The following is a 57,671-nucleotide window of genomic DNA, read 5'->3' as shown; positions in this document are numbered from 1 at the left end:
GCGGTCCACGATGATGTTGATGCACCGCTTGCACCGGGTACCGAAATCAGGATGGGGTTTGCGGGCAAAGGGCCGGTACTTCTGCCTGACTAGATGCCGAATTTACTGATCATCACTCACCCCGAGGTCGTTATTGATCCGGATACCCCCATTACGGAATGGGGTCTGAGCACGACAGGTCGCCGGCGCGCCGCATCCTTTGCCGCCAGTGAAGTTATGGCCAATGTCAGCCATATCTGGGCCAGCAGCGAACGAAAGGCTCGTGACACTGGTGAGATTCTGGCCGCGCCCTTGGGGTTGCCTCTAAATATCCACCCGGAACTTGGCGAGAATGATCGGAGTACCACTGGTTTCCTTCCACGGGAAAAGTTCGAGGCGGCCGCGGACGCATTCTTTGCCCAGCCGGATATTAGCTTTCGCGGTTGGGAAACTGCGGCCGACGCGCAGAGGCGCATTCACCGGGCAGTCTTGGAAATCACTCGTGCCCATGGCACCGGAGACCTCGCCATCGTTACACATGGTGCGGTCGGGACATTGTTGTGGTGTGAGCTTTCCGGGATTCCGATTGACCGCCAGTACGATCAACCGTCACAAGGCCATTATTGGCAGACAAGTCTGACAACTTTGCAACCTAATTCCACTTGGTTGCCAATGGCCTAGACGTTAAGCCCCCCAAGCGTTCTCTGCGATTTCCAACAAACTTTCAAATACATCTGGTGTACCGACGATCACGCGCCCACCGTCGCGGATCATCGCGTCGGCGTCTTGATCTTCGACAACACCGCCCGCTTCTGCAACCAACAATTGCCCAGCCAGACAATCCCAGGCGTTCATGTGTTCTTCCACATAACCCAGAAGTCGCCCGGCTGCGACATAGGCCAATGACAATGCACCGCTGGCGTTTCTGTGAAACATGGAACCGCGCTCGATCAGTTCTGCAACCACCGGCACGACGTGGCGAGTTTCGATCCGGTTCGAATACCCCACAGAAACCGTCCCATCCCGAAGAGCAACCCCAGAGGCCACGTGTATCGGTGAACCGTTCAGTGTCGCGCCCTCTCCGCGTGTTGCCACAAAGGTTTCATCCATACTCGGATCCCGGATCACACCCACCGCAGTGTGCCCTTCGGTGACACCGGCCAGAACAATCGTCCATACGGGTATGCCATTGACGAAATTCGTAGTTCCATCAATTGGATCAATCACCCAGTCAAAACCGCTCTTGCCTGTGGCAGCGCCGTGTTCTTCGCCAAATATCCCATCCTGCGGCCAAGCATCCATGATCTTTTGACGAATGAAGGCTTCGACGTTTTTGTCCGCGTCGCTCACCCAGTCCTGAGCACCTTTTTGATCGATAACCAGATTACTCCTGTCCAAGAAGTATTTCTCGGCTATCACCCCAGCTTCTTCACAGACCGCGATGGCAAAATCTCTGCGTTCCGAAAGACGATTCATGGCCTGTCCTTTTGTGTTTGTGTATCTAAGGCCAACATTGCGGTCCAAGCGGAAGGCTTGCAATGACTGAGTTGCAGCACCGTTCAATTCAATTCATGCCGCCTCGAGGTTGCCGAGCAAAATGGACGTCATATCGGCGGTTATCACCCCGTCTATGGCTACAACATCCATTCCAGTCTGATAATCAACGTTGCTTTTTGTAACTCCCGACAAATCCGCATCTGAATCCAAGAAGACCCATTGAGGTTCATGCGCAGTGGTTTTCCCAACAGCCACCTGCAAAATCGCCAGTGCATCCAGGGCATTGATGGTTCCATCTTGATTGATATCCGCTGCGATTAGGTTTTCCGCATCGGCGGGCCCCCATGTCGGATCGAGGCCAACCGAAATGCGCAACACTTGTAAAGCGTCCATTGCGTCGATCTCTTTGCTTGCCGTCGAATAGTGCTTGATGATGTCCAGTCTTCCGGGGAACGTGCCATCCGGAAGGTCCAAGTCAAATTGTCCCTGATCGTCAGCCGTGACAGATACCGTGCCACCGCCGATCGGAGTGAATCTAATCTCCGCATCCGACAATCCGGGATTTACAGATCGGCTGTCCACTGTGATTGGCCCAAGCACGCCATCCGAACTGTCCGGCTTCAAACCGCCGAAATCACCGAATTCAACCGGAATGTGATCGGGGCCTTCAAACCCGGCCCCGAAAATATCGGTACTGGTCAGCGTTCCGCCCGAAGCGGACTGAACCTGCACCACCTCGCCCCGATACTCTATCCGCGCCCCTTGGGTGGTGCTGGTGAATGTCAGTTGCTGAGGGGACCGCAACAGCAGGTAGTCGAACATGTCCAGACGGTCCACACCCGGTTGAAAATCCGTGATCGTGGTCAGACCGCTGCCCGACTGCATCACGAAAATGTCGGCCCCTGCCCCACCTGACATGGTCGTAGCACCTGTTCCTGCTATCAGTATGTCATCGCCATCGCCACCCATCAGGGTGGTATCCAGAATACTGCCACTCAGCATGTCGTCAAAGGCCGTCCCCGATACTGTTCCAAACCCTTTGTTCACGACCCCAAGATCATCGACAGGAACCGAAATGACAGTGACTCCAGCGTCTTGTTGCGACGTAACCAGAATCTGCAACTCATTGCCGACGTGAGCAAGGCTCAGCGATTCGACATTCTGCAATCCACTACTCAAAGTGTCGGCGAAACTGTCCAGATAGACCAACTGGCCTTCCGGTGTCAGCGTGAACAATGTAAGCCCATCGTCGCCGCCACCCGCCACGACGAATACGCGCCCGTTGATGTCCACGACTTCAAGGTCCTGCACGGATTCAAAGCGGGTCGTGTGCGAATCCAGAATATGGTCTGTGGCGCTCAGGCTGCCGTCAGCTTTCAATTGAAGCACACTGAGCGAGTCGCTGCCTGCGCCCGCCACGATCACCCAGGGCTTGCCGTAGGCATCGATCGTTTCGACGGCTGTCGGAGTCGAGATTCCAAGGGTTCCCATGGCTGAACTGTTGTCAATCTCGGTCAACTGACCGGAAATGCTGTCGATCCGATAAGTTGAGACTGTATTGCTGGCCGCATCACTTGAGATCAGGAAATGGTCTGTTCCTGCGCGCAGCGTCTGCATCGCGTCTCCAGAGCCAGCAACAAGACCAGCAAGGCTCAGCGTTCCATCTGGATTAACAAGATATGTCCCGATTTGACCCGTTTCTTCATGAGCCATTGCCAGAACATCCATGGGTCCGATCGACACTTGAACAATCGCCGAGATATCTCCTCCTCCTGCCAGAGATCCGGTTTCCGTAAGGCTGTCCAGGGTGCCATCCACGTTCAGGTCATATCCGACCAACCCGACCGCCATATTCACATCCAGTACAAGTTGTTCGGATCCCGCCAGCGTTATCGGTGTGCCACTGCGACCAACGTGAAACGTGATTGTGCCGCTGTAATATTCCGTGTCGACCAGTTGCGGTAACGCGCCCTCGACCAGCCTCCAGACCGCGACGCCGCCACCCGGTCCGGTGACGGTATAAAGATACGTGGTTCCGTTAAACGTTTTTAAAGCCGTATCGCCGATACCTGAATCGAGCGCCGCGCTCCCCGTTGCCACCACACCTTCGAATTGAAGCATCACAGCCACACCTCCATCGCCACCCCTGGCCTTGACCAAAAGATGACCTGATGCACGGACCGAAACAAAAGCGGAATTGTGGTGAAAACGAGAAGTTCGGTTTCAGATTAACTCAATTTTTCACTTTCGATCGCAACAGTAACCAGTGGGAAAGACAGATGAGCCAGCCGTTATCAGCGCGATCTGTCTTCCATTTCGGTGATCGCGGAAACCACATGTGAGGGTAAGATGACCAAAGCACCAGAGTTCAACAACCGTCCGGCGGCTGAACCTTCGGAAACGGACCGCAAGCAACACATTCGCCAGTGGATCGATGGAAAACTTGGCCGCTGGGCAGGGCGCGGCGCGGCCGGCGGGTTGATTTCAACTTTGATGGCCTTGCCCGCGTTATCACAAGCCACAATCGAAGAACTGTATGCTTTCCAGTTCGCGGAAACCATTCCAGGCGTTCGCTCGGTCAAGTTGATGAAGAATGGCGATGTTCTTCTAAAAATGGCCGATGGCCGGACAATGATCGTGGCAGCTGAAAACGTCCAGATCCTGGACAGCGGTGCCATCATGATCGCTGAGAACGCGGTTCAGGAGATTGCCCAGTTCAGCGCCGTGGAAGCAGGTGTTTCCGCGGGTGCGTCCGCAGGCGGCATCAGTGGTGCCGGCGCGGCGTTGGGCGGATTGGGCCTGGCAGGGGCGGCTGCGGCCGCAGGAGGTGGCGGCGGTGGCGGTGAAGACAGCCCCGTCGTATCCGAACCCACCCCGACTTACACAAGCCTCAACCTCGCCGAGCTGCAATCCACAGCACTGAACAACGTCAGCACCAACGCCATCGCTCCCGAAGGGACTGCGACCATCGAAGTCACAATAGGGTCACTGGTGAAAACCGTGACACCCAACCCCGATGGCAGCTGGAGCATCTCTCTGACAGCAGCCGAAGCCAGCGGGCTTCCACAGGGTGTGTCGACGGTGACCATCAGGAACCTGGATGGGTCGGGGGCCGAGCTGTCGACACAATCCGTTCAGTTTGACATCGATACGGTCCCGCCAAGCCTGTCGATCACCGGGTTTTCTGACGGGCCGGTACTCAACCTGACAGAGCAGGCCACCGATCTGACGGTCACCGGTGTAACTGATACTGAAGACGGGCAAATCGTAACGGTTTCACTGAACGGGCAAAGCTATTCCGGTACGGTTTCCGGAGGACAGTGGAGCGTAACCGTCCCGGCGGCTGACCTTAGCGCCTTGCCTGACGGCGCAATCGTAAATGTCACCGCAGACGTGACTGACGCGGCTGGAAACCCGGCCGCACAGGCCAGCGGAAGCTTTGATACGGATTTCACCGCGCCAAGTGTTTCTCTGGATCCTGTTGCGGGTGGATCAATTGACCTGATTGATGTGGCTGGTGACTTAACCTTAACGGGTTCCACCACGGCCGAGGACGGGCAAACCATCATCGTCACGTTCGACGGGCAGGTGTACACCGGCACTGCGACAGGCGGAAACTGGACTGTCACGATCCCCAATTCTGACCTCAGCGGTCTGTCCACCGGAACACCTGCTGCAATTGTTGTGGCGGTCGAGGATATCGCAGGCAACCCGGCCGTGCCGATTCTTGTTACTGTACCAGTAGACCTGACCGGCCCCTCAATTTCGATATCTCCGCTTTCCGTCGGCGCAGTTCTCAACGCCGCTGAAGCTGCGGCAAGCTTGGCTATAAGCGGGACAACCGCCAATGTCGAAGATGGCCAGCAAGTCACCATCACACTGGATGGTCAAACATATACCTCGACAGTGACGGGCGGAACATGGACTGTAACTGTCCCAGCCGGTGATCTGGCATCTTTGGCCGACGGAGGCAGCTTTCAGATCACCGCAGATGTCAGCGACGCAAACGGGCTGACAGCCCCTCAGGCTGATGTGACACTTTCGAAAGATGTCACAGGACCGACCCTCAGCATCGACACGTTCTCGACCGGCGCATTCATGAATGCTGCCGAACAAGCGGTGGACCTGACAATATCGGGCGCAACGTCGGCCGAAGATGGCCAAGTTGTGACCGTCACTTTGAGCGGTCAAATTTACACTGCTACAGCCACCGGAGGGTCTTGGAGCACAGTTGTCCCCGCTGCCGACCTTGCGGCCCTCTCTGATGCTGCCACCGTGGCGGTAACGGCGGATGTCTCCGACGCCGCAGGAAATCCGGCGTCACAGGCCAGCAACAGTTTCACGACCGATTTCACACCCCCTACCCTGGGAATAACCAGTATTTCTGACGGCACTGTCATGAACGCTGCTGAGCAAGGTACCGACCTGATTGTCTCGGGAACCTCTGACGCTCAGGATGGAACGGTCATTACTGTGGAGATCGCGCGCGCAGACGGAACTGTAGATGTAAGCGGTACAGCAACGGTAACCGGTGGTGTCTGGACCTACACCGCAACAGTTGCCGAACTTTCAGGCCTCCAGGACGCAAGTACCTATAATGTCACGGCTTCTGTTTCAGACACTGCTGGGAATGGCAACCAAATCTCGACGAGTTTCACAACCGATTTTACAGCGCCAGCAATCACGATCGACAGTTTGCCGGTTGGCTCCGTATTGGATGTAATGGAACAAGCTACAGACCTGACAATTTCAGGCACGACGACCTCGGAAGATGGTCAAATAGTCTCTGTCACGTTTGGCGGGCAAACCTATACAGGTGTTGCATCGGGTGGAACCTGGGCGATAACTGTGCCAGCCAGCGACCTGGGTGCGCTTTCCGATGGAACAAACTACACCATCACCGCAACAGTTGACGATATCGCTGGCAACAGCGCAGTAGCGGCAAGCAGTTCGGTAACAACGGACTTTCGGCCAGTTCTGATGCTGGACGATGTCGGCGTGAACAACGCAGTGGCCCTTGCTGATGCCAAGGCGTCAGGCATTACTGTCAGCGGTTCCTCTGCCGGGCTTTCAAACGGCCAGATTGTAGATGTTTTGCTGAACGGCAGTTCCGTCGGCAGCGCGACAGTAACCGCGGACGGATCCTGGACACTGGCTGTTGCGTCGTCAGATTTCGCCGCCATAGAAGCTGGGGATGCCCTGAATATATCAGCCCAGGCAACCGTTGCAGGGGGACCAGATCCCTTACCTGTATCGGATCAGGCGGTTGCTCATGAGCCAGCTGCCTACGTGCTCTCAGAGGTCGGGCGCAGTGGATCAACCGTTACATTTGCCATTTATGCAGATGCTAATCGTGACGTCTCTGGTGGCTTGGCTTTTACAGCGGAGCTTGAGTTTGACTCATCTGTCGCCACTTTCGACATCGGATCAGACACGGAACACAGCGCGTTTGATTTGTTCCTGGCAAACCCAGGCACAGGTGACATCATCAACTTCGCTGGGGCGGCGACTGTTTTTTCCGATTTGTCTCAGCCTCTTGTCACCTTCACGATGACAGTACAGGACGCTGCTCAACCCATTGAGTTAACGATCAAAACACCTGAAGGTGGCCCTGTTGCAGTTCAGTTTGGCACCAATGGCAATGACATCCTCACCGCGGCAAACACGGATACAATCATTCGTGGCGGTGGTGGCGATGACAGCATTGACATCACCGAAGCCGGGCGGGACGTCGTTGTCTTTGAAACCGACCCGAACAACAATGGCGTAGACAGCATAACCGGTTTCACAATTGGGCCCGCAGCAGATGTAACCGACGCTCTGATGTTCAGCGGACTGAATGTCGCTACGCTCCGAGGTGATGGCACGGGTTTTGAGCTTCTTACTGTCGGTGACACATTAGGCACAGACACTGGATTTGTAGGCCTCGATACCGTTCTTGCAGACCTCAATGCCGTTACACTCGAAACGGCTGTAGAGAGCCTTGCCGGAGCAATTGCAGGTGACGCGCTCTATGTGATGGCAACGGACGGAACGGACAGTGTCCTGATCAAAGTTGATTTCGTGACACCTGGCGATGCCAACGTCGAGACCCTCGCCACTTTCCATGGCCTCGCCGATCTCAGCGGCTTGACAGCCGACAACATCATACACACCGACCCAACCGGTGCGACGGCCTGAGCCAGCTCAGGAACAAATTGGCGTTCATCAGAAACACGAGGCAGTTATGGCACAGAATGGCTTAACCCCGGTCACACGAGTACGACATGGTCATCGGTTCTGGAAACGTTACACGTCGTTCGAATTCGCGCGCGATATGGTCGACTGCCCGGTGGCTGAGGCAGAGATCCTACAGGCAGCGGCCAATTTTCCGATCGCGTTCCGGAAATCCAAACGGGGATTTTACCCCGTGGCAATCTTATCGATGACACCAGACAAACCGACGCCATACGTGTCAGCAAAAGGGGAATGGCGCGCAAGCTATGTTCCCTCGGCACTACGGTGTGTGCCCTTTCAATCCCGACCACCTGAGCTTCAGGACGAAACCGGAGAGGGGGAATTTGACTTGCTTGTCAACGAAAGCCTGGAGCTGGTTACCGACAACCCCGACGATGAACCATTCTTTGACCGAACCGGAGCGCTGGGGGCTGAACTGCGAAATGTCCAGGCGTTCTTTCGCACTCTTACAGCATCACTGGAGAACACATATCAGTTGTGCCGTACGATAGGCGATATGGGGCTTTTTTCCCCACTCGCCTGCGCACAAATGGACGAATGCCTCGACGGTTACTTTGGTGTCAAGCTGGTTGCCTTGCGGCAAGTTCCTTCAGCGCATCTGTCATTGCTCGCCATGAACGGAGGCCTGCGCCTCATACATGCCCACCAAGTTTCCTTGACCCATTGCGCGTGGCTCTTGCCAGCTCAAATGCGCGTCGAGCAATTGGAGAAAAAGTCGTCGACCGGCGTTAGGTCGGGTGCTTCAGAATTTATGGAGGCGCTGGCAGCCGCCCAACGAAAGGAAAGCTTGCTCGACCATCGGTGGCAGGAGGGTCAGTATGCCATTTAGTAAGTATTCGCAGTATTTTGTCGCGCTCAGTCTGCTTCTGGTTTCGGTTTCCGCCTGCACGCGTCCACCCGATTTGACGCCTGTGACGATGTCCTTCGCAGCCCAAACAGCCGGTGCTGGGGCAACTAAACCATCAAAAACACTCAGTCACAGCGCCTTCGGGCAGCGGGTAAAAAAGGCGGTTGAGAACAGCCCAAACCTGGCGCAAGTCAAATCCAGAATGGGCATCGCGAAGGCCAAACAAGACGCGGCTGAAGGCGCTTTTCTCCCGGAGATTTCGCTGGGGCTAAACGCGCGATCTGAAAGGATTGCATCAGATATTGCGGATGTATCGCCGTATCTGAGGGTCTCACAATTGGTCTATGACGGCGGGGCGGCTTCAGGGGATCTGACCGCTGCGCGGGCACGTGTCTTGGAAAGCAGAGGCGATCAAATTCAAACGGCCTCATCCACTGCGCTCGCAGCTATCGAGACCTATGTACTTGTCCTCGATCAACGAAAGATTCAAAGCATCGCAGCACAGAATGTTTTGACCCATGAAGAGCTTGTTCGCCAGATAACCGACCGAACAGAAAACGGCGTCGGTTCAAGTGCCGACGTCCTGGCAGCCCGGTCACGCATGTCCGATGCACGCACAAAACTGGCTGATGCGTATGCGCGCACAGACCGTGCCGAAGCGCGGTTCCGCGAAGTATTTGGGGATGAACCTGGCACTCTTTCTGCACCAGTTCCGGCACCTGGGCTGGAAAGAAGTGACATGCAGATCATAATGAACAGTCCTCAGGTTCGGCGGTCCGATGCAAGCCTTCTGGCCGCCAAGGCGGAATGGTCCGCAGCGCAAGCGCGCCGCAGCCCTGATGTCAGGGTCGCCGCATTCGCAAACCAGGATAACAATCGTGACGCGAATTTTGGAGTGGATCTTTCTTTCAATTACGAGTTGGACAGCACCGGCCAACGCCGCGCCGCAATAGCAGCGGCGGAATCGTTGGTCAAAGAGACAGAGTTTGCGCGCGAGCAGCTTATCCGAGAAATTACGCGAGAATTGGGTTTTATCCGTTCGGATCAAAAAGCGGGTGCCGATCGGTTACGCGAAGCCCGAATTGCCGTAGAGGCTAACGCGGAAAGTGTCGCTGCATCCCGTGAACAATTTTCAATCGGCCGCCGTAGCCTCATTGAAATTCTGGATGCTCAGCGCGACTACGTAAATGCTCAGGAACGTTTGATCCTTGCGGAACAGAGCTACTTTCTAACCAATTATGCAGCCCTAAGCCTGACCGGAGACATACTCGACCTGCTTGGGGTTTCATTGGGCGACTGGGGCACTACACAATGAACGCATCCCACCCTGCCACCGATGCCTCGTTACTTACACCGTTTGAAGCCTGTCTGTTGAATATCTCGTCGGCACTTGAACGGCCATTGAGTCTCGCGGTGCTGCACGCGGCGCAAACTGGCGCAGATGGGGATTTGACAGTACGGGACATTCTCGCCCTCGCGCCAAAGGCGGGCATGCAGGCGGGATATGGGGCAATGCGCCTTTCCGACTTGGATGACAATCTGACACCCACCCTGTTGCTGTTGGCAGAGGGTAAAGCCGTTGTCTTTCACGGACGAACGAAAGCTGGCGCCTTTTTGGTCTTCGACCCAGAGCTTGGCGAAGGTATCGGTGAAGTTTCCGAAGACATGCTGGCAGCCTGTCATACCGGTTACGCAATCCTGTTCCGTCGCCATCACGACGGCGAAACATTGGACGGGCCCGGTTCACATGGCGGTCACTGGTTCTGGAACGCCCTGTCCGCCAGCCGGTGGTCATACGTTCAAGTCGCACTCGCTGCGGCGCTGGCAAACCTCCTTGGTTTGTCTACGTCCGTTTTCATCATGGTGGTCTATGACCGGGTATTGCCCAACGAAGCAACAGAGTCTCTGATCGCTTTGACCCTGGGTGTGGCGTTGGCACTGTGTTTTGACTTTGCCCTCAAGTTGCTGCGGGCGGGATTTATCGACAAGGCTGGGCAGAAAGCCGACTTGTTGATGGGCCGGCGCATTTTCGACCAGTTGCTGAACATCCAGATGAAATCGCGCACTGGGTCTACCGGTGCCATGACCAGCACCATTCGCGAGTTTGAAACTCTGCGAGAATTCTTTACATCCGCGACGCTGGTGGCCGTTGTTGACCTGCCTTTCATCGGGTTGTTCATCCTGGTGATCTATCTGGTTGGGGGACAACTGGCTTTGATCCCTGCACTGGCCGTACCGGTGGTGCTCCTGACAGGTTTGGCGGTGCAGCCAGTTTTATCAAGGATGGCGGAACGAAGCTTGTCCGATGGACAGTCCAAGCAATCAGTTCTGGTTGAGGCTGTCTCGGGACTTGAAACCATTAAAACAACGGCAGCAGGCAGAAAAATGCGCGCACGATGGGAACAGGCCATCGAACAGCAGTCAGCGCATGGTGCACGAAGCCGAACTGTCACGCAATTTGCCCTGAACCTGACAGGATTCACCCAACAGGCCGCACAAGTGCTTGTCGTATTTCTTGGTGTTTTTCTGATTACAAACGGGCAAGCCAGCATGGGTGCGCTGGTGGCTTCGGTAATGTTGACTGGTCGGGCGTTGGCCCCTCTGGGTCAACTGGCGCAGACTTTGACCCGCGTAAATCAGGCCAGGTGCGCCTATCGCAACCTCAATGCGCTAATGCATGCAGAAAGCGAACGCCCGGAAGGGCGCACATGGCTGACCCGATCTGATTTCAAAGGGGCAATTGCCTTCAATAACGTGCATTTCTCGTATTCTGACCAAAGCGAAGATACCCTGCATGGTGTCTCATTCACAATCAAGCCTGGCGAGAAAGTCGCAATTCTCGGTCAAATCGGGTGCGGGAAAAGCACGATTGCGCGCCTGCTATTGGGGCTTTACACGCCGCGAGTGGGCTCGGTCATGATTGATGGATTAGACATACGTCAGATCGACCCGGGTGACTTGCGACGCAATATCGGATCCGTTCTGCAGGATGTCTGGCTTTTTTCGGGGTCTGTCAGGGACAATATCGCAAGTGGCGCAGTCCGGCCCAGAGATTGCGACATCGTCGAAGCCGGCCGTATTGCCGGTGTCGAAGAATTCGTGAACAGCCATCCTTCGGGCTATGACCTTCAACTCGCTGAACGCGGTGAGGGGCTTTCCGGTGGGCAACGGCAGGCAATCGCCCTGGCACGGGCACTTATCGGGCGACCTCCGGTTTTGCTTTTTGATGAACCAACCAGTGCGATGGACGTCAAAACCGAAGCCCAACTGGTTCAACGCCTGAGTGCGTCAACCTCCGGGTCAACCCTGGTCATTGTAACGCACAGAACCAGTCTGCTGGAGCTTGTGGACAGGGTTATCGTTCTGGAAAACGGAAAAATCGCAGCTGATGGACCCAAGAGCCTGCTGACGCAGCACATGCGTCAGAAAGGGAGGCACCTGAATGTCGCAGCATCCTGATCTGGCGAAGTTGGCGCGCGAAATGCAGGGGCGGTCCCCCGTTCGTGGTTCATTGCTCTTGCTGTTGATCCTGTCGTGTATTGTCTCGGCCGGGTTGTGGGCGCATTTGACCGAATTGGATGACGTAACGCGGGTCGATGGGCGGATCGTGCCTTCGGGAGACATACAGGTGATCGACGCCGCCGAGCCTGGCGTGCTGCGGTCGCTTCATGTGCGCGAAGGCCAGTTGGTCGACAAAGGGGCATTGTTGATGGAATTGGACGCCACACAAATCGACAGCCAACTTAGCCAGGAACAACAGCGCGCTTTCGGGCTGCAAGCCCGTGCACAGCGACTGCAGGCAGAAATTGATGGAACACAATTGAATTTCGGTGCTCAGCTGATCGAAGGTGCGCCCAGTGTCGTGCGTTCGGAAACTGCATTGTATCAGGGTCGGCAAGCAGAGCTGGCAGCAGAAATCGCCATATTGGAACGTCAGCGTGAGCAAAAGCAGCGAGAACACGAAGAAGGTTTAGTGGATCAGGTAACAGCAGAAGAAACTTTAAAGGTGCTTGGGGAGGAGCGTGCAATCATAGCTCCGCTTGTTGAGCGGCAAATGGAACCGGCAACGACATTGCTGGCGTTACGGCGCAGCGAGGCTGAGTGGCGCGGCCGCAAAGTCCGTGCCGAAGCCGTGACCAGCAGGTTGCAAACCGGTTTAAATGAAATAGATGATCGGATTCAAGCTGCTCACAGCCGATTTCGAAGTGCGGCGCTTACTGAATTGGCCATTGCAACTGCGGAACTGGCGACCTTGCAACCCGCCTTGCCTGCCCTACGCGACCGCGCTGCACGAGCGCAGGTTCGCTCTCCGGTTCGCGGTATCGTCAACCGCATCCACCGAACCACCATTGGAGGTTTGGCGCGGAGTGGCGAAGATCTTGTCGAGATTGTTCCCCTGGACGACACACTATTGGTCGAAGCTTACGTAAAGCCCGAAGATATTGCATTCTTGCGTGCTGGACAGCCCGTAAAGGTAAAGATCACGGCTTACGATTTTGCGCGATACGGGGCGCTGGATGGTGAAATCGTACGGATTGGCGCCGATACCGTCACACGATCAGAGCGGAACGACGAAGAGGTGTTCGTTGTGGAAATTCGCACGAGCAACACCATGCTCGATGGAAATGGTGTCGCAGTGGAAATCATACCCGGCATGATCGCAGAGGTTGACATTTTGTCAGGTCGAAAATCCGTATTGGAGTATCTGCTGGAACCTGTCGTGAAGATAAAAGATCAAGCTTTGCGTGAGTGAACGCAAAGACCAAAATATTCGTTCTTGCGACGCTTACTGTGTTTTCTATCTACACTGCCTGACGCAGAGGGGATCGAAAGAAATTCAGGTTCACATTCTGGCCAACATAGCGTCGCTATTTCCAGTCGACATCCCCTAAAAAAATATACCCGGCACCGTAAATCGTTTTGATCAGGCGCGGATTCTTTGGGTCTTCACCAAGTTTCGTACGCAATCTGGAGATTCTGACATCCATAGCACGATCAAAGCTGTCGCCCGCTGCACCGCCCAAGGATTCCTGCATCTGCCCCCTGCTGATCAGCCGCTTGGGGCTTTCCAGAAACAGACGCAAAACCTCGCCTTCTGCATGGCTGAAAGGTGTTTCAGCCCCTGACCCGTCTTCCAGAACATACCGATCAAAATGCGCAATCCAGCCGTTGAATTCCGCCCTGTCCGATTGTGATGTCCGACCGCGCGGCGCGCGCAACCTGGCCCGTACCCGGGCTACGACCTCGGTGGGGTCAAACGGCTTGGTAATATAGTCATCTGCGCCAAGCTCCAGCCCTGTCACACGGTCCTGAACCTGCGCCCGGCCGGAAATAATGATCACTGCTGCACCCTGTTCCAGCGCCAAGCGATGAACAAGCGCCAGCCCGTCGGTATCTGGTAAGGACAGGTCCACAAGGCAGACATCAGGGGTTACTCGATTAAGGGATGCTTCAAACTCTCTGGCACGGGAAAAACTCTGCGTTCTGAAACCGGCATCCTCCAGCGCATCCGTCAGAATGCGCCGAATTTCGGGTTCGTCGTCGAGAATGGTCACCATTGGTTGCGACATCAGGCGGCCTCGGCTTGGATGAGAGCGGACAATTGGGCCTGTGAGAACGGTTTACGCAAAACAGGTGCCAAAGCAAGGGCCCGTTGATGCAGCGGATCTGAATTTGGCAGAGATGTCATAAGGATAAGCGGCAACCCCGGTTTCAACTGTTCAAGGATATCCAAGCCTGTACCGTGTCCTTCCAAACGGATATCGGACAAGACCAGCGAAATGTCCTTCACACTTGATATCAAGGCTAGTGCTTCATCAACTGAATTTGCTTCAATGACGGTAAAGCCCAAATCCACCAGCATGTCCCGAAACTGCCCGCGCAGGTCTTCGCTGTCTTCAACCAACAGTACCAATCCGTCCTGCGCCGGAGGAGCGGGCCGAAAAGGCAAACGCATGACAACTGAGGCCCCAGATGGCGTATTTCTTAGATTCAGATCGCCACCAGCAAGCTTGACCGTATCATAAACCATCGGCAGCCCCAGACCCGAACCGTCGCTCCCTTTTGTTGTGAAAAACGGGTTCAGCGCTTTTTCAAGCGCCTCGGGTGAAAACCCCGGCCCAGTGTCGGAAACCGTGACTTCGATCCAGATCTCACCAATGGCATGTGCACTGATTGTGATCTGGCCCGTGCTCCCGCAGGCATCCCTGGCATTCAGAACCAAATTCAAAAGCGCATCCTGAACCATACCCGGATCAAGCATCAATGTCTGTTTTGGCAAGGTGTTTACGACGGACAGGCCCACACCGCGAGGCAGCGAGGGCGTCGCCAGAATCCTCAGGTCTTCCAACAATCCCCCGATGTCAGTGGCCTGCGGTTGCGGCGTTCGGTTTCCAGTCATGTCGGCGATCCGGTTCAACAGCTGCCCGCCCCGGCGCGCCGTTTGTTGAGTTGCGGCCACAAGTTCCTGCGCGCCATCCGGCAAATCCATCTTGTCGAGGCGGGACTGCATCCCAAGGATGATAGTGAGCAGATTGGAGAAGTCATGGGCAAGCCCGCTGGTCATCTGGGCAGCCATCGCCCGGCGGCGGGTTTGCTGTAATGCAACGCGTGCCTGTGTCTCTTCGGTGATGTCCACCGACATCACGTACACACCCCCTGCCCCATCTGGCGTAAACGAAACCCGAATACGGCGGGAATCCTGATCTTCAGTGAACTCAAAGACCGACGGCTCTCCGCTATAGGCCTTAAGCAAATGGGCCTGAACCCGTTCAAAGGCGGCCGTGCCTAACGCTTCAGAAATATGAAGTCCCAGAATATCGGACGGACGCCCGGGCATGACGGCGCTCAGGCGGCGGTTCGAGTAATCGTAACGGCCGTCGCTGTCCAAATGCGCGATATGAGCCGGCATCATCTCGGTCACCATACGAGTACGCGCTTCGATTTCGGTCAGTTCCCGCTTGGCCTCTTCAAGCGCCGCGATCGTGGCCGCAAGTTTGCGGTTGGTTGCGGACAGTTCTTCCGCGTGGCTAAGCAACTGTTCCGACAGTTCCTCTGACCGCGCCCGCAACAGGTTTTCCGCCCGCCGCGTGCCGGTAATATCCGTGTAGACCGCGACCCACCCACCTTGGGGCAGCGGCGCGCCTTCAATTGAAACAACCTGCCCATTGGGGCGCACGCGCTCCATGTAGTGGGGTTCAAACGCCAAGGCTTGCTGGACGCGCAGATTGACCATTTCCTCGACACTTTCATCGTCGCCATACTCACCGCGGCTGGCAAGAAAGTGGATCGTGTCGCTAAACAGAGCGCCCCTTTGAACCAGCTCATCCGGCAAACCGAACATTTCCTGGAAGCGGCGATTGCTGAGCACCAGTTGCAACTTGTTGTCATAAATGGAAAGCGCCTGACCGATCAGGTTCAGCCCAGCGGTCGTCATCGCCTTGATACGCTTTTCCGTTATGTCCAACTTCGTTTTCTCCACGGCTCATGCCTAGCATCAGAAATCATGCACGGGTAGTGGAATTGAGGGGAGGCGTTTCGGACTCTGCCTTCGTTCAAGTGCTTTTGCCAATCCGCGAATGCGCAAAGAGAAATACGTCGACACACCTGCCCGTGACCGAGTGCCCGGTATAGTTAGAATAGATGAACGTTGACAAAAAACCGCGTTCTAAGATGTGTATCTGGGGCGGGATTTTGCACCCTCAGATGTGATCGAATGCAAGGACAATGTGTGGTCCATATTTTTCATCCGGTGGCGCAACATCTGTCGGCTTAACCGTGCGAGGTCCGTTGCAAAATCTGGATTCTCCGCGACGTTCTCGAATTCGCCCTTACCTTGGTGGTCGAACAGGATCGGGGGCAGATCGGCAGCGAACTCGACCAGTGTGAACCGTTCATCCCGCAATATTCCCAAACACGAGTCGCTGTTACCGGTCCCCAAGTCTTGCTGCCACAGCGTCGGGTTTTCAGGTTCTGAAAAATCAAGTTCACTGAAAGAATAGTCGCGCCAATCGTCTGGGATATTACCGCGCAACAATGGCAGCAAGGACCGACCATCCATAGCGTTCGGAACAGCCTGACCAATCCAGTCCAGTATGGTCGGAGTGACATCCACGGACTCGGTTGGAACGGTGATCTTGCTTCCCGCCATAGCTTCATTCCCGGGCAAACGGATCATCAGCGGTGTGTGATACGCTGCGTCGTAGATCGTCATTTTGCCCCAGCTGTGTCGATCCCCCAGCATTTCACCATGATCGGCGGTGATAACCAGCAATGTATCGTCGTATTGCCCGCTGTCCTTCAGGTACTGGACAACACGACCGATGTGGTGATCAACCTCGGTCGCCAGACCCAGATATATAGCACGCAAGGTGCGAATGTTTTCGTCCGTAGGTTCAACGTCATCGAAACCGTGAACGAATTTTTTCGCGCTAAAGGTATCCAGCTTTGGTCCAAAGAACGGGTGCACTGCTTTTTCTGCTGCTGCGCTTGGCAAGCAGTGCGGCAGAGGGATATCCGCCGGGTCATACATGTCATTGTACGGGGCCGGTGCGACCAAGGGCGGATGCGGGCGGATATAGGTCAAATGGGCGAACCAACCCTTTCCACGATGCGGCGCGATCCCATCAAGAAAGGCATCTGTCAGAAAAGCTGTATCGCTGTCTTCCGCCCGATACAGCGCGGGATCATTCAGCCGCGGGTGTCCACCGTCGGGCGAAACGGGCTTGTAGACATCCCAGTACTTTTCGAACTGGTACCCCTTTTTCATCAGATGCGCTTGCCAAGGATATGATTCTTCAAGGCGCATTTCGACAACTTCAACAAACCCGGTCATCGACTGTTCGTAAGACTTGAGGTCAGGGTCATTGGGATCATGGACGCGCGGGTCGGCGGAGGTATCTGTGTACCCAAACAACATTGGCAAGTAACCAGCTTTGCGCATCTCCGTGGCGATGTTTGGGGTATCGTGCCGTAACGGCGTTCCGTTTCTTACCGACCGATGATTCATCGCATATTGACCGGTCAGAATCGATGCGCGCGAGGGACCACAGGGATTGGTGACCGAAAAATGGCGGGTAAAGGTCACGGCCTCATCCATAAAAGCCCGCAAATTCGGAAGGTTCACATGGTCTGCCAAGGCCCCGGACAGGCAATCCGCTCTAAGTTGGTCGATGATGACAAACAAGACGTTCTTGGTCTGATGCATACCGACTTCTCCGATTCCGCGCCGTAACAAACAACGCGGAATGTGTATTGCTTCCCGCCATAGCGCAACCGATTTGTCGGTCAGGCAAAGGCGTGCTATCCCGACAAAGTTGTTGTGCGACAACCTCTGGCATGCACCTGTTCAGCATAGCTCCAATGCGACGGTCGGCGTGACGTCAAGGCCATCCAGCGCGGCAAAAAGAAGTCCAATGGCACAAAGCCATTGCGGTCACTGAATGTTTCACTTCACATGACCTCATGACGCAGCCTTCGATAATCTCAGAACACGATTCCAGCGGTACTCGTGTACGCATATCCGGAGAGCTGCTCACGCAATCGCTGCAAACCGTTGAACAAGGTTTTGCCTCTGTCCGCCCAACCGGAGACAGGCTTGTTCTCGATCTGTCCGAGGTCGAAGCCCTGGATACCGGCGGTGCCTGGCTGATCGCGGACCTTGGCAAACGCTTCACGTCACAAGGTGCAACACTTGAATTTCAAGGTGTGAAACCGGCACATGCCACTCTGATAGATACTGTAACCCGCAGCATACCCGACGAACCCGGTGAACTTGATAAACCGCGAAGTCTGTTGGATTTGATCGCACAGATGGGTCACATCACCGTAGGTGCCTGGCGGGATACGCTTTCCATCCTCGAATTTCTGGGTCTGACACTGCATCGGCTGTTTCGTACCATTGTCATGCCATGGCGACTTCGCAAGGCAGCGCTGGTCACACACATGGAAGAGACCGGGTTCAAGGCACTGCCAATCGTGGCCCTTATGGGGTTTCTGATCGGTGTCGTACTAGCATTTCAGGGCGCGACCCAACTGAAGCAATTTGGAGCTGAGATATTCGTGGTCGAGCTGATCTCGATCTCGGTTCTGCGTGAATTGGGCATATTGCTGACGGCTATAATCGTTGCCGGGCGCTCGGGTTCTGCATTCACTGCGTCAATCGGCTCGATGAAAGTGCAGGAAGAAATCGACGCAATGCGAACGCTGGGTCTGGACCCGATCGAAGTTCTGGTCATTCCGCGCGTTTTGGCCTTGTTGATCATGCTACCCATATTGGGTTTTGTCGCCGATATGGCAGGCCTGTTTGGCGGTGCCTTGATGAGCTGGATCGACCTGGGTGTAAGCCCCGGAATGTTTCTTACCCGTTTGAAGGAAAACACCGACGTCTGGCAATTGGCAGTCGGTCTTATCAAAGCTCCGTTCTTTGCGCTCGTCATCGGCGTTATCGCCTGCTGGCAGGCAATGCAGGTCAAGGGGTCCGCCCAAAGTGTCGGTCAACGTACGACAGCATCAGTTGTTCAATCCATTTTCATGGTGATCGCAATCGACGCTTTGTTTTCGATCTTCTTCTCAGAGATCGGGATATGACATGACCGGGGATACACCACAGCCATCAGCTGCCGCGACTAAAGGTCGTGAGGCTGTCATTCGTGTACGCGGGCTCCGAACTCAGTTCGGTACCCAGGTGGTACACGAAAACCTGAATCTTGATGTCTGGAAGGGAGAAGTTCTGGGAATCGTTGGCGGGTCGGGCACCGGTAAATCCGTATTACTCAGAACTATCGTAGGGCTGAACAAACCCGCCGCCGGAGAAATCGAGGTGCTGGGCGTCGATGTTCTGAATGGTCCGGAAGATGATCGTCGCAGAATCGAACGCCACTGGGGCGTTGCTTTTCAGGACGGGGCACTGTTTTCGTCGCTGACCGTGCTCCAAAATGTGATGGCTCCTTTGCGGGAACACACAGGTCTCAGCGAAAAACTGATGGAGTCTCTGGGTGCATTGAAGATCAGCCTCGTGGGTCTGCCGCAGCTGAGTTGCGGCAAGTTTCCGTCAGAACTGTCGGGTGGCATGCGCAAACGCGCCGCGCTAGCACGAGCGCTTGCCCTTGACCCCGAGATCGTTTTTCTGGACGAACCGACTGCAGGATTGGACCCTATCGGCGCAGCGGCATATGATGAACTGATCGGCGAGTTACAGCAGGCACTTGGGTTGACAGTTTTTATGGTCACCCATGATCTGGACAGCCTTTACGCCATCTGTGACCGCGTTGCAGTGCTTGCAGAAAAGCGCGTGCTGGTTGAAGGTCCGATTGAGGACATGACCAAGGTCGACCATCCTTGGGTACAGGAATACTTCACAGGCCCCCGCGCCCGCGCGGCGCAGCAGAAGGGGCAAAACAGGTAAAGGCAATGGAAACCCGGGCGAACTATATCCTCATTGGCGCGTTTACCCTTGCGGGGTTGCTGGGCGCATTCGGCTTTTTCCTGTGGCTCGCCAAGTTTGAGATCACGCGCCAATACGCTTATTACGATGTACTATTTGACAATGTCGCAGGTCTGTCGGCAGCCGGCGGCGTGAACTTCAACGGCTTACCTGTCGGGCAGGTTGTTTCCTTGCAGCTGGACGAAAATGATCCGTCAAAGGTTCGGGTGCGGATCGAAGTGGACGCAGACATTCCGATAACCGATGAGACAATCGCACAGCTTCAGTCCCTTGGCGTAACCGGTGTCGGCTATGTTGAACTGACCGGTGGATCGGCTAACGCTGAACGATTGCCACAAAAGAGCATTATCAAGAGCAAACGCAGCGCAATTCAATCCCTGTTCGAAGGCGCGCCAAAAGCTCTGGATGAAGCCGTGACGCTTTTGGAAAACCTGAACAAAGTCGTCGATGATAAAAACCGGGAAGCTGTGAGCGGTATTCTGGACAATCTTGCTTCGGCTACAGGTAAACTGGACAAGACACTGACAAGTTTTGAATCCGTCGCAAATGACATCGGCAGCGCTGCGCAGGATATTGGCGCGTTTTCAAAGCGGCTGGACCCTCTGATCGAAACCGCTCAAACAACGCTCAAGACCGGCTCTGAAACACTGGAAGCTGTCAAAACGGCATCCGAGTCCGCCAAGACAGCGCTGGATGAAGCTAATACAACCATTCAGACGGCGGACCGTATTTTGCAGCAAGACGTGAAGCCTTTCATCGAGCGAGGCTCGCAACTGGCTGAACGATTGACCGTTTTGTCTGATGAAGGCAGCGTTACCCTTGGAATTGTGAACGAAACAGTGATGAACGCCAATACGACGCTTGGTTCGATTACTACGACGATGGAGTCCGCCAAGGGGGCGCTGGCTTCGGCCGAATCCGCTTTTGACTCTGCAAATCGTGTCATGGAGGAAGACGTGGCACCTGTTGCGGAAGATGTCCGGAAGGCGGCCAATCAGGTGACTGAAACCGTCGCGGGCATAACGGAAAAGATCGACCAGATCTCGGACGACGTCCTGAGCGCATCAAATTCCGCGTCCGAATTGCTGGGAACCATCGACGACATTGTTCAGAGCAACCGCCGACAAGTGTCAGACTTCCTGCGGGTCGGGTTGCCTCAGTTTGTTCGTTTCATCGAAGAATCCCAGCGTCTTGTTATCAGTCTGGATCGCCTCGTAGACAAAGTTGAACGCGATCCGGCACGTTTCCTTCTGGGCACCCAAGCATCGGAGTTCCGTCAATGATCAAGCCTGCACTTGCAATGTTGATGGTCGCGTTGTTTGGCGGCTGCGCTGGTCTGGGCACGTTGCAACAAGCGGCGAAACCGAATGATTTGTATCTGCTGACCCCAAAAAGCACGTTTTCCTCGGCGCTGCCCAGGATTGAAAAGCAGATCGTCGTTCAGGAACCCACGGCAACTGCCGCTGTAAACACGGACCAGATTGCCATTCAGCCCACCTCGTTGCAGGTTCAATATTTGCCCCGCGCCCGCTGGGTGGATCGCGCGCCCTTGATCGTTCAAACCTTGTTGGTTGAAAGCTTTGAGAACTCGGGCAAAGTCGCAGCTGTTGGACGCTCAACCGTTGGCCTGCGGGCCGATTATGTAATAGCCCCGGACCTTCGAGAGTTTCAGGGGGTCGTGATCGAAAATACCGAGAACGGAGCCAATATTCGCGTCGAAGTTCGCATTAACATCAAGGTGATCGACGAATACGAAGATAAAATCGTTGCATCCAGCTCGTTCCAGGAAAACGTCGTGGCGGCAAGCGATCAGACGCCGGATCTGATCAACGCGTTTGATCTGGCCTTGGGGCGCGCGATGAGAGATTCTGTTGAATGGAGCATTCGCAAGATCAATACCCACGTGGCAAACAACCCGCGATCCATTCCCAGATAACGAAAGTTGCATAAGACGGCGGAAAAAGCGGGCAATTACGGCCGCGCTTTCACATGACCAATCATCGCGCTACCCAATGTGGTTTTCAGAATTGTGCGGCCGAAGCTCGGTTCCAATCATCTGCAAATTCTTCGGGAATGTCGTCCTTTAACAAGGCACCGTCCTCCAGATAAATATAAAGCTCGGCATAGGTACGCTCATGCTCGTCCGCAGTTCGGCGCAGGATATCACGGGGATGTAACTCGGACGCTTTTTCCTTGCCCATCGCGCCCAAAAGCTCGCGGAAACTTTCCAGTGTGGCATCGTGATAGCGATGAACACGGCGGCGTTTCTGCGGCACGTTCACAGCGCGCCCGCGGATGGGATCTTGTGTAGCCACCCCTGACGGACAACGGTTTGTGTTGCAATGCAATGCCTGGATGCAACCCACCGCAAACATCATCGCGCGCGCCGAGTTGCACATGTCGGCACCAAGCGCCAACTTCTCGACCATGTCATAACCGGTCGCCACTTTTCCGGAACAGATGATCCGGATCTTGTCACGCACTCCGACACCACGCAAACAGTTGCTGACAAAGATCAAGGCTTCGTTCAGGGGCATACCCAACCGGTTGGTAAATTCCACCGGGGCTGCGCCCGTGCCCCCTTCGGCCCCGTCAATTGTGATGAAATCCGGCAAGATACCCGTTTCAAGCATTGCTTTACAGATCGCCATAAATTCGGACGGCCTGCCGATGCACAGCTTGAACCCGACAGGTTTGCCGCCTGACATTTCTCGCAGGTGCTGGACAAAATGCATCAAACCTGTGGGCCCATCGAAGGCACTGTGGGTGGGCGGAGAAATCACATCCTGATGTTCGGGCACTCCCCGTATCTCGGCAATCTCGGCATCGACTTTGGCAGCAGGCAGAACACCGCCATGGGCGGGCTTTGCACCTTGAGACAGCTTGATCTCAATAGCCTTGACCACGTCCCTTCCTGCCTTTTCGGCAAACTTGTCCTTGTCAAATCCACCAGCAGGGGTCCGGCACCCGAAGTAACCCGTCCCGATTTGCCAGATGATGTCCCCGCCTTCGGCCAGATGATGCGGTGACAGCCCACCCTCTCCGGTGTTATGCGCGAACCCCCCATCCTTGGCTCCTCCGTTCAGCGCGCGGATGGCATTGGCGCTGAGCGCGCCAAAGCTCATGGCAGACACATTAAGGCGTGAGGCGCTGTAGGGTTGCGTACATTGCGGACCCCCCAGCACTATGCGTTCTTCACTTTTGTCTACATGTTTGGGGGCTAGTGAGTGGTTGGCGCGATGATACCCGGTTTCCGTAATGTCGTATTGCGTGCCGAACGCCTGTGTGTCCACCTGCCCCTTGGCCCGAGAATAAACCAGCCCTCGGACAATCCTGTTGAAAGGCCGTCCGCTTTCGTTGGTTTCCACAAAATATTGGCGAATTTCCGGGCTTACAAATTCCAGCATGTACCGGAAATGCCCAAGAACCGGGTAATTGTTCAGGACGTTATGCCTGGTCGTCAGAACATCATAAAGACCGATGATCGCGTACGGCACCAAAATGATCAGAAGCCAAAGCGCATGAGACCAGAAGAACCCAAGGATCAGAACCACCGGCAGACAGACACAGCTCAGAAAAAAGAAAATTCTGCGTACAATCATGTTCCATACTCCTTGTGTTATTATCGGGCTGATGAGCCATGCTGTCAGAACTCAACGTGAAACAGATTGAAATTTTATTTCAAGTGCCCGCGGAAAAATGTCTGCTGAGGGACGCAAACGTGAAATCATGTTACGAACCTCCCAACTGTTGAACCCGGTGCAACCGGCGGATAAATCACGCTTAACGGACGACAAAGGGCCGATCCTTGGCAAACACACAATCCCACCTCTGGCGTGACCGAAAAAGCGTGATGTTTCTGTCCGTCTTCGCAGGCGGTGCGCTTGGGTCGTTGTTGCGTGAGGCGTTTGCACTAGAGATCCCAGGCCTAAGCTTTCTCACCTCGACTTTTGGCATCAACGTAGTCGCCTGTTTTGTTCTGGGCTCGCTATATTCCGTGCGCCATAAGGTGCACGCGCATGTTCTGCATCTTGGCGCCGTCGGGTTTTGCGGTGGATTGTCGACCTTTTCGTCTTTTGTTGCAGATCTTGAACGAATAGCCGACGGCGGCCTATGGGTAACGTCCCTGGCAATCGGGCTTGAAGTTTCATTTGGCCTTGCTGCCGCGCTGTTTGGTGAAAGACTTGGACGGCATTTTCATTCCGAAAAGACGCCGTCATGAGCGAAGTGTATCTTCATTCCATGTTCGCGTTGGGCGGAGGTCTGGGGGCTGTGATGCGCCATTGGCTGGCGCTGAAGATTCGGCACGACTTGCCACTAGCAACCTTGCTCGTAAATGTGTTGGGTAGCTTGCTGCTGGGGATCTGGGTTGGGTTTTTAGGAGGTCCAGTAGACATTCCAGAGGACCAAAAACGCCTTGTTTTCGGGTTTTGCGGTGGTTTTACAACATTCTCCAGCTTTGCCTACCAATCGCTCGAACTTCACCGCGAGCGCACATTGCTTTTGGCAGCAGGCAATATTCTGATCAGCCTTGCTCTGTGCTGGTTTTCTTTCTGGCTTGGCCTGTTGCTAACGAGCTAAAGTGCATCAAGCTGGGCAACAAGTTTGAACGCTGACCTGCTTTTCTTTCCGGCCAATGTTGGGTCCCAAGCCACGCCAATAGTTCGACAAATAAAGAGTTTGAAAAGACTTATCGCAGTAAGCTGAACTGCATCGAGTGTTCTGGTGTGTGAGCAATGGCCTGTGTCCCTGATCCGGATATGGGCCATTTCTTTCTTGGATCAAACCCCATACCGGGCAAGAAACATGTCCACGGCTTGTGTCGCTACTTCAGCGATTTCTTCTTTGCTGAATGAATTCTGAATTCCAAATGCAGCCCGGGTCCAGATCCGTACTTTGCAAAGCTCGGAAAACTGCTCAGCCGCTATTTGGACATTTTCAACTGCTAACTCACCTTTAGCCACGGCTTTTTCAAGGTATTCTGCCATTTGACGCTGGCCGTTTTGCGGCCCCGCTTCGTAAAATGCGCGGCCAAGTTCCGGAAACCGGTCTCGTTCGGCAACACAAATGCGGAAAACCTGCTGCGCGAAATCTGAAACCAGAAACGCCGTCAACTGTGTGGCCGCGATCATCAAAACTTCTCGTGCGGGTTTGGTCTCGTCGATCATCGCGACGACCCGTTCGGCCATAAGACAGCATTCCGTTTGTGCAACTTCCATGAACAAAAGGCGCTTGTCCGGAAAATAGCTGTACAAGGTTGCTTTTGACACTCCAGCCGCGCGGGCAATGTCATCCACGCTTGCGCCCTCGAATCCGTCCGCCATGAAAACCTCTCGGGCCCCGCGCAAAACCTGATCAAACTTTCGGCCTGTGCGCAGGATGGTGGCGGTCTGGGTCATGTCATCTCCTCGATCAATACCTGTCACAGTTTATAAACCGTTCGGTTCAGGTACAAGGATTCTCGTATCCCCCTTAACTCTGACCTCGCCCAATTTGGGGTGTTGAGCTCTTGCGACGGTTCTAAACCGTGCTAGGACTTGGCCCATGGCCGATATCTTTTTGCGTACACTGCCCTTTTTTGCAATCATCGGCCTTGGCTTTTGGGCTGGGCGCACACGGTTCTTTACGGCCGAAGCAACCGCATATCTGACCAAGTTCGTCTTCTTCTTCGCGCTGTCGGCAATGTTGTTTCGATTTGCAGCGACCCTGCCCTTTGCAGAGATTTTCAACGCAAGACTGATCTTCGGTTATCTCGTAGGAACCGCTGCTGTTTATGGCATAGCAACTTGCATAGCGTGGATACGCGGCCTTGACGTGCCTACTTCGGCGGTTGAGGCACAATGCGCTGCTATTGGGAACGTTGGCTTTCTTGGCCTGCCAATGCTCGCGATGCTGTTCACCGAAGCCGCTATTGGCCCGGTCATGCTGGTCCTGACCGTAGATTTGGTTGTATTCTCGTCTCTGATCGTGATCCTGATCAACGGTGGGCGTGACGGAAGGCTGACGCCAGCCACTTTCAAACTGATTGGAATGGGTCTGCTCAAGAACCCGATGATTGTCTCGATCTCTGCCGGGCTCGTCTGGTCATCCCTGCAAATCCCGGTTCCCGATCCGCTGAACAACTTTCTGACCATCCTCGGTGGTGCCGCAACCCCCGGAGCGCTTTTTGCAATCGGTGCGTCCCTTGCTGGCAAATCCGCGGAAAGATTTCAGATCGCAGCCTGGTTGAGTTTCTGCAAACTAGTGCTCCACCCGCTTTTCGTAGCAATCGCCCTGATCTGGCTGATCCCGATCGAAACATTCCCGGCAAGCGTTGCAATTGCAGCAGCAGCTCTGCCCGTAGCAGGAAATGTCTATATGCTGGCCGCGCATTACGGCATTGCCCCACAGCGCGCCTCGGCTGCTATTTTACTGTCGACGCTCGTCAGCATTGTCACCATACCACTTGTTATTGCGGCTCTAGGTACCCCCTGACCTTCACCCTTTCAAAAATACTCACTCCAAAGGCACTCGGACTTTACGCCGGGTCCGTGGATCGTTAGCCATGTTGCGACTCTAGAATAAGGACGATGCCTAATGGAAACCCTTTCGGAAAATGCCTGTTTCGGCGGAGTGCAAGGCGTGTATCGCCATGCTTCGTCGACATGCCAATGCGACATGACGTTTGGCCTTTTTCTTCCGGCCGAGGCGAAAGATGGCCCGGTTCCGATCTTGTGGTATCTGTCTGGTCTGACCTGCACCCATGAAAACGCGATGACAAAAGCCGGCGCACAAGCTTGGGCTGCGGAACAAGGCATTGCAGTGGTATTTCCCGACACTTCGCCACGCGGTAAAAGTGTTGCGGATCATGACGACTACGATTTGGGTCAGGGCGCTGGGTTCTACGTGAACGCCACGCAGGAGCCCTGGGCACCGCATTTCCGGATGTGGGACTACATTGCCGACGAATTGCCTACCCTGCTGTTCGAAAGCTTTGCCATCGATAGCGAACGTCAGGCCATTACGGGTCATTCCATGGGCGGGCATGGTGCATTGACGTTGGCCATGAACCTTCCAGGACGGTACCGCTCGGTTTCGGCCTTCGCACCCATCGCGAACTCGACGGGCGCTGACTGGGGGCGCAAACAGCTGGGCGCGTATCTGGGGGATGATGAATCCCTTTGGGCCAAACACGATGCTTCCCTGTTGATGAAAGAAACCGGTTTCGACGGCCCCATCCTGATCGATACGGGCACCAATGATCAGTTCATGGACCTGCTGCGCCCAGAAGCGCTTGCCCAAGCCATCGCTGAGCGTCGCCAGCAAGCAACCTTCCGCCTCCAGCCGGGGTATGACCATTCGTATTTCTTCGTATCTACCTTCATGGAAGATCACATCGTTTTCCACGCCGAAGCGCTGTACGGAGACTGAGATATGAGCAAATACGACTATGATCTGGTCATCATCGGGTCCGGGCCTTCGGGGCGTTCTGCGGCCATTCAGGCTGGCAAGCTCAAGCGACGGGTTCTGGTGATTGACCGAAAAGACCGTTTTGGTGGGGTGTCCGTTCACACCGGAACTATCCCATCCAAGACATTGCGCGAAACGGTTCTGAACCTGTCGGGCTGGCGCGAGCGCAGCTTTTATGGCCGTTCCTATCGGGTCAAGGACCAGATCCGCGCCGAAGATCTGAAAGCCCGCCTGCACATGACCCTCGATCACGAGGTCGATGTGTTGGAACATCAGTTCAACCGGAACCACGTCGATACTCTGGACGGTTTAGCCAAGTTCGTCGGGCCACATGAAGTGGAAGTCGCCACCGATGCCGGAGAGACCACACGTGTAACGGCCGCCAAGTTTTTGATTGCGACAGGAACCAAGACCTACCGCCCCGATTATGTTCCGTTTAACGGCAAGACCGTGGTCGATGGCGACGAGTTTCTGGAAATGGCGGAAATCCCGCGTTCACTGGTTGTTATCGGTGCCGGGGTCATTGGGGTCGAATACGCCACGATGTTCTCGGCACTGGACGTTCGGGTGACGCTGATCGAGCCGCGGGATACGTTTCTGGACTTCATCGATAGCCGCTTGATTCATGATTTCACCCATCAGATCCGCGAAAACGGTGTTGATCTGAGGTTGGGATCGGCTGTCGAAAAGATTGAAGATGCGGGCGAGCATGTGGAAGTGACCCTTGAAAACGGGCGCCACGTGCGGGCGGAAATGCTGCTGTTTGCAGCCGGGCGCATGGGCGCAACATCGAAACTCAATCTGGATTCAGTTGGACTGGAAACCGATCACCGCAATCGGATCAAGGTAGACCGCAAGACATATCAGACCGCGGTTCCGCATATCTATGCGACCGGGGATGTGATCGGTCACCCTTCGCTGGCCTCGACTTCATTACAGCAAGGGCGTGTGGCTGCCTGCCATGCGCTCGAGACACCTACACTGCCGGAAAGCCCGTGGTACCCCTATGGCATCTACTCGGTTCCCGAAATTTCCACCTGCGGCATGTCCGAGGAAGAACTTCAGGAGCGTGGCATTCCCTATGAGGTTGGCGTGGCCCGATTCCGCGAAACCTCGCGCGGGCATATCATGGGTCTGGAACACGGTATGCTGAAGATGCTGTTTTCGCTTAAAACCCGCCGTGTCTTGGGCGTGCAGATTGTGGGCGAAGGTGCGACCGAACTGATCCACATCGCTCAGGCGGTGCTGAACCTGAAGGGCACTGTCGATTACTTCGTTCAAAACACGTTCAACTATCCAACTCTGGCCGAGGCTTACAAGATCGCCGGGCTGGATGCTTTCAACCGGATGCCGATCCCGGACGAATTCAAGGTGCGGAAGAAACCTGCTCAACCAGAGAAAAAAGAGGCCAAAAAGGCGTGACAACGCTGTATGTCGATGGCGATGCCTGCCCTGTAAAGGCCGAGGCCGAACGGGTTGCAACACGACACAAGGTGCCTATGGCACTGGTGTCGAATGGCGGTCTTCGACCGTCAGCAAACCCGCTTGTACAGGTCATCGTGGTTTCGGAAGGTGCTGATGAAGCGGACAAATGGATTGCAGAACGCTGCGGCGCAGGGGATGTAGTTGTGACCTCCGATATCCCTCTGGCCGCAAAATGCGTCGAAGCGGGTGCCCGAGTTTTGCGCCCCAACGGCGAGGCCTTTACGGCAGCCAACATTGGCCAGCAATTGGCGATACGTGATTTGATGGCTGACCTGCGGGCCGCCAATCCATTGGGGGCCGGAGGCGGCGGCCGACCGTTCAGCAAAGCAGATCGTTCGAGGTTTCTGGATGCGTTAGAGCGGGAACTTCGCGCAGCGACCCGAGGGTAAGTGCAGTCACCGGCAAGCTAAAATGCCAGACGGTAACCAGAAACGCCCGTTTACAAGCCCGCCGAAAGAACGCAGGCTGCGAAAGACTTCTGATCAGGCTATTCGCAAACGGAGACCGAATTATGAAAGTACAGGGTGCTCATTACCGGTCGATTTGGTGGGACAAATCGGCAGGTGAGGTTCGGATTATCGACCAGCGTTGGCTGCCCCATGACTTTCGGGTGGTTGCCCTGAAAACGCTGGATGAATTTGCGACAGCGATCCGCGACATGTGGGTCAGGGGTGCGCCACTGATTGGTGCAACAGCCGCGTTTGGAATTGCCGAACAGATGTCCCGTGACAGCTCTAACGCTTCGTTCGACGCCGCGTATGACGTATTGCACGCGACCCGCCCAACGGCAATAAACCTGCGATGGGCCTTGGACAGATGCCGCGACTCGCTGATGCCACTTGCCCCAAGTGATCGTGCTGAACGGGCCTGGGCACTCGCACAGGAGGTTGCAGACGAAGATGTTGAGATCAATGCCTCGATAGGTCGCCATGGGCTGCAACTGATCAAAGAAATTGCAGCCCGAAAGCCCGCAGGTGAACCGGTGCGGCTATTGACGCATTGCAATGCCGGTTGGCTGGCAACGGTGGATTGGGGAACGGCGACAAGCCCGATGTATCACGCGCATGACGCGGGCATTCCGCTTCATGTCTGGGTGGATGAGACCCGACCACGAAATCAGGGGGCGCTGACATCCTGGGAACTTGGCGAACACGGCATTCCCCATCGTTACATCGTGGACAATGCAGGCGGTCACCTGATGCAACATGGTTTGGTTGACGCCGTCATCACCGGTACAGACCGGACCACGGCACAAGGCGACGTCTGCAATAAAATCGGCACCTACCTGAAGGCCTTGGCGGCGCGGGACAACGGGGTTCCGTTTTATGTCGCCCTGCCCTCGCCCACGATTGACTGGACGGTTCGGGATGGAGTGTCGGAAATCCCAATCGAAGAACGCGATAAAAAAGAAGTGACCCATGTCATGGGCGTGGATGGACAGGGGGATATTGCCGATGTTCGCGTCACCCCGAACGGGACGAAAGGTGGCAATCCTGCCTTTGATGTCACACCCAACCGGCTGGTGACGGGGCTTATCACCGAACGCGGCGTCTGTGCCGCCTCGGCCGAAGGCCTTGCAGGATTGTTTCCGGATCGAGTCGGCTAGATTAACACCCCACACGGCGTTACCGCTGGCACGCGCACGTAGGTCGAGCGCGAAACGTCACGTCAGGCGGGGACTGCCAGACGGTTCTCTCGGATAGGTAGATGAACGATGGCGCTGAAGGCCCCTATTGCCACACCGATCCACCAGACCAGGGCATAGTCACCATACTGGTCATACATACGCCCCCCCAGCCAGACGCCCAGGAAGCTGCCAACCTGATGGCTGAAGAAGATTATGCCATAGAGTGTTCCCATGTAACGCAAACCATAGAGGTGCGCGACAAGACCCGACGTGAGCGGAACGGTGGCCAACCAAAGCGATCCCATCACCAGCGAGAATGTAATGACGGACAGCGGCGTTATCGGGAAAACGATGAACAATGCCGCAGCAAGTGTCCGACCGGCATAGACCGAGGCCAGCAGGTATTTCTTAGGGAAATGATTACCTGCCCAACCCGCCAATAGAGTCCCGGCGATATTGGCCAAACCAATCAGTGAAATCGATACCGCGCCAAGTGCGGACGTGGATGTGATGCCGATGGAATACAGCACGCTGCCGGGTTCGATCGGGCCGCACATTTCGGTTACGAATGCCGGAAAATGAGCGGTGATAAATCCAAGCTGGTAACCGCAGCTGAAAAACCCAATAAATATCAAAGCATAAGAAGGATCTCGGAACGCCTTCCCCAGAATTTCTCCCATGCTTTCTTGCAACTCTGCCTTTGAAGCTGGTTGAGGCGCCCGCATGAAAGGCAAGGTCAATACAAGCGCAAGAATGGCAGCGGCAAACACGACGAAGACTTGTTGCCAGGGCAAGAATGACAGCAACCACTCAGCCGTCGGCGCGCCCAGAACCTGCCCGAAACTGCCCGCAGCAGTAACGATGGCCAGCGACATGGACCGGTTTTTATCAGAGGACGCGCGACCGACCACAGCCAAAACCACACCGAACCCGGTGCCAGCAATGCCAAACCCAACCAGCCACGCATAAACCTGATGCTCGAGCGGTGTGACGGACCAAGCCGACAGAACCAGACCAGCAGCATAGGTCAAGGCGCCGAGGATAATGGCCTTTCGGTCTCCTACTTTCTCAGCGATAGCTGCAAAGATCGGTTGACCGATGCCCCAAGCCAGATTCTGGATTGCAATCGCCAATGAGAAATCCGTGCGCAGCCAGCCAAATTCACTGGCGATCGGAATCTGAAACACGCCGAAAGACGCGCGCACGGCAAAGCTGACTGTGATGATGATGCATCCAACGATCAGGATCGGGTTCAACATGCGGGTGGATTGCGGCATAGAGACCTCGGGTAGCTTGGTCCGACGGACCGTACTGGATTTACGGGTTGCGTCAATTCAACAGATTTGCGGTCACGGATAAGCAAATTTGATACGTCAGGGAAAAGGCTTCTTTTCAACGGGCTGGGTCATGGGTAAGGCTCTGGGTCATGACGGATCTGATTTCGCACTACGAAGCCCGCGTCGAGGATGGAACTCTGACGCGTGACGACGCTCAAGAAGCCGTGTTGCCCCAGTTTGAGCGCATCCGTGCGGCACTGGCCGAGCCGGTTAAACGAGGGTTTTTCCGCAAGGCTCCGCCTCCGCCTAAAGGCCTATACCTGTGGGGTGGCGTCGGACGTGGAAAATCGATGCTGATGGACATGTTCGTCGACACGCTGGGTGAAGTCCCCGCACGGCGCGTTCACTTTCATGCCTTCATGCAGGAAATCCATGCCGGAATGCACAAGGCCCGGAAAGAGAACGTCGAAGATGCTCTGGCACCCGTGGCAAAGGAGGTGGTGAAATCCGTCCGCCTGCTGGCCTTCGACGAGATGCAGATCACTGACATTACGGATGCGATGATCGTCGGCCGTTTGTTTGACCTGCTGCATGAAGGTGGCGTTGTTGTCGTGACCACGTCGAACAGGCATCCGGACGCGCTGTATAAGGATGGGTTGAACCGGCAATTGTTCCTGCCTTTTATTGCCCATATCAAAGACCAGTTGCAGGTATGGGAACTGGTATCGCCCACGGATTACCGTCAGAACAGATTAGAGGGGGCTCCGGTCTATTTTGCACCCATCGGACCAGAAGCGCGGCAGAAATTACGGGATGTCTGGAAAGATCTTGCAGGCGGACCTGCCGATCCGTTGATATTGCAGGTCAAAGGACGCGCCGTCGAACTGCCCGCATTTCGCAACGGGGTTGCACGGGCTTCGTTTTATGACCTGTGTGGCCGGATGCTGGGACCGGCGGACTATCTGGCTATTGCAGAAGCAATTAAAGTGTTGGTGCTTGAGGATATCCCCCGTTTGTCGAGAAATAACTTCAATGAAGCCAAGCGCTTTGTCATCCTGATAGATGCGCTCTACGAGGCAAAAGTTCGGTTGATCTGCTCGGCTGCGGCGGAACCCGAGATGTTGTATGTCGAAGGAGAAGGCACCTTTGAGTTTGAGCGTACTGCATCGCGCCTGCGGGAAATGCAGGACCAGAACTGGGGGAAGTAGGGGCTCTGCCCCCGTCGCGCTGCGCGCGCCTCCCCCGGAGTATTTGCGAAAAGATGAAGCTTAACCGTTTTCGCGCAGGATGTTTCCGGCAAGATAAAGGGAGCCGCAGATCAGGACACGCGCCTGTGGGTCTTTGTCCGTGATTGTCTTCAACGCTTCCGAAACACTTGCAGCGACTGAAGAAGGCAGGCCAACTTTGGTGGCAGCGGCGGCGGTTTCTTCGGCGCTGAGCGTGGCCGCCTCGCCCGGTATGGAGACGGCGGTCAGGCTTGCAACCTGTCTTGACAGTGGCGCGAGGTACCCAGTCACGTCTTTCGTGTTGAGCATACCGCAGATTATGTGCGTAGGGCGTTGCGGCATCTTTGCCAGCACATCGGCAAGCGCGATGCCTGCGGCCGCGTTATGCCCTCCATCCAGCCACAGTTCGACCTGGGGGGCTTGCTCGGTCAGCGGGCCGGTTTTGAGACGTTGCATACGCGCGGGCCAATTGGCATTGGACACGGCAGCCTCGTAGGCAGTGTCACCCATTGAAAGATGACGCAGAACCGCCAAGGCAGCACCGGCATTCTGGAACTGATGTGCACCCAGCAGGTTGGGGAGCGGCAGATCACGCAACCCGGTTTCGTCCTGATAGATCAAGCGCCCGTTTTCTTCATGAACGTGCCAATGCTGGCCATGTACAAGTAGCGGTGCGCCCAACCGGGCGGCTGTGTACTCGATCACCTCCAGTGCCTCGTCTTCCTGCGGGCCGACGATGCATGGCACACCGGGTTTGATAATGCCCGCCTTTTCGGCGGCAATCTTTCCCAGGGTGTCGCCCAGATACTGTTCATGATCGATTGAAACAGGCGTAATGACTGTCACCGCCGGTTCATCAATCACATTTGTTGCATCCAGCCGTCCGCCCAAACCGACCTCGAGCAGAGTGTAATCCGCTTTGCAGCGAGAGAAGGCCAGCAAGGCAGCGCAGGTTGTGATCTCGAAATACGTGATGTTTTCGCCGCCATTCGCCGCGTAGCACTCATCCAGAACCGCGGTCAGGCCGGGTTCCGAAATCAGTTCGCCCGCCAACCGGATACGTTCGTGAAATCGCGCCAGATGGGGCGAAGTGTAGGCATGAACGGAACGCCCTGCCCCTTCCAAGCCCGCCCGGATCATGGCCTGGGTCGAGCCTTTACCGTTGGTTCCGGCAATATGGATAACCGGAGGCAGCTTGAGCTGCGGATTGTCCAAAGCGGCCAGCAATCGCCAGACGCGATCCAAGGTCAAATCAATGATCTTGGGGTGCAGCGCCATCATCCGGTCGAGGATGGCGTCAGATGTCTTGGTGTTCATTTTTTCTCGGTCTCTTCGGCCTGAGCGACCTTGGCCGTTTCATCCGGTGCCGGTGCTGGCAGATCACCTTTGATCGCCGGTGGTTGGTTCATCAGCATCCGGGTGATGGTGATCAGTTCGTCACGCATCTCGGTGCGTTTGGTGACACGGTCCAGCATCCCGTGATCCAGCAGGTACTCGGCGCGCTGGAAGCCGTCGGGCAGCTTTTCGCGAATCGTCTGCTCGATAACTCGGGGACCGGCAAAGCAGATCAACGCGTTCGGTTCCGAGATGTGGACATCGCCCAACATCGCATATGACGCCGTCACACCACCGGTGGTGGGATGGGTCAGCACAACGATATAGGGCAAATTCGCTTCTTTCAGCATTTCGACGGCTACAGTTGTGCGCGGCATTTGCATCAGGCTGAGAATGCCTTCCTGCATCCGCGCACCACCAGCTGCCGAGAACAGGATCAGTGGGCGCTTTAGCTTAACCGCTTCTTGAGCGGCCGCGATGATTGCGTTGCCCACATACATGCCCATTGATCCGCCCATGAAGGAGAAGTCTTGCGCTGCTGCAACGATAGGCGTGCGCCCGATTTCGCCTTTGGCAACCAGCATCGCCTCTTTTTCGCCGGTCTTTTTCTGCGCCGCTCGCATACGCTCGGGATATTTCTTCTGGTCGCGGAAATGCAAGGGATCGTCTTTGGGTGCTGGCACTGCAACCTCAGTGAAAATACCGCCGTCGAACAGGTGATTGAATCGCTCGCGTGGGGTAATCGCCATGTGATGGTCACATTGGGTACAGACGTTCTGGTTTTCCGCAAGTTCACGATGAAACAGCATCGTTCCGCACTCGTCACATTTCTGCCAGAGGTTTTCGGGCACTTCGCGGCGAGAGAAGATCGAGTTGATCCGGGGGCGGACGTAGTTTGTGATCCAGTTCATGTCGGAACCTTGGCTTGTGCGGTGTTGACGTCAAATAAGACGCCACGGGAAGAATTGCAATCAACGCCTGAGCGCAAGCCGCGCTGCCAGCCAGCATACGAACATCACAGCCAAATCCACCAACAGCCAGGGACGAAGCTGTTCGGCGTCAGATGCATCGAAGGGAAGCGAGAAAAGCGCCAGCCCACTCAAGTTATCTGGCAAAGAAATGAACAATAATGCGATGATGTTATTGAAGAAATGCAAGGCGATAGCTGGCCCCAATGTGCCTGATCGCGCTGTGAGATCGGATGCAAGCATCCCAAAAACAAATGCCCACAGCACAAACAGAATTGCATTCTCTCCTGCCATCTCCGGTGTGTAATGGCCAGCGGCAAACAAAACAGACGGTATCCCCATCCAAATGACCGGCGACTGAAACCTGGCGGCAAGGGCTTGCTGAATGTACCCTCGAAACAGAACTTCTTCGGCGCTGGTCTGAATCAGGACGACCAATACCGAGACCGGAAGCAACAAGAGCCATGTTAAAAATGGCAGATTCTTTGACAGAGATCCCCCCAAACCGTAGGGCGGTAGCAAGACACCGACAGCGCCCAAGATGAGTAGGGCTTTCAGCACTTTCAGAAATTGGGCCGCAACCAGACCCCGCTGGCCGAAAATTGATCCTAAGGATCGGTGCTGCAGCTGACGTGCGGCCACTGCCACGCCAAGAATGATAAACCCGAAACTGGCCAGCAACAAAAGCAGCGCCAAAGGTGTGCTGCCTTGCAAAAGTTCCTGAGCCCACTTCGCTGAGCCCAACCCCGCGACCACGGTAAAAAACACCAGGTTCAAAACGCTGACCAACACGGCGATCAATGCCAGCCCCAGCAATAGACGCCAGAGTTCGGGTTTGGCGCGGGCTGTTTCGATCAAACGCGCATGAGCTGAATACGCACTAGGCATCCTTACCAATACCTTCCTGCACCGTTTCATCTGTCACGGGTGGAAACATGTCTTCGGCGTTCTGGGCCACGCTGATTCTGTTCGAAAGCGTCGTCAGATACCCTGCAACCGTCTGTAGCAACTGCATAGCGACCGAAGAATCGCTTTCAACAACGGCACGCAGCTCTTCCGCGCCAATACGCAAAAAGCTGCTATCTTCCGTCGCGACCAGATCCAGCTGCCTAAGTTCCCCTGTAATAATAGACAGGTCTCCGATAAGCCGACCGGGTTCTATGATCGAGATTGTACGTTTCGTTTCATCCTCGTTGGACCAATCCAGTTTGGCCTGTCCTGAAATGCACAAATAGGCCGCATCCGGCGCCTGACCGCGGGAAAAGATGACTTGCCCGGCGCTGGCTTCGTACCATTGCGCCGAAAACGCCAGCAGCCTCTGGTTTCTGCCATCCAGGCCTGAAAACAACTGCGTTGCTGACAGGATCTCGAGTTTCCGGCTCAGATCGTCCGACGTGCTGTCCTCATGCGCTGGTCTGCTTCGCGAGACGCCGTCGATCCGTCCATCCTTGATTTCCACAAACAAGTCATAGGCTTCGGGATGTGCAAAATGATCCTCCATGAATATCATGATGGAATCGGGCAGCAGTTCCCGCAGTTTCAGGCGCGTGCGCAACCGGCTTTCCGAGTCGTGGCTGGCTAGGGCTTTGTCCAGGATCAGGATGTCGGGGCGTTTGATGCCTGCGCGCGAAAAAGCGGCACGCTCCTGAAACACAGTTGGAAGGTTGTTGCCGCCCAGCCCGGACGGAAGGTCATAAATAATGGCCGCTGCCCGACGGCGCAGACCGGCTTCGTTCATGGCCTCTGCAACGATGTCTTCGATATCTTCGGCATGGGCACCCGCCATCAACGATATCCGGCCATAGATCGCGTTCTCCATCACGGTCAAGCGCGGCACATAGATGTCAGGCGCCACAGACATGAACAAACCGTCCATGGCACCACGCAACCGTTCAGCCTGGGTCTTGCGGATAGCTAGGATTTTTTCCTTGTATTCCTCTGGGAAATCCGGGCCGATCTGTTCTGCGGTCAGAAGGAAAGGCACTGTCAATAGCAAGGCGCGCTCCTGATCGCTCAGCGCGGCATTCCCTTTGGCTTTGCGCCGGTCCTGGATGTCGAGCAGCCGATGATACATGTCCTTTGACATGCCAAGCCGCAGAAACAGAGGATGGTCGGCCCCGTCCCGCCCAAATGTCTTGCCAAGAGTATCCATGACAGCATTCGATATGCTGATCGCGTCATCTGCCAGATCATGGGTGCTGAGCAATTGCACGAACCGCGCGTCTCCGGCCAGAATGTCTGGAGATATGTCTCGCGACGGTGCCGCGAACAACAGGTTGCCCCCAAGCGGGACGGCCGGGTTAAACTGGTTTGGATCGAACCTATAGACATACCGATCCAATCCTTTTTCTTTCAGCCGTTCTGCAATGGTTTCTCTCAGCCTGACTATTTCCTGTGCCAGTACAGGGTGTATTTCTGGATCAAACTGGGAGCGCAGAGTGCGCCGGAACATGAACTCGTCTATCCCCATAGCTTCCACCAGCTGGAACCACCAGTCACGTATTCCATCAATATCGTCCAGACCGGCAAGCCCCGGATCGATCCACTCATCTTCCAGCGAATCCGGTGGGTTACCCGCCCGAACAGACTCGATCTGACGACGGGACGGGGTTCTTATGGCATCTGCCTCGTGCTGCGGATGTGTGCGCAACGGCATCATGAGGTTATCGCCCAAAGTCCCATCAAACAGATAGGGGCGTGAATAGGCATACCCGATCCGGGCCGCGATAACTGATTGGTGCAATTCGTCCAGCTTGTGGCCAGCTATGACCACATCCCCCTGAACAGGTAGCACCTCGCGGGTCAGCAACTGGCCCAACGCACTACGTTCCGACGCATGGGTGGATTGAATTGCCACACGCGCGCCCTGCGGGATGGTCAGATCAATGTCTTCCAGAATGGTTTTGCCGTCGCCATCGCGAACGGTCACATTGCGCAATTCGATATCACCGGTCAGATGTGGGATGGTTTCCGGCTCTCCGATGAACAGCTCTTCGGGGATCATGTTGTCCGGGGCAAATCTTTCGGTGACCACCTCCCACCGCAGGGACATGTCCTGTACCTGGTTGTAGTAGGTCAGAAGGTCTTTCCAGGGCCCGCTTAGGTCTTTGTACGCGCCCAACGCGGCAACCAGTGCACCTACTGTCACCTCGCCCGTGATCGCCAGGTATCCGCCCACCGAATAAAACAGGAATGGCGTCATCTGAGTGATCAAATTGTTCAGGAACTTCATAAAGAATTTCTTGTTGTAGATCTTGAACCGGATCTCGAACAAGGTCCCCAGCCTGTGACTGAACTGGGCCAGACGATAGCGCCAGCCGCCATTCGTGCGCAGGTCACTGATGCCCGCCGCGCTTTCCCCGATTTCCGAGCTCAGACGCCGAACCTCCTGAATACGATCCTTGTTCAGCAAGTTGATCTGGCGTTGCAGCTTCGGAATTAACCAGGCTTGGAGCGGAATCAGCGCGACGCTTGCCAGACCGAACCAGATGCTTTGCATGAACAGAAAGGTGACGATTGTCATCATCTGGCCAAACTGAAACACCGGTTGCGCGACCGCATCCCCCATAAGGCCGCCCATCGGCTCGGCCTCGGATGTGATCATCGAGACCAGCTCTCCTTGGCTGGTGGTCGCGAAATAGGACTTTGGGAACCGCATCGTGCGTTGAATCAGGGTATAGCGCAGACGGCGCAGCATGCGTTCGGACAAGATGCCTTTCATCGTATTGATGCGCATCTTCATCAACCCACTGGCAACCACAGTAGCCAGAAATGCAAAGCATAATATCATCAGATACTGAACCTGAGACACTGTGATGCCCAAGATTGTCACCGTATCGCCTGGCGCACCGATGGCATCGTTGATGATTTGCTTAGGCAGCTCCAGCGACGCATATAGAAACGGGAAAGACAGGACCGTTAACAGCAGCAGGACAAGTTGCTGTTTTTTTGAATGCTTCCAAATAAAAGAAAATAATGTGGGCTCCATAGCCTGGCCTTATCGATAGCTGAACTGATGTTTGGCTGTTCAGGGGTAACCCATTTTTAGGAAACAGACGGTAAGCATTGACCCGACGTATTGCAAGAATTGACGGGGTCAGGCTCCAAATCCGGCACCTATCTTTTTTACGCTTAGCCACCAACCGGAAAACGTAGCGCTCAAGTAGTGTTTTTGTGATTGCGGGTTTATTCCTACTCATTTCTTTGACTAAAGAAGGACATTGTCGGACGAAGAGACCATGCGCAAGATTCTGGATCGCTATATTCATCGCCGGACGCTCGGCCGCTGGCGCCGGGCCGTGCGGCAGGCGCCAGATTCGGCGCAGGCCGAGTTGCGGGTGAAACGCGATCAGGCGCGCAGTCTGCGTGGACAACTGGATCGCCTGATCCAACTGGCGGATGCGCGCTTGCTCCGCCCGAAAATAGGATCAACTCAGTTTCACCGGCCTGTCGGCACCGACTGGAGCTGGCGACCCGACCTGTGGCGCGCGCCGTTGTTGCAATCCGGCATGGCCTCTGTTCCCCGTAAAACGGTAATGGACGATCAGGTCAGCTTATTTCACGACTGCCCATTGACCGAAATCGCTGTGCGGCAAATCCGCAACCGGGGGGCAAGTGATCTGGCCCCGTTCAGTCTGGAGGTCGAGGTTTTTGGCTTCGAGGGGTCGTTCCTGTCGGTATCTATCGATTTGCCGCGTGAGGTTGCCCGCGACCTGACACGCGAGCATCTGATCCGGTTGGAAACCCTGATTGACTGCGAGAAACCGTCTGGCGTGTTTGCACGTCTCAATGTTCAGCACGGGCCCAACATGGAGCAGGTTTTGCGGCAGCTAGACCCTTCTGACACCGTGAACGCAGTTGATTTCGACCTGGCTCACCTGCCTCTGAATGAACGTCGGATCGAAAAGATCTGGCTGGATCTTATTTTTGAGAAACCGCAGATGAACCGTATGAGTGTGCGAGACCTTACGTTTTGCCGCTTCCATCGCGCGGACTTGTGAGACGATCAAAGATGACACAACCATCCCTGACTTTCATTCGGTTCGAAAACGGTATTTGGCACGGCCATGTTGAGGCCGAACGGCAACCAGAGTTGGAGGTTCGATATCTGGGCAAAGCTCTGGAGGGTGTTGAGCTTTCACCTACAGACAACGGATGGAATCTGTATGTTCCGGTACCCGTCACAGCCCTGTCCGAAGGCGTGCACAGCTTCGTCATAGTCGACGCAGGCAGTGTCGATAAACTTGGGAGTTTCTCCATAATAGCAGGAGAGCCCGCCGCCGATGATCTCAGGGCGGAAGTGGACCTTTTGCGCGCGGAGTTGGATATGCTGAAACGCGCTTTCCGACGGGTAAGCCGCGGAGACGGCTGAAACGCTTGCGAAATCGGATCATCCATTCGGTTATGCGCTCTCTGCGCGACGCCTTCGGATTGCGCTGCTGGATGATGAAATGAAATCTCGCGAGACAGAAAGAAAAGGGCCGCGTGGTACGCGACCCATTGGTTTGGTTATTGGGACGGCCCGTGCGGGGTGAACGCTGACAAGCCTTTGAGGATGTCTATGGCATATGCCAGTTGATAATCCTCTTTCCTCAGCTCAGCGGTTGCTTCGGCCCTTGCACGATCTTCCTCGATCTGGCGGATTTCATCCTCGCTCAGGCTGTCATTGTTCAGACTGCCGCGCAAGTCAGCTTCGGACCGGGTACGCCCGTTGCTCTCTTCCTCTTCTTCTGCAGGTGCAGGGCGAGGCTGTTCAACAATGATGTCCGGGCTGACGCCAAGAGCCTGGATTGATCGTCCTGATGGCGTGTAATAGCGCGATGTGGTCAGGCGCATAGCGCCGTCGCCGCGCAGCGGCATGACCGTCTGCACGGATCCTTTGCCAAAGCTCTTGGTGCCCACAACGATAGCGCGGCGATGATCCTGCAATGCACCGGCCACAATCTCGGATGCCGAGGCCGAGCCGCCATTGATCAGCACCACAATTGGCTTGCCTTCAGCCAGATCCCCGGGGGTGGCGTTGAACCGCTCACCCTCATTCGGGTCGCGGCCGCGCGTGGAAACAATTTCGCCTTCGTTCAGGAACGCATCCGAGACTTTGATCGCCTGAGTCAACAGGCCGCCTGGGTTGTTGCGCAGGTCCAGAACAAAACCGTTCACCTTGTCGATGCCACCCGCTTCGGCAATCTGTTCCTGCAATCCTTCCTGCAGGTTCGGGAAGGTCTGGTCGTTGAACGTGGTTACACGCAGCACGACACTGGTGCCTTCGGTCCGTGCGCGCACAGCGGTCAACTTGATTGTATCACGGATAATAGTGACATCGAAGGGATCAGGCTCACCCTCGCGTACGACGGTGATGATAATTTCGGATCCGACCGGGCCGCGCATCAGGTCAACCGCTTTGTCCAGCGTCAGGCCCAGAATACTTTCGCCGTCCACATGGGTAATGAAATCCCCGGCTTCGATTCCGGCTGCGTCGGCGGGGGTATCGTCAATAGGTGAGACGACTTTGACAAAGCCTTCTTCCTGCGTGACTTCGATACCCAACCCACCAAACTCACCCCGGGTCTGCACGCGCATCTGTTCGGCGTCGTCAGGAGAAAGATAACTCGAATGCGGATCAAGCGATGTCAACATGCCGTCAATGGCCGCCTCGATCAGTTCTTCGGGCTCAACCTCTTCGACATACTGGGCGCGAATACGTTCGAAAATGTCGCCGAACAAATCCAGCTGTTCATAGACGCTTGCCTTGTTCTCGGCCTCCTGCGCCAGCAGGGGTCCTGCGATCTGAGTTGTTGCAAGAATTCCTGCCACAGTTCCAGCCAGACCGGCCACCACAAATTTCTTCATACGCGTTTATCCATCCTTGTCGGTCCGAAACCACGATTCCGGGTCCACGGGGCGATTGTCTTCTCTTACCTCTATATAGAGCGTTTCTGAGCGGTCAGTTCCAGTGCCATCACTGCTTGTTGACAAAATTGCGCCGATTTCCGGCATTTCACCGGGCATCAGACCAACTGGTGTGCCCTCTGGGATCACCTGACCGGTCCGGCCATAGACCTCCTGCAAACCGGAAAATACGAACAAAAGTCCCGATTGAGGTTCAAGTATTATCAGGTTCCCCAGGTCCAGCAGCGGCCCGCGATAGCGAATTGTCGCAGCGGTTGGCGATGTGACCAAGGCGCGCGGGCGTGTCCCCACGATCAGGCCGGGGCGCGTGACACCAGCGGCGTCCGTTTCACCCGCCTTGTGCAGCAAGATGCCCTGTACCGGCATTGATATCCGGCCTTTCCTGTCCAAGACGCTGGCATTGCTGTCGAGGATCTCTCCCTCCGAGATCTCGGACAGACCACTTGCAAAACCATCCAGTGTTTCGGTCGACGAGATCAGAATGGCCGTACGTACCGGGTCTTCCACGAAACGGCGGGGCAAATCCGTGCGGTCGGCGATTGCCTCGCTCAGACGGGTGCGGGCCGCCTGAACGCCCGTCAGACCCTCTGTCAAAGTTTCCGAGGCCTTTTGCTGCAAGACACGCAATGTCTGCACTTCATTTAGGTCCTGCGCCAGTTCCTGCGCGCTGGCGTTCAGGCCGGGGGTGACCTCGGACAACATAATACCCGCGCGGGCAGCCCCCAACGGGCCGGCGGGATGTAACATCAAAACGGGTGGTTCAGTCGTTTCAATGGTTTGCAGAACACCGAGCAATCGCCGGATTTCCTTTTCGCGCGTCCGCAAGTCGGCACTCAGTTGCGCCTCGCGGGTAGCCGCTTGGCGCAATCCCACCCGCATCGCACCCAACCCGGCCTCATAGGCATGGATCGTCTCCGTAAGAGCATTGACCCGGTCCCGGGCACTTTCGGCTTCGGATAACGCGATGGACGCCTGTTCGAGCATCTGCGCTGCATCCAAAGCAGCCTTGGAAGCGTCTGGCTGGGCCAGCGCCGGCAAGGCCAAAAACAGACACACTGCCAGAGCAGCCGGTTTCATGACAGCAGGCTTTCCCCGGTCATTTCCATGGGTTTAGGCAAACCCATCAGTTCAAGCAGGGTCGGGGCGAGATCGGACAAACGTCCTTGGCGCAATACAGCACCTTCTGGCCCGCCAACCAGCGCTATGGGAACAGGATTAAGCGTATGGGCCGTATGCGGACCACCGGTCACAGGATCAACCATGACTTCGCAATTGCCGTGATCGGCCGTGATAATCATCGCCCCCTTGACCTTTTCAAGAGCCGTAATGACTTGAGCCAACCCATGATCGACGGCTTCACATGCTTTGATTGCGGCATTCAGATCACCTGTATGACCAACCATATCGGGGTTGGCATAATTTGTAACAATCAGGTCATACCCGCCTTCGATGGCTTCGATAAACTTCGCCGTAACCTCTGCGGATGACATTTCGGGCTGTAGATCGTAGGTTGCCACTTTCGGCGAGCTCGGCATAAAGCGGTCCTCACCTCGTTCGGGCGTCTCCTTACCGCCATTCAAAAAGAACGTAACATGCGGGTACTTCTCGGTTTCCGCCAGTCGAAACTGACGGAGCCCTTGCTTGGCGACCCACTCGCCCAACGTATTTACAAGCGCGCGCTTTGGAAAAACCGTGGTCATGTAAGCATTATGCCCGTCAGAGTACTCGACCATGCCCAGCAGTGCTGAAAGCTTCGGGCGCGGTCCTGTCGCGAACTCGGAAAATCCGGGCTCTCCGATGGCGCGCAGGATTTCACGTGCACGGTCAGCGCGGAAGTTCAGGCAAAAGAAACCGTCGCCATCGTGAATACCGTCATATCCCGTCAATACGGTTGGTGTGACAAACTCGTCAGATTCGGACTGGTTATAGGCGTGATCAACCGCGCCATGGGCGCTGCTGGCTGTTCGGCCCTGCCCGTTGACCATTGCACCATATGCTTCACTGACACGCTCCCAGCGATTGTCGCGATCCATGGCAAAGTACCGCCCGCTCACGGTGACGATGCGTACGTTTTCGGGCAGGCGTTCTTCCAGCTCAGCGATGTAAGTCAGAGCTGACCTTGGCGCGACATCACGCCCGTCCGTCACTGCGTGCAGTGCAACCGGGACACCGGCATCCGTTATGGCAGTGGCTGCGGCAAGGATATGGTTCAGATGACCATGCACGCCTCCATCCGAGATCAACCCCATCAGATGCGCAGTACCGCCAACGGACTTAACACTGGCGATGAAAGCTTGCAGAGCTTCGTTTTCAAAGAATGTCCCGTCTTCAATGGAAAGGTCGATCTGGCCCAGATCCATGGCGACCACACGCCCTGCACCGATATTGGTGTGCCCGACCTCTGAGTTGCCCATCTGCCCGCTAGGCAGACCCACATCGGGGCCGTGGGTGATCAGGGTTGAATGCGGGCACTCAGACATGATCGCGTCAAACGTCGGCGTGTTTGCCAGATAGGGTGCGTTGGCTTTTGTGTCCTCGGACAGGCCCCAACCATCAAGAATGCACAGGACTACAGGTTTGGGGGTGGCCATTGATGTACTCCATTTGCTGCTCTTGGGTCACCTTCTATCCTTTGGACTTCGACGGGTGAACCGCCTTTTGCAATGATGTACAATTATAACCAACACAGAGGTGTTAGTCCTTCAGATAGCTTTGGAAAGGGCGCACCTTGCGATTGCGGTATTTGACTGTCAGATCCAGTGGTGCATCGTTTTCATCATAAACGCCCAGAACAACACCCCTGCCCCGGCTTTTGGTGCGCATTTCAATCAATTGCTGCTCGGACCGGGTCGTGCGCTGTGACGCCCGCCGCGTCCAGGCGAACAGGTGCTCGTACATTTCGGCGATTACACCGGCATGTTCGGCGCTGTCACCCAGATCGTTCAACTCATCAGGGTCATTCTCCAAATCGAACAGGATTGGCCGGTACCCACCTTCACAATGGATCAGTTTCCATTTCTTGCTTGCGACCATGAACATCACCGCATCGCGGACGGACATGTCCAAAACATTTGCGATTGGCGAAGCCGAGTAGTCATATTCGCAGATCACCACATCGCGTTGCAACGTGTCCACCTCCCCATAAAGGATGGGCAGCAGGGAGTGACCTTCCAGAATATGCGTCGCCACTTCCCCACCAGCCGCATCGACAAAGGTCGGTGCAAGGTCGATGGATTCTACAAGCGCATCGCTGACTGTGCCACGTGTCGCGTCCGCCTCGGGCGACGGGTCATAAATGATCAACGGCACTCTGGTTGAGGCGTCGTGGAAAAAGGTCTTCTCCCCCATCCAGTGATCGCCCAGAAAATCACCGTGGTCTGATGTCAACACGATCATCGTGTTTTCCATCCGCCCGGCTCTCTCCAACCAATCCAACAGGCGGCCCATCTGGTCATCGGCTTGCTTGATCAGCCCCATATAGGCTGGGATAACCGCCTCACGCACATCCTGCCGCGAAAAGGTCTGGCCGATCTTTGTGTCCATGAAGGCTTTGAGCACGGGATGCGCATTCTGACGTTCCGCCTCGGATCGCACCACAGGCAACACATGTTCCGGCCCATACATCGAGGCGTATGGGTCCGGTACGATGTACGGCCAATGCGGCTTGATAAAGCTCAGATGGCAGCACCACGGGCCATCATGCGTTTCCATGAACTCGATCCCGCGCCCGGTCAGATAGGGCGTTTCGCTGTCTTCCTCGGCAATATTCGCGGCTTCGGGTGAATTCTTCAGAAACCAGCCAGACAGAACGTTGCCATCCGCATCCAGTCCGGAATTGGCAAAGTCATGCCAGGGATTGTCACTCTCATACCCCTTTGCTTTCAGGAACTTGTTGTATTCCTTTGCCCCGTCCGGGTCATAATACCCATCCGGACCTTCGGGCAGCATACCGTCATCCCTTTCATATACGTCAAACCCACATTCGGCGACGCGCGCACCTATCAAGCTGTCAGGTTCCAGACCAAGCCGCGCCATCCCTTCGGCGTCTGCACGCATATGGGTTTTGCCGACCAGCCAGCAATCCATCCCCGCCTTCCGCAGGTGATCACCCATCGTTATCTCGCCGACTTTCAACGGAATTCCGTTCCACGACGCGCCGTGAGAATGCACATAGCGCCCTGTGTAGGTGGACATGCGAGAGCTGCCGCAGATCGGTGATTGGATATAGGCGCGGTTGAAGCGCACGCCTTTGGCAGCCAGACGATCGATATTTGGAGTATGCAGATGTGGATGGCCGTAACAGCTCAGATAATCCCAGCGCAGCTGGTCGAACATGATGAACAGGATGTTGTTTGCCTTGGCCAAGTTGACGCCCTTCCCCAAAAGTCACGAGGGCCTAGTTAGCCCCTTCTATCCGCAGAACGAAGCAAAACCTGCGTCAGGCCTGACGGTCCATTTGTTCCAGCATCTTCTTGGCGCGTTTACATTGCAGCTTGTCGCGCAGTGGGCTGTCGGGGTCGATGTCTTTTTGGCAGACAACGCATTTGTCAGCGCCCGAGATCGCGTTTAGACCACCGCAGCTGCCTTTGATGGTCTTTCCCATCAGCATGACACCCAATGACATGCCCACCATGACGAGAGCGAGAAGAATGAAGGCCAGAATAAAGGTACTCATCTCAGCTCCAACAGTCAGTTCGATCCCAGCGCGTCTTTGAACCCCGCACTATGGGCAGTGATATAGGCATCTTCGCCGCCTGTCACATCCCGCGAGATGAAATACACGGCAAGTTTATGTTTCTCCGCCAAAGCAAGACCTTTTTCCTGACCCAAGGCCAGCATGGCTGTTGCCCAGGCATCGGCCATCATCGCGTTTTCGGCCAGCACGGTGACCGAAGTGGTGCGGTGCGTGATCGGGCGGCCTGTTGTCGGATCGATGATATGCGAATAGCGCACACCATCTTTTTCAAAGAAGTTCCTGTAATCGCCCGAGCTGGCCATACCCCTGTCATCCAGAGAAACGATCAACTGGATAGTTTGCGAACCCGTTTCAGGTTTTTCGATGCCAATGAGCCACGCTTCGCCCTTGTCATTCTTACCCTTGGTCACAAGATCGCCGCCGATTTCAACCAGATAGTTTTCGATGCCAGCGGCCTGCAAGGTTTCCGCAACAGCGTCAATTCCATAACCTTTTGCAATCGCCGAAAGGTTAATGCCCACACTGGCGTTTGACTTGGCAAGCGTGCCAGCATCTGTATCGAGCTTCAGCAGGCGGCCCTGACCTACACCGCTCAGCGCGGTGTTGATATCGGCATCCGATGGCACCGGGTCCTCGGGTTTGCGTGGGCCAAAACCCCAAAGTTCGATCAAAGGGCCGAGGGTTACGTCGAAAATGCCACCGGATTTTGCGTGCACTTCGTTCGCCGCCGAAAGAACCAGCGCAAATTCGTCGGAAATAGGCATTGGATCTGTGCTGGACGACGCGGAAAAAACGGAAACCTCGGAGTTCGGATCCCAGTTGGACATCTTGGCATTCACGGCTGCCAGCTTTTCACTGACAGCAGAAGCCAGTGCGTCTTCGTCAAGGTCTTCGCCAATTGCGGTGATTTTGTAGGTCGTGCCCATTGTCTCACCAGACAGACGGACCACTTCGGGTTCCTTGTCAAAAAGACAGCCTGAAAGAAGGGTGAAAAAGGCCAGCACGGGTAAAAGACGCATTGGGCTATCTCCGGGACATTCTGTGCCCGGCATATGCCAGCGGTCCCAGCCAGAGTCAAATTGGCATTACAGTTTCAGCGGAAGGAAACCCAACAGCAAAAGACCAGTTCCGGCCGGAATACCAAACAACCACGCGCGTTTGCGCCACCCGGGCTGCTGTTGCTTCCACGCCATGCGAAAGTTGTGACCGCACACGACAGCCGCAAAGAAGATCAGCGCGGCAACCGGGGGCGTAAGATAGAGTTCATTCAAAGGCTTAAGCTCCCTTTGCTGACCTGCGTTCGGCCAACTCGTGCAATTGTACCCTATACAGGTCGTTTAGCTGCGCTAAGGTGAAAGGGAAAGACTTTGCAAGAACCAAAAGGAGATTGCCCATGGCTCCAACCTCTTACCAGTCGCCGTCGCGCGGTGACAAGGCTGACAAGACAACCTACAGCCAATCAGCGGAATCAAACCTGTCGCATTCGCAGACGACCGTGGCCAAGTTGCTTGAGGGTAAAGGGGATGCGGTGTTTTCGGTGCGGCCTAATGATACCATCCATTCGGTGGTGAACACGCTCAAGGAAAAGCGGATTGGCGCTGTTCTGGTGACAGATCAGAACGGGGCATTGCAAGGGATCTTGTCGGAACGCGACATCGTGCGTCGCATGGCCGATACGCCCGGACAGACCCTGCCACAGTCGGTCGAAGACCTGATGACCAGGGATGTAAAGGCCTGTACGCCCGAGGATACGCTGAATGACGTGCTGAAAACCATGACCGAAGGGCGTTTCCGCCATATGCCGGTTCTGCGTGATGGCAATTTGTGCGGTGTCATCACTATCGGTGACGTGGTGCATTTCCGTCTGAGGGAATTGGAGTATGAAGCGCTTCGCATGAAGCAGATGATCGTAGGATAGTTTCAACCGGTTGAAAAAAACCTGACACTGCCGCCGTTTATTTCAGCGGCAGTTAATCTGCCTGAGGCAAAGGCACCTGTATCGATCGACACAACCCGGTTTCTAATCTGGGGGTGGCTTACAATAGTATGACCGTGAACAACCCATTGCGCGTCGCTGCGTGCAAGCCGTGGAAACATCGGATGACCCCAAAGACAGATCTGGCGATCCTGGGATTGAATGGATTGCCGCGGATCAAGTGCCGCGTGGACAAAGGTGACGTTGCCGCTGGTCCAGGTCAGCGGCAGATTTTCAAGCCAGTCCAGCAAGCTGTCGCCCATCTTGTGCCGCAGACGCTCTGCCAGTTCAGGCAGATGCTTGCCACTGTCCAACTCGTCGGGACATTCGAGACCGAAAGATGCCAAAGTTTCCGCTCCGCCGTTATGAAACCAAAGCCTGGCGTATCGTTCCGGGTCGTTTACAAACTGCAGCAGCATCTCTTCGTGATTGCCAAGCAGGCATTGAACCCGCCCGTCTGACGCCTCACTCAGGTGATGCAAATGCCGTAGTACCTGCGCGCTGTATGCCCCCCGATCGATGTAATCGCCCAGAAAGACCAGCGGGCTTTGATCGTCGAGTCGTGGCAAAACCGCCTGAAGCAAATCAAGACGGCCGTGAATATCACCGACAGCTGTCACCTTTTCCGCGGGTGCCACGTCGCATAGCATCGCATTGGTGCTTTCCTTCGCCGCGGATTGGAACCGCCGTCTGATCCAGTCTTTTATCATGGCATTTGATCCCTACCTGCCCTGCGTAGTGGTCGCAATCAACAACTGTTTGAGTAGGCAAAGTGTTGACCACGAGCCTTAGATTGTCCGATATGGCCCGCAGGATGTTCGCAAGCAGTTGATCTGATGATAGGATCAACGCCTTTCGATCAGCGATGAATTTGCAGTGAGTTCTGAGGGTTTTATGAAACGAGTTTTGATTACAGGTTCTGCCGGGTTCATCGGATTCCATCTGGCCAAATTGCTTCTGGCAGAAGGGTTTCAGGTACATGGCTATGACGGGATTACCGACTATTATGATGTGACCCTGAAACAGCGTCGACATCAGATACTGCTTCAAACCCCGGGATTTACGGCAACTGAAGACCGTTTGGAAAACTTTGACCGTCTTGTGCAGGTCGCTGAGGAGTTTCAGCCCGATGTCATCGTCCATCTGGCCGCGCAGGCAGGCGTGCGGCACAGCCTTGAATATCCTCGCAGCTATATCGAGTCGAACGTTGTGGGCACGTTCAATGTGATGGAAATCGCGCGTCAGCACAAAGTGGAACACCTTTTGATGGCGTCGACCTCATCAATCTACGGTGCAAACGAGGACATGCCGTTCATCGAAACAGAAAAAGCCGACACCCAACTGACGATCTACTCCGCCACCAAAAAGGCGAATGAGGCGATGGGGCATTCCTATGCCCATCTGTGGGATTTGCCGACCACCATGTTTCGGTTTTTTACCGTTTACGGCACTTGGGGGCGCCCCGATCTGGCCTATTTCAAATTCGTCGCTGCGATACTGGATGGCAGACCAATCGACATCTACAATCATGGCGACATGTATCGCGACTTCACGCATGTAGAAGACCTTGTGCGTGGGATCAGGTTGCTGATCGATGTTCCGCCGGTCCGCCCGACCAGCCGCGCGGATATCGAAGATGGTGACAGCTTGTCGCCCGTTGCACCGTACCGCATCGTCAACATTGGCAACGGAGACAAGGTGCGTCTGATGGATTTCATAGAAGCCATCGAAAAGGCTGTTGGCCAGAAAGCGGTCAAAAACTTCATGCCAATGCAGATGGGCGATGTTCATGCCACCTGGGCTGACAATCGGCTGCTGCAGCGGCTGACGAATTATCGCCCGCATACCGACCTGAAGGACGGTATCGCGCAGTTCGTCGCCTGGTATCGGGACTACTACGGAAAATAGGTCGATCTGGCGCCGGAATGAAAAAAAACCGGCGCACACAGCGCCGGTTACTTTAGTTACCCGCCAAAATCGTCGAGCATGATGTCTTCGCGATCCACGCCCAGATCCAGAAGCATGTTGATAACCGACTGGTTCATGATTGGCGGCCCACACATGTAGTATTCACAATCCTCGGGTGCCGGGTGGTTCTTGAGGTATTCGTCGAACAGAACGTTGTGGATGAAGCCGGTATAGCCTTTCCACTCATCCTCGGGCTGGGCATCCGACAGAGCGACATGCCATTCAAAATTGTCGAACTCTTCCGCCAGTTGGTCGAAATCCTCGACAAAGAACATCTCTTTCTTGGACCGCGCACCGTACCAGAAACTGATCTTGCGGTCGCGGTTCTCAAGGCGTTTGAGCTGGTCAAAGATGTGGCTGCGCATCGGTGCCATACCGGCGCCACCACCGATGAAGACCATTTCCTTCTTGGTTTCACGTGCGAAAAACTCGCCAAATGGACCCGAGATTGTGACTTTGTCGCCCGGCTTCAGGTTAAAGATGTAGGACGACATCTGTCCCGCCGGAATTCCTTCTGAGCCCGGAGGCGGTGAAGCAACCCGGACGTTAAGCATGATCATGCCCTTTTCATCCGGATAGTTGGCCATCGAATAGGCGCGCTCGATAGGTTCGTTCACAACCGACTCGTATTGCCACAGATTGAAGCGATCCCAATCCTCGCGATATTCTTCCTGCACGTCGAAATCAGTGTATTTCAACTGATGAGCAGGCGCTTCGATCTGGATGTAGCCACCGGCGCGGAAATTCACGTCCTCACCTTCGGGCAGGTCTAGGGTAAGGGCCTTGATAAAGGTCGCGACATTCTCGTTCGAGCGAACGGTGCATTCCCATTTCTTGACGCCGAAGACCTCTTCTGGAACTTCGATTTCCATGTCCTGCTTGACCGCCACCTGACAGGACAGACGGTCGCCACAGGAGGCTTCGCGCTTTGTGATATGGCTTTCTTCGGTCGGCAGGATCGAACCGCCACCCGAATGCACTTTCACGCGGCACTGGGCACAGGTACCACCACCACCGCAGGCTGACGGAACAAACAGTTTTTCGGCCGCCAATGTTTGCAGCAGTTTGCCACCAGCCGGAACCGAGATAGTCTTTTCACCGTTGATGGTGATGTTGACGTTGCCGGTCGACACCAGCTTGGAACGTGCAGCCATAATGATGGCCACCAGCGCCAGAACGATCAGGGTGAACAGGACAACGCCGAGCGAAAAGGTTTCCATTCTCACGCCCCCCTTACAGTTTCACGCCCGAGAAGGACATAAAGGCCATCGCCATCAGCCCGGCAGTGATAAAGGTGATGCCCAGCCCCTGAAGCCCGTCCGGCACATCCGAGTATTTCAGCTTTTCGCGCACGCCTGCCATCGCGGTGATCGCCAGCGCCCAGCCGAAACCGGATGAGATGCCATAGGTGGTCGCCTCGGCAAAATTATAGTCGCGTTCGACCATGAACAGCGAACCACCCAGAATGGCACAGTTCACAGTGATCAAAGGCAGGAAGATCCCCAGCGCGTTGTAGAGGGGTGGAAAATACTTATCGAGGATCATCTCGAGGATCTGAACCATCGCTGCAATCACACCGATGTAGGAAATCAGCCCGAGAAAGGTCAGATCCACGTCCGGGAACCCGGCCCATGCCAATGCGCCCGGTTTCAGCAGGAAGGACAGCAACAGGTTGTTGGCGGGCACGGTGATGGCCTGCACCACCATGACTGATATTCCCAGCCCGATGGCAGTCGAAATCTTTTTCGACACGGCGATGAAGGTACACATGCCAAGGAAAAAGCTGAGCGCGAGGTTTTCGATAAATACGGCCTTCACGGCCAGAGAGATAAGCCCTTCCATCAGTGCGCCTCTACCTGCTGGATTTTGTATTCACGTTCTTCGACCTGGTTCGGCTTCCACGTGCGGAAAGCCCAGATTAGCAGGCCGATCACAAAGAACGCCGACGGCGGCAGCAGCAACAGGCCGTTGGGCACGTACCACCCGCCATTGTTGACCGTTTGCAGGATTGTCACCCCGAACAGGCTGCCCGATCCAAACAGTTCGCGGATGATGCCCACCAGCATCAGGATCAGGCCATAGCCCATGCCGTTGCCCAAACCGTCGATGAACGATGCTACCGGCGGATTTTTCATAGCGAATGCCTCGGCTCGGCCCATAACGATACAGTTGGTGATGATCAGGCCGACGAACACAGACAAAGTCTTGGAAATCTGAAAGGCATACGCCTTGAGGATCTGATCCACCAAAATCACAAGCGAAGCGATGATCACCATCTGCACGATGATTCGGATCGAACCAGGAATCTGGTTTCGCAAAATCGAAATGAACATCGACGAAAACGCGGTCACAAAGGTCACCGCCAGCGCCATCACAAAGGCCACCTGCAACGACGAAGTCACCGCCAGAGCCGAACAGATGCCCAGCACTTGCAGGGTGATTGGGTTGTTGTCGACAAGGGGGTCGACCAACAGCTCTTTCTTGGTCTGAGACATCAGATCTCTCCTGCTTGCAGCTTGGCCAGGAACGGAGCGTAACCCGCATCGCCCATCCAGAACCTCACCAGGTTGTCGACACCGACAGTGGTCAGGGTCGCACCTGCCAGGGCGTCGATGTAATAGTCGGGCCCGGCCGCAGGCTGCGACTTGGCGACGGTGATCTGCAACACTCCCGCGTCGTCGCGCAGCTTCTTGCCGTTCCACAACGTCTTCCAGCGCGGATTGTCCACCTCAGCACCCAAACCCGGTGTCTCACCATGCTGATAGAATTGCAGGCCGAAAATGTCGTTGCCGTTCTTTTCCAGCGCGATGAAGCCGTAGAGCGTAGACCACAACCCATAGCCATGCAGCGGCAGGATCACCTTGTCCAACGCTCCGCTGTCGTCGCGCAGCAGATAGATGACCCGATACTTTGCCTTGCGACCAATGCCTGCGGGATCGTCGTCAAGCGCGACGCTCAGGTCCGGATCGCCGGCAGCGGCCAAATCGTCAAAGGTGGCCGGCTCGAACTGATCGTCCACAAAATCGCCCGTTGCCAGGTCCAGCACATGCGGCTCGAATGCGGTAAATGCTTCGGTGACATTGACGCCGGGTTCATACACCCCCGCCACCTGCAGGATATTGACCTGCTTGTCCTTCAGCTTGTTGGCCTCCTGCACCGGGCGCAGGCTGACCGCGGCGGCCGACACGATCATCGAGGCAACGAGACAGACCGCAACAGCAATAAAGATCGTTTTGCCAACTGAATCTGGTGAGGCCGCCAGAAACCGGGCAATCGCGCCCTTGCGTTCAGGGGATTGCGTATCAGACATGGCGACGCGCCCTCCGTTTGATGTTGGCCTGAACGACAAAATAATCGATCAGCGGTGCAAAGACGTTGCCGAACAGTATGGCCAGCATCATACCTTCGGGAAAGGCTGGGTTGATCACACGTATTAACACAACCATGACACCAATCAGGGCGCCATAGACATAGCGACCGGCATTGGTGTGGCTGGCCGAGACCGGCTCGGTCACCATGAAAGCCAGACCAAAGGCGTAACCACCCAATACGACATGCCAGTACCAGGGCATAGCGAACATCGGGTTCGTCTCGGACCCGATCAGGTTCAGCAGCCAGGTGAACGCAATTGTGCCTGCCAGACATCCCACAATCAGCCGATAGTTGGCGATCTTGGTGATCAGCAGGAAGGCCAGACCGATGATGCAGGCCAGCGTCGAGGTTTCCCCTATACTGCCTTGGATGGTGCCATAAAACGCGCTCCACCAGGTGATACCGTCAGCGGCCAGCGCCTGATAGCCTTCGGCAGCCGACACAGCCAGAGCCGTCGCACCGGAAAACCCGTCGACCGGGGTCCACACGGCATCGCCCGACATCTGCGCAGGATAGGCAAAATACAAAAACGCCCGCCCCACCAAGGCAGGGTTGAGGAAGTTCTTACCAGTGCCACCGAAAACCTCTTTGCCGATCACGACACCAAAAATAATTCCCAGGGCAACCTGCCACAGAGGCGTAGTTGCTGGCATGATCAGGGCGTAAAGCATCGAAGTGACAAGAAAGCCTTCATTCACCTCATGCCCGCGGACCGTTGCGAAAATGACCTCAAAAATACCGCCTGCCACCAGCGTGACGACATAGATCGGCAGGAAGTACATGAGCCCGTGCATGACATTGGCAAAGATGCTGTCCGGACTAAGCGAAATGCCAAAAACCTGAAGAATTGCAATTCGCCAGCCGGTTGCCGACTCTGGGCCAAGCGCGGCAATGGCCGAATTTGCCTGATAACCGGTGTTCCACATTCCCCACAGGATGCAAGGAATAGTGGCAATCACGACATATGTCATGATCCGCTTCATATCTACATAAGACCGCGCATGAGGAGCAACGGTGGTTACGGTTTTCGGAGTGTAGATGAAGCTTTCCACCATCTCGTAGATCGGAAAAAGCTTCTCGTACTTGCCGCCCTTGGTAAAGTTCGGCTCGATCCGGTCAAAGAAGTTACGCAATCCCATTCGGATCAGCCCTCCTTTTCAATCTTGTTCAGGCAGTCGCGCAGTGCCAGCCCGTATTCGTATTTCGCCGGACAGGCAAAGCCCACAAGGCCCAGATCCTCTTCGTCCAGTTCAAGCGCACCCAGTGCCTGAGCCGTATCCGTATCCATCACCAGCAAGGCCCGAAGCAATTGTGTGGGCAGGTAATCCTGCGGCATCAACTCTTCGAACACGCCTGTTGGCACCATTGCACGGCGGCCACCGTTCAGGTTGGACGTAAAAGCATAGAGTTTTCTGGAAAAGGCCGAGCCCAATACTGGCTGGACGGAATACTTGGAAGGCATTGGCCGGATCCAACCCATCGGAATCTGATCGTGATCCTCTCGGATGATACAGATTTGACGGGCAAACCGGCCCAGATATGCGGTCGGTCCGTCGGCATGTTGACCCGACAGGATCGAACCCGAGATAATGCGGGGCGTTCCGTCCACACTTACCTCACCTCGTGTCAAGTCGTCCGTGGACGCGCCCATCACGGTGCGGATCAAACGCGGCTGACGCGCACCGGGCCCGGTCAAGGCGATCACAACACTCGGATCCAGACGCCCGGTCTGCATCAGGCGGCCAATCGCGATGGTGTCCTGATAACCGATAGTCCAGACTTGCTTTTCCCCCGCAATCGGTTCGAGGAAGTGAATATGCGTTCCTGCCAGGCCCGATGGATGTGGACCGGAAAACGCCACGGCCTCGACACCGGCAACATCCGCGCCGGGGATCGTGTCGCCTTGTTTCTGGCAAAGATAGGTTTTGCCCTCTGTCAGCTTGCTGATTGCTACCAACCCAGCGGCAAAGGCCTCGGGTGCCTCGGCAATGATCGTGGCGGCATCAGCCGCCAATGGGTCACTGTCCATGGCTGTCACGAAAATCGCGTTCGGTTTGGCACCGGGTTCCGGCATTTTCGAATAAGGCCGCGTGCGGAATGAAGTCCATAGACCCGCGGTGCACAGTTTTGCAGTCACGCCTTCGGCGCTATGCGCATCGCCCACGCTCGAAAAATCCAAGCCCGTGTCATTGGTGTCGGACACTTCGATGACGACGCTCTGCAACACCCTGCGGGCACCCCGGTTGATGGCAACAATCTTGCCAGTCACCGGTGCGACCATCATCGCGTCAGGCGCATCTTTGTGACAAAAGAGCGGCGTACCCCGCTCGACACTATCACCTTCCTGCACCAGCATCTTTGGCTTCAGGCCAATGTAGTCCCCACCCAGAACACCAACGGTCGAGTATTCCGGACCCGGATGAATGGTTTGGTCGGGAGCGCCTTCCACTGGCAGGTCCAACCCTTTTTTAAGTTTGAAAGTTTGCATACCGCTACGTTCTTCCAAGCCTCTTTCCTGCGCCAGCCCTGCCGACACCCTTTAGGGGTCATGCAATAACGCGGTTTTTTCCGGTGCCCATCGCAAAAGCGTCGAAACGGGTCCAAATTCCGCAGGCGTATTTCTGATCACGGACCCTTTACGCGCGGATGCCCGCAAACGCAAACCTGTTACCGCCGAAAGTTAAGATCAAACTGCAAAATCTTGGAGTTTTCCCTCAAGATGGCCAAAAATTCGGGTCAAAATTGCGTGTCGCGCCCGCTGAACTTCCAGTGTAAGCAACCGGAATGAAAAAAGACACAGACTTCGAAATCTTTCTGATTGCCACCCCGGGCCTTGAAGCCCCCCTCTGTGCCGAGGCGCAGTCCAACGGGTTCGCTCAGGTCAAGACGATTCCAGGGGGTGTCATTTGCCGTGGTTCGTGGTCCGAGGTCTGGCGCGCCAACCTGACCTTACGCGGTGCAAACAAGGTTCTGGTTCGTCTGGGCAGTTTTCCTGCCGTGCATTTAGCCCAATTGGACAAACGTGCGCGCAAATTCCCGTGGGGCGAGTTCCTGCGCTCCGGTGTTCCGGTCAAAGTCGAGGCCACCAGCCGCAAATCCAGAATATATCATGCCGGTGCCGCACGGCAGAGAGTTGAACAAGCGATATCCGAAACTCTGGGCGCTCCGATATCTTCCGACGCCGATGTCAGGATCTTGCTGAGAATCGAAAAGGACATCTGTACATTTTCCGTCGACAGTTCTGGAGAGCTTTTGCACAAGCGTGGTCATAAAGAAGCAATTGCCAAAGCGCCAATTCGCGAAACGATGGCAGCCATGTTTCTGCGTGACTGCGGATTTAGCGGCAATGAACCGGTGTTGGACCCGATGTGCGGTTCGGGT

General features: G+C 55.4%; 50 protein-coding genes (2 of these 50 running past the window's edge). 24 read left to right on the top strand and 26 right to left on the bottom strand.

What is annotated here, in order from left to right; all coding sequences use genetic code 11:
- Both ACR0D9_RS13920 and ACR0D9_RS13915 read left to right on the top strand, forming a co-directional pair.
- Positions 1 to 93 carry the end of an ABC transporter ATP-binding protein gene (locus ACR0D9_RS13920; RefSeq protein ID WP_480483725.1) on the top strand. Its footprint begins 978 nt before the window's first position, so only the last 93 of its 1,071 coding nucleotides appear in the window; its start codon lies beyond the left edge, outside the window; its stop codon occupies positions 91 to 93.
- Positions 94 to 660, top strand: coding sequence for a histidine phosphatase family protein (locus ACR0D9_RS13915; protein ID WP_480483724.1), 567 nt, complete (start codon positions 94 to 96; stop codon positions 658 to 660). It begins immediately after the preceding gene.
- 3 nt (positions 661 to 663) lie between these two features.
- Here the strand turns inward: ACR0D9_RS13915 and ACR0D9_RS13910 are convergent, their stop codons facing one another.
- On the bottom strand, positions 664 to 1,455 hold the full coding sequence (locus ACR0D9_RS13910; RefSeq protein WP_480483723.1) for an inositol monophosphatase family protein: 792 nt from the start codon (positions 1,453 to 1,455) through the stop codon (positions 664 to 666).
- A gap of 93 nt (positions 1,456 to 1,548) precedes the next feature.
- Positions 1,549 to 3,597: a dockerin type I domain-containing protein gene (locus tag ACR0D9_RS13905; RefSeq protein WP_480483722.1), complete on the bottom strand. Its 2,049-nt coding sequence runs from the start codon at positions 3,595 to 3,597 to the stop codon at positions 1,549 to 1,551.
- Between the two features lie 228 nt (positions 3,598 to 3,825).
- Here ACR0D9_RS13905 and ACR0D9_RS13900 point away from each other — a divergent pair, with 228 nt between their 5' ends.
- Genes ACR0D9_RS13900 through ACR0D9_RS13880 form a run of 5 tightly spaced genes read left to right on the top strand, consistent with a single transcriptional unit; the run spans position 3,826 to position 13,313 of the window.
- Entirely contained in the window at positions 3,826 to 7,656 is a 3,831-nt protein-coding gene (locus ACR0D9_RS13900) for a beta strand repeat-containing protein (RefSeq protein ID WP_480539132.1), read from the top strand.
- Between the two features lie 46 nt (positions 7,657 to 7,702).
- Complete coding sequence (locus ACR0D9_RS13895; RefSeq protein WP_480483720.1) at positions 7,703 to 8,542, top strand: SapC family protein; 840 nt, start codon at positions 7,703 to 7,705, stop codon at positions 8,540 to 8,542.
- Entirely contained in the window at positions 8,532 to 9,875 is a 1,344-nt protein-coding gene (locus tag ACR0D9_RS13890) for a TolC family protein (RefSeq protein WP_480487488.1), read from the top strand. The genes ACR0D9_RS13895 and ACR0D9_RS13890 overlap by 11 nt, the downstream gene beginning before the upstream one ends.
- On the top strand, positions 9,872 to 12,019 hold the full coding sequence (locus ACR0D9_RS13885; RefSeq protein WP_480539130.1) for a type I secretion system permease/ATPase: 2,148 nt from the start codon (positions 9,872 to 9,874) through the stop codon (positions 12,017 to 12,019). Before ACR0D9_RS13890 ends, ACR0D9_RS13885 begins: the two co-directional genes overlap by 4 nt.
- Positions 12,003 to 13,313 carry an HlyD family type I secretion periplasmic adaptor subunit gene (locus ACR0D9_RS13880; protein WP_480487484.1) on the top strand — a complete coding sequence of 437 codons (1,311 nt, stop codon included), beginning with the start codon at positions 12,003 to 12,005 and terminating at the stop codon, positions 13,311 to 13,313. The genes ACR0D9_RS13885 and ACR0D9_RS13880 overlap by 17 nt, the downstream gene beginning before the upstream one ends.
- A 115-nt stretch (positions 13,314 to 13,428) precedes the next feature.
- Here the strand turns inward: ACR0D9_RS13880 and ACR0D9_RS13875 are convergent, their stop codons facing one another.
- The 3 genes from ACR0D9_RS13875 to ACR0D9_RS13865 form a co-directional block, all read right to left on the bottom strand.
- Positions 13,429 to 14,130, bottom strand: coding sequence for a response regulator transcription factor (locus ACR0D9_RS13875; protein WP_480483716.1), 702 nt, complete (start codon positions 14,128 to 14,130; stop codon positions 13,429 to 13,431).
- Positions 14,130 to 16,025, bottom strand: a complete 1,896-nt coding sequence (locus ACR0D9_RS13870) for a PAS-domain containing protein (protein ID WP_480539144.1) — start codon at positions 16,023 to 16,025, stop codon at positions 14,130 to 14,132. Before ACR0D9_RS13870 ends, ACR0D9_RS13875 begins: the two co-directional genes overlap by 1 nt.
- A 201-nt stretch (positions 16,026 to 16,226) precedes the next feature.
- Positions 16,227 to 17,765, bottom strand: coding sequence for an alkaline phosphatase family protein (locus tag ACR0D9_RS13865; protein ID WP_480539128.1), 1,539 nt, complete (start codon positions 17,763 to 17,765; stop codon positions 16,227 to 16,229).
- 257 nt (positions 17,766 to 18,022) lie between these two features.
- Between ACR0D9_RS13865 and ACR0D9_RS13860 the strand changes: the two genes are divergently transcribed.
- From ACR0D9_RS13860 to ACR0D9_RS13845, 4 genes are read left to right on the top strand one after another with little or no spacing between them, the layout of a single operon-like run.
- On the top strand, positions 18,023 to 19,147 hold the full coding sequence (locus tag ACR0D9_RS13860; RefSeq protein WP_480483714.1) for an ABC transporter permease: 1,125 nt from the start codon (positions 18,023 to 18,025) through the stop codon (positions 19,145 to 19,147).
- A gap of 1 nt (position 19,148) precedes the next feature.
- Entirely contained in the window at positions 19,149 to 19,964 is an 816-nt protein-coding gene (locus ACR0D9_RS13855) for an ABC transporter ATP-binding protein (RefSeq protein ID WP_480483713.1), read from the top strand.
- Between the two features lie 5 nt (positions 19,965 to 19,969).
- A complete protein-coding gene (locus ACR0D9_RS13850; RefSeq protein WP_480539126.1) occupies positions 19,970 to 21,286 on the top strand; it encodes an MlaD family protein in 1,317 nt (438 codons plus the stop codon).
- The gene (locus ACR0D9_RS13845) at positions 21,283 to 21,939 is read left to right on the top strand and encodes an ABC-type transport auxiliary lipoprotein family protein (RefSeq protein ID WP_480483711.1); all 657 of its coding nucleotides are present in this window, start codon (positions 21,283 to 21,285) and stop codon (positions 21,937 to 21,939) included. Before ACR0D9_RS13850 ends, ACR0D9_RS13845 begins: the two co-directional genes overlap by 4 nt.
- Positions 21,940 to 22,024: 85 nt before the next feature.
- Here the strand turns inward: ACR0D9_RS13845 and ACR0D9_RS13840 are convergent, their stop codons facing one another.
- Complete coding sequence (locus tag ACR0D9_RS13840; protein WP_480487475.1) at positions 22,025 to 23,605, bottom strand: FMN-binding glutamate synthase family protein; 1,581 nt, start codon at positions 23,603 to 23,605, stop codon at positions 22,025 to 22,027.
- Positions 23,606 to 23,856: 251 nt separating this feature from the next.
- Between ACR0D9_RS13840 and ACR0D9_RS13835 the strand changes: the two genes are divergently transcribed.
- Both ACR0D9_RS13835 and crcB read left to right on the top strand, forming a co-directional pair.
- A complete protein-coding gene (locus ACR0D9_RS13835; RefSeq protein WP_480483709.1) occupies positions 23,857 to 24,225 on the top strand; it encodes a fluoride efflux transporter FluC in 369 nt (122 codons plus the stop codon).
- A complete protein-coding gene (crcB, locus tag ACR0D9_RS13830) occupies positions 24,222 to 24,584 on the top strand; it encodes a fluoride efflux transporter CrcB (protein ID WP_480483708.1) in 363 nt (120 codons plus the stop codon). Before ACR0D9_RS13835 ends, crcB begins: the two co-directional genes overlap by 4 nt.
- 200 nt (positions 24,585 to 24,784) lie before the next feature.
- On the opposite strand, the gene ACR0D9_RS13825 is transcribed toward crcB, so the two are convergent.
- The gene (locus tag ACR0D9_RS13825) at positions 24,785 to 25,402 is read right to left on the bottom strand and encodes a TetR/AcrR family transcriptional regulator (protein ID WP_480483707.1); all 618 of its coding nucleotides are present in this window, start codon (positions 25,400 to 25,402) and stop codon (positions 24,785 to 24,787) included.
- 145 nt (positions 25,403 to 25,547) lie between these two features.
- Between ACR0D9_RS13825 and ACR0D9_RS13820 the strand changes: the two genes are divergently transcribed.
- From ACR0D9_RS13820 to mtnA, 5 genes are all read left to right on the top strand, one after another.
- Positions 25,548 to 26,477, top strand: a complete 930-nt coding sequence (locus ACR0D9_RS13820; RefSeq protein WP_480539124.1) for an AEC family transporter — start codon at positions 25,548 to 25,550, stop codon at positions 26,475 to 26,477.
- A gap of 102 nt (positions 26,478 to 26,579) precedes the next feature.
- Complete coding sequence (gene fghA, locus ACR0D9_RS13815; RefSeq protein WP_480539122.1) at positions 26,580 to 27,413, top strand: S-formylglutathione hydrolase; 834 nt, start codon at positions 26,580 to 26,582, stop codon at positions 27,411 to 27,413.
- A 3-nt stretch (positions 27,414 to 27,416) separates the two neighbouring features.
- Positions 27,417 to 28,874: a Si-specific NAD(P)(+) transhydrogenase gene (sthA, locus tag ACR0D9_RS13810; RefSeq protein ID WP_480483704.1), complete on the top strand. Its 1,458-nt coding sequence runs from the start codon at positions 27,417 to 27,419 to the stop codon at positions 28,872 to 28,874.
- Complete coding sequence (locus tag ACR0D9_RS13805) at positions 28,871 to 29,326, top strand: YaiI/YqxD family protein (protein ID WP_480483703.1); 456 nt, start codon at positions 28,871 to 28,873, stop codon at positions 29,324 to 29,326. Before sthA ends, ACR0D9_RS13805 begins: the two co-directional genes overlap by 4 nt.
- Before the next feature lie 122 nt (positions 29,327 to 29,448).
- Positions 29,449 to 30,543, top strand: coding sequence for an S-methyl-5-thioribose-1-phosphate isomerase (gene mtnA / locus ACR0D9_RS13800; protein ID WP_480483702.1), 1,095 nt, complete (start codon positions 29,449 to 29,451; stop codon positions 30,541 to 30,543).
- Between the two features lie 62 nt (positions 30,544 to 30,605).
- On the opposite strand, the gene ACR0D9_RS13795 is transcribed toward mtnA, so the two are convergent.
- Complete coding sequence (locus tag ACR0D9_RS13795; RefSeq protein ID WP_480483701.1) at positions 30,606 to 31,841, bottom strand: MFS transporter; 1,236 nt, start codon at positions 31,839 to 31,841, stop codon at positions 30,606 to 30,608.
- 149 nt (positions 31,842 to 31,990) lie between these two features.
- On the opposite strand from ACR0D9_RS13795, the gene zapE reads away from it, so the two are divergent.
- On the top strand, positions 31,991 to 33,049 hold the full coding sequence (zapE, locus tag ACR0D9_RS13790) for a cell division protein ZapE (protein ID WP_480483700.1): 1,059 nt from the start codon (positions 31,991 to 31,993) through the stop codon (positions 33,047 to 33,049).
- A gap of 60 nt (positions 33,050 to 33,109) precedes the next feature.
- On the opposite strand, the gene ACR0D9_RS13785 is transcribed toward zapE, so the two are convergent.
- From ACR0D9_RS13785 to ACR0D9_RS13770, 4 genes are all read right to left on the bottom strand, one after another.
- The gene (locus ACR0D9_RS13785) at positions 33,110 to 34,384 is read right to left on the bottom strand and encodes a bifunctional folylpolyglutamate synthase/dihydrofolate synthase (RefSeq protein WP_480487463.1); all 1,275 of its coding nucleotides are present in this window, start codon (positions 34,382 to 34,384) and stop codon (positions 33,110 to 33,112) included.
- The gene (accD, locus tag ACR0D9_RS13780; RefSeq protein ID WP_480487462.1) at positions 34,381 to 35,313 is read right to left on the bottom strand and encodes an acetyl-CoA carboxylase, carboxyltransferase subunit beta; all 933 of its coding nucleotides are present in this window, start codon (positions 35,311 to 35,313) and stop codon (positions 34,381 to 34,383) included. The genes ACR0D9_RS13785 and accD overlap by 4 nt, the downstream gene beginning before the upstream one ends.
- A 60-nt stretch (positions 35,314 to 35,373) precedes the next feature.
- On the bottom strand, positions 35,374 to 36,162 hold the full coding sequence (locus ACR0D9_RS13775) for a CPBP family intramembrane glutamic endopeptidase (RefSeq protein ID WP_480487514.1): 789 nt from the start codon (positions 36,160 to 36,162) through the stop codon (positions 35,374 to 35,376).
- A gap of 88 nt (positions 36,163 to 36,250) precedes the next feature.
- Entirely contained in the window at positions 36,251 to 39,358 is a 3,108-nt protein-coding gene (locus ACR0D9_RS13770) for an ABC transporter transmembrane domain-containing protein (RefSeq protein WP_480483697.1), read from the bottom strand.
- 250 nt (positions 39,359 to 39,608) lie between these two features.
- On the opposite strand from ACR0D9_RS13770, the gene ACR0D9_RS13765 reads away from it, so the two are divergent.
- Both ACR0D9_RS13765 and ACR0D9_RS13760 read left to right on the top strand, forming a co-directional pair.
- Positions 39,609 to 40,370, top strand: coding sequence for a DUF6478 family protein (locus tag ACR0D9_RS13765; protein WP_480483696.1), 762 nt, complete (start codon positions 39,609 to 39,611; stop codon positions 40,368 to 40,370).
- An 11-nt stretch (positions 40,371 to 40,381) separates the two neighbouring features.
- Complete coding sequence (locus ACR0D9_RS13760) at positions 40,382 to 40,741, top strand: hypothetical protein (RefSeq protein ID WP_480487460.1); 360 nt, start codon at positions 40,382 to 40,384, stop codon at positions 40,739 to 40,741.
- A gap of 137 nt (positions 40,742 to 40,878) precedes the next feature.
- Here the strand turns inward: ACR0D9_RS13760 and ACR0D9_RS13755 are convergent, their stop codons facing one another.
- The 7 genes from ACR0D9_RS13755 to ACR0D9_RS13725 all read right to left on the bottom strand — a co-directional run bounded on the left by ACR0D9_RS13755 (position 40,879) and on the right by ACR0D9_RS13725 (position 48,246).
- A complete protein-coding gene (locus ACR0D9_RS13755; RefSeq protein WP_209507125.1) occupies positions 40,879 to 42,219 on the bottom strand; it encodes a S41 family peptidase in 1,341 nt (446 codons plus the stop codon).
- Between the two features lie 6 nt (positions 42,220 to 42,225).
- Entirely contained in the window at positions 42,226 to 43,356 is a 1,131-nt protein-coding gene (locus ACR0D9_RS13750; RefSeq protein WP_480483694.1) for a murein hydrolase activator EnvC family protein, read from the bottom strand.
- Positions 43,353 to 44,870, bottom strand: a complete 1,518-nt coding sequence (gene gpmI / locus ACR0D9_RS13745; protein ID WP_480483693.1) for a 2,3-bisphosphoglycerate-independent phosphoglycerate mutase — start codon at positions 44,868 to 44,870, stop codon at positions 43,353 to 43,355. The genes ACR0D9_RS13750 and gpmI overlap by 4 nt, the downstream gene beginning before the upstream one ends.
- Positions 44,871 to 44,973: 103 nt before the next feature.
- Positions 44,974 to 46,644, bottom strand: coding sequence for a sulfatase-like hydrolase/transferase (locus ACR0D9_RS13740; RefSeq protein WP_480487459.1), 1,671 nt, complete (start codon positions 46,642 to 46,644; stop codon positions 44,974 to 44,976).
- A gap of 73 nt (positions 46,645 to 46,717) precedes the next feature.
- Positions 46,718 to 46,954 carry a (Na+)-NQR maturation NqrM gene (gene nqrM, locus ACR0D9_RS13735; RefSeq protein WP_267366293.1) on the bottom strand — a complete coding sequence of 79 codons (237 nt, stop codon included), beginning with the start codon at positions 46,952 to 46,954 and terminating at the stop codon, positions 46,718 to 46,720.
- Positions 46,955 to 46,968: 14 nt separating this feature from the next.
- On the bottom strand, positions 46,969 to 47,994 hold the full coding sequence (locus ACR0D9_RS13730; RefSeq protein ID WP_480483691.1) for an FAD:protein FMN transferase: 1,026 nt from the start codon (positions 47,992 to 47,994) through the stop codon (positions 46,969 to 46,971).
- Positions 47,995 to 48,060: 66 nt separating this feature from the next.
- Entirely contained in the window at positions 48,061 to 48,246 is a 186-nt protein-coding gene (locus ACR0D9_RS13725) for a hypothetical protein (RefSeq protein WP_480483690.1), read from the bottom strand.
- A gap of 122 nt (positions 48,247 to 48,368) precedes the next feature.
- On the opposite strand from ACR0D9_RS13725, the gene ACR0D9_RS13720 reads away from it, so the two are divergent.
- Positions 48,369 to 48,893 (top strand): CBS domain-containing protein, encoded by a 525-nt coding sequence (locus ACR0D9_RS13720; RefSeq protein WP_480483689.1) that lies wholly within the window; start codon positions 48,369 to 48,371, stop codon positions 48,891 to 48,893.
- 2 nt (positions 48,894 to 48,895) lie between these two features.
- Here the strand turns inward: ACR0D9_RS13720 and ACR0D9_RS13715 are convergent, their stop codons facing one another.
- Positions 48,896 to 49,660 (bottom strand): metallophosphoesterase family protein, encoded by a 765-nt coding sequence (locus ACR0D9_RS13715; protein WP_480483688.1) that lies wholly within the window; start codon positions 49,658 to 49,660, stop codon positions 48,896 to 48,898.
- 184 nt (positions 49,661 to 49,844) lie between these two features.
- Between ACR0D9_RS13715 and ACR0D9_RS13710 the strand changes: the two genes are divergently transcribed.
- A complete protein-coding gene (locus ACR0D9_RS13710) occupies positions 49,845 to 50,858 on the top strand; it encodes an NAD-dependent epimerase/dehydratase family protein (RefSeq protein WP_480483687.1) in 1,014 nt (337 codons plus the stop codon).
- Between the two features lie 56 nt (positions 50,859 to 50,914).
- Here the strand turns inward: ACR0D9_RS13710 and nqrF are convergent, their stop codons facing one another.
- From nqrF to ACR0D9_RS13680, 6 genes are read right to left on the bottom strand one after another with little or no spacing between them, the layout of a single operon-like run.
- Positions 50,915 to 52,138, bottom strand: a complete 1,224-nt coding sequence (gene nqrF / locus ACR0D9_RS13705; RefSeq protein ID WP_480483686.1) for an NADH:ubiquinone reductase (Na(+)-transporting) subunit F — start codon at positions 52,136 to 52,138, stop codon at positions 50,915 to 50,917.
- Positions 52,139 to 52,151: 13 nt separating this feature from the next.
- Positions 52,152 to 52,760, bottom strand: a complete 609-nt coding sequence (gene nqrE, locus ACR0D9_RS13700) for an NADH:ubiquinone reductase (Na(+)-transporting) subunit E (RefSeq protein ID WP_209507136.1) — start codon at positions 52,758 to 52,760, stop codon at positions 52,152 to 52,154.
- A complete protein-coding gene (locus ACR0D9_RS13695) occupies positions 52,760 to 53,413 on the bottom strand; it encodes an NADH:ubiquinone reductase (Na(+)-transporting) subunit D (protein WP_209507137.1) in 654 nt (217 codons plus the stop codon). The genes nqrE and ACR0D9_RS13695 overlap by 1 nt, the downstream gene beginning before the upstream one ends.
- Positions 53,413 to 54,228 (bottom strand): Na(+)-translocating NADH-quinone reductase subunit C, encoded by an 816-nt coding sequence (locus tag ACR0D9_RS13690; RefSeq protein WP_480487451.1) that lies wholly within the window; start codon positions 54,226 to 54,228, stop codon positions 53,413 to 53,415. Before ACR0D9_RS13690 ends, ACR0D9_RS13695 begins: the two co-directional genes overlap by 1 nt.
- Positions 54,221 to 55,429 (bottom strand): NADH:ubiquinone reductase (Na(+)-transporting) subunit B, encoded by a 1,209-nt coding sequence (locus ACR0D9_RS13685; RefSeq protein WP_480477168.1) that lies wholly within the window; start codon positions 55,427 to 55,429, stop codon positions 54,221 to 54,223. The genes ACR0D9_RS13690 and ACR0D9_RS13685 overlap by 8 nt, the downstream gene beginning before the upstream one ends.
- A 5-nt stretch (positions 55,430 to 55,434) precedes the next feature.
- Positions 55,435 to 56,778 carry a Na(+)-translocating NADH-quinone reductase subunit A gene (locus ACR0D9_RS13680; RefSeq protein WP_480487449.1) on the bottom strand — a complete coding sequence of 448 codons (1,344 nt, stop codon included), beginning with the start codon at positions 56,776 to 56,778 and terminating at the stop codon, positions 55,435 to 55,437.
- A gap of 296 nt (positions 56,779 to 57,074) precedes the next feature.
- Here ACR0D9_RS13680 and ACR0D9_RS13675 point away from each other — a divergent pair, with 296 nt between their 5' ends.
- Positions 57,075 to 57,671: the 5' portion of a THUMP domain-containing class I SAM-dependent RNA methyltransferase gene (locus ACR0D9_RS13675; protein WP_480487447.1), read on the top strand. It continues 519 nt past the right edge of the window; only the first 597 of its 1,116 coding nucleotides appear in the window; it begins with the start codon at positions 57,075 to 57,077; the stop codon falls past the right edge of the window.

The organism is Ruegeria sp. AK11 (assembly GCF_056541095.1).
This window is presented reverse-complemented; position numbering and strand designations above follow the sequence as displayed.

Excerpts from the sequence above, each read along its gene's own strand:
- ACR0D9_RS13915 (WP_480483724.1), top strand. The coding sequence starts at position 94 with ATGCCGAATTTACTGATCATCACTCACCCCGAGGTCGTTATTGATCCG.
- ACR0D9_RS13910 (WP_480483723.1), bottom strand. The coding sequence starts at position 1,455 with ATGAATCGTCTTTCGGAACGCAGAGATTTTGCCATCGCGGTCTGTGAA.
- ACR0D9_RS13905 (WP_480483722.1), bottom strand. The coding sequence starts at position 3,597 with ATGCTTCAATTCGAAGGTGTGGTGGCAACGGGGAGCGCGGCGCTCGAT.
- ACR0D9_RS13900 (WP_480539132.1), top strand. The coding sequence starts at position 3,826 with ATGACCAAAGCACCAGAGTTCAACAACCGTCCGGCGGCTGAACCTTCG.
- ACR0D9_RS13895 (WP_480483720.1), top strand. The coding sequence starts at position 7,703 with ATGGCACAGAATGGCTTAACCCCGGTCACACGAGTACGACATGGTCAT.
- ACR0D9_RS13890 (WP_480487488.1), top strand. The coding sequence starts at position 8,532 with ATGCCATTTAGTAAGTATTCGCAGTATTTTGTCGCGCTCAGTCTGCTT.
- ACR0D9_RS13885 (WP_480539130.1), top strand. The coding sequence starts at position 9,872 with ATGAACGCATCCCACCCTGCCACCGATGCCTCGTTACTTACACCGTTT.
- ACR0D9_RS13880 (WP_480487484.1), top strand. The coding sequence starts at position 12,003 with ATGTCGCAGCATCCTGATCTGGCGAAGTTGGCGCGCGAAATGCAGGGG.
- ACR0D9_RS13875 (WP_480483716.1), bottom strand. The coding sequence starts at position 14,130 with ATGTCGCAACCAATGGTGACCATTCTCGACGACGAACCCGAAATTCGG.
- ACR0D9_RS13865 (WP_480539128.1), bottom strand. The coding sequence starts at position 17,765 with ATGCATCAGACCAAGAACGTCTTGTTTGTCATCATCGACCAACTTAGA.
- ACR0D9_RS13860 (WP_480483714.1), top strand. The coding sequence starts at position 18,023 with ATGACGCAGCCTTCGATAATCTCAGAACACGATTCCAGCGGTACTCGT.
- ACR0D9_RS13855 (WP_480483713.1), top strand. The coding sequence starts at position 19,149 with ATGACCGGGGATACACCACAGCCATCAGCTGCCGCGACTAAAGGTCGT.
- ACR0D9_RS13850 (WP_480539126.1), top strand. The coding sequence starts at position 19,970 with ATGGAAACCCGGGCGAACTATATCCTCATTGGCGCGTTTACCCTTGCG.
- ACR0D9_RS13845 (WP_480483711.1), top strand. The coding sequence starts at position 21,283 with ATGATCAAGCCTGCACTTGCAATGTTGATGGTCGCGTTGTTTGGCGGC.
- ACR0D9_RS13840 (WP_480487475.1), bottom strand. The coding sequence starts at position 23,605 with ATGATTGTACGCAGAATTTTCTTTTTTCTGAGCTGTGTCTGTCTGCCG.
- ACR0D9_RS13835 (WP_480483709.1), top strand. The coding sequence starts at position 23,857 with ATGTTTCTGTCCGTCTTCGCAGGCGGTGCGCTTGGGTCGTTGTTGCGT.
- crcB (WP_480483708.1), top strand. The coding sequence starts at position 24,222 with ATGAGCGAAGTGTATCTTCATTCCATGTTCGCGTTGGGCGGAGGTCTG.
- ACR0D9_RS13825 (WP_480483707.1), bottom strand. The coding sequence starts at position 25,402 with ATGACCCAGACCGCCACCATCCTGCGCACAGGCCGAAAGTTTGATCAG.
- ACR0D9_RS13820 (WP_480539124.1), top strand. The coding sequence starts at position 25,548 with ATGGCCGATATCTTTTTGCGTACACTGCCCTTTTTTGCAATCATCGGC.
- fghA (WP_480539122.1), top strand. The coding sequence starts at position 26,580 with ATGGAAACCCTTTCGGAAAATGCCTGTTTCGGCGGAGTGCAAGGCGTG.
- sthA (WP_480483704.1), top strand. The coding sequence starts at position 27,417 with ATGAGCAAATACGACTATGATCTGGTCATCATCGGGTCCGGGCCTTCG.
- mtnA (WP_480483702.1), top strand. The coding sequence starts at position 29,449 with ATGAAAGTACAGGGTGCTCATTACCGGTCGATTTGGTGGGACAAATCG.
- ACR0D9_RS13795 (WP_480483701.1), bottom strand. The coding sequence starts at position 31,841 with ATGCCGCAATCCACCCGCATGTTGAACCCGATCCTGATCGTTGGATGC.
- zapE (WP_480483700.1), top strand. The coding sequence starts at position 31,991 with ATGACGGATCTGATTTCGCACTACGAAGCCCGCGTCGAGGATGGAACT.
- ACR0D9_RS13785 (WP_480487463.1), bottom strand. The coding sequence starts at position 34,384 with ATGAACACCAAGACATCTGACGCCATCCTCGACCGGATGATGGCGCTG.
- accD (WP_480487462.1), bottom strand. The coding sequence starts at position 35,313 with ATGAACTGGATCACAAACTACGTCCGCCCCCGGATCAACTCGATCTTC.
- ACR0D9_RS13770 (WP_480483697.1), bottom strand. The coding sequence starts at position 39,358 with ATGGAGCCCACATTATTTTCTTTTATTTGGAAGCATTCAAAAAAACAG.
- ACR0D9_RS13765 (WP_480483696.1), top strand. The coding sequence starts at position 39,609 with ATGCGCAAGATTCTGGATCGCTATATTCATCGCCGGACGCTCGGCCGC.
- ACR0D9_RS13760 (WP_480487460.1), top strand. The coding sequence starts at position 40,382 with ATGACACAACCATCCCTGACTTTCATTCGGTTCGAAAACGGTATTTGG.
- ACR0D9_RS13755 (WP_209507125.1), bottom strand. The coding sequence starts at position 42,219 with ATGAAGAAATTTGTGGTGGCCGGTCTGGCTGGAACTGTGGCAGGAATT.
- ACR0D9_RS13750 (WP_480483694.1), bottom strand. The coding sequence starts at position 43,356 with ATGAAACCGGCTGCTCTGGCAGTGTGTCTGTTTTTGGCCTTGCCGGCG.
- gpmI (WP_480483693.1), bottom strand. The coding sequence starts at position 44,870 with ATGGCCACCCCCAAACCTGTAGTCCTGTGCATTCTTGATGGTTGGGGC.
- nqrM (WP_267366293.1), bottom strand. The coding sequence starts at position 46,954 with ATGAGTACCTTTATTCTGGCCTTCATTCTTCTCGCTCTCGTCATGGTG.
- ACR0D9_RS13730 (WP_480483691.1), bottom strand. The coding sequence starts at position 47,994 with ATGCGTCTTTTACCCGTGCTGGCCTTTTTCACCCTTCTTTCAGGCTGT.
- ACR0D9_RS13720 (WP_480483689.1), top strand. The coding sequence starts at position 48,369 with ATGGCTCCAACCTCTTACCAGTCGCCGTCGCGCGGTGACAAGGCTGAC.
- ACR0D9_RS13715 (WP_480483688.1), bottom strand. The coding sequence starts at position 49,660 with ATGATAAAAGACTGGATCAGACGGCGGTTCCAATCCGCGGCGAAGGAA.
- ACR0D9_RS13710 (WP_480483687.1), top strand. The coding sequence starts at position 49,845 with ATGAAACGAGTTTTGATTACAGGTTCTGCCGGGTTCATCGGATTCCAT.
- nqrF (WP_480483686.1), bottom strand. The coding sequence starts at position 52,138 with ATGGAAACCTTTTCGCTCGGCGTTGTCCTGTTCACCCTGATCGTTCTG.
- nqrE (WP_209507136.1), bottom strand. The coding sequence starts at position 52,760 with ATGGAAGGGCTTATCTCTCTGGCCGTGAAGGCCGTATTTATCGAAAAC.
- ACR0D9_RS13695 (WP_209507137.1), bottom strand. The coding sequence starts at position 53,413 with ATGTCTCAGACCAAGAAAGAGCTGTTGGTCGACCCCCTTGTCGACAAC.
- ACR0D9_RS13690 (WP_480487451.1), bottom strand. The coding sequence starts at position 54,228 with ATGTCTGATACGCAATCCCCTGAACGCAAGGGCGCGATTGCCCGGTTT.
- ACR0D9_RS13685 (WP_480477168.1), bottom strand. The coding sequence starts at position 55,429 with ATGGGATTGCGTAACTTCTTTGACCGGATCGAGCCGAACTTTACCAAG.
- ACR0D9_RS13680 (WP_480487449.1), bottom strand. The coding sequence starts at position 56,778 with ATGCAAACTTTCAAACTTAAAAAAGGGTTGGACCTGCCAGTGGAAGGC.